This window comes from Bdellovibrionales bacterium, from assembly GCA_016716765.1.
In the GTDB taxonomy this organism is placed as follows: domain Bacteria; phylum Bdellovibrionota; class Bdellovibrionia; order Bdellovibrionales; family UBA1609; genus JADJVA01.
Window position 1 is genome coordinate 863,311 of the sequence record JADJVA010000025.1, and the last position, 57,671, is coordinate 920,981.

Genomic DNA, 57,671 nt, shown 5'->3' on the forward strand with positions numbered 1-57,671 from the left:
ATTGATTTCGGGGCATAAGGACGAAGCTTTCTCTCGAGCTGTACGTAATCTTCCAAAGGCGATCTACTATGGGCCAGAGGGGCTCAATGTCTTTGACCTTCTGAAGCATGATTACGCCATTATAACTCAGGATGCGGTGTCTAAAATCACTGCTCGCTGTGGCTTGGAGAGCTGAGTATGTATCATTTGATTAAGAGACCAATTGTTACGGAGAAGAACAGCCGTTTGAACGAAAGTGGTGTTTACGTTTTTGAGGTGGATAAAGTCTCCACAAAAGCTCAGATTCGCCAAGCGGTAGAGAAAGCCTTTAGAGTGAAAGTTGATTCCGTTAGGACGGCGGTATGCAGGGGGCGATCTCGGCGCACTAAGCTTGGACATGGACGCGTTCAATATTGGAAAAAGGCCTTGGTGAAGCTTTCTCCGGGCGAGAAAATCACATTGTTTGAGGGAGCATAGAGATGGGAATGAAGATTTTTAGGCCTCGTAGCCCTGGGCGTAGAAATAGTTCTGGGTTTGATTTTAATGAAATAACGAAGTCCTATCCGGAAAAATCACTCCTCGAGCCTTTGAATCGAAAGGCTGCAAGGAATAACACGGGAATGATTACGATGCGTCACAAGGGTGGCGGTCACAAGAGGCGTTATCGTGTTATTGATTTTAAGCGCGCAAAGGAGAATATCCCAGCAACGGTGACGGCTATTGAGTATGACCCGAACCGAACCTGTCGAATAGCGCTAATTGTTTATCAGGATGGTACAAAATCCTATATTCTTGCGCCTGTGGGATTAACTGTTGGAAGTCTTGTTGTTTCCTCCTTGGATGCCGATATCAAGCCAGGTAACGCTTTGCCTCTGAGCAAGATTCCAGTTGGAACAATTATTCATAATGTTGAAATGAGACCCGGTAAGGGTGGGCAGATGGCACGTGGTGCCGGTGCTGAGGCGACATTGGTTGCTAAGTTAGGGAAATATTGTCAGGTTAAGTTGCCTTCCGGTGAAGTGCGTAAGGTTCTAGCTGAGTGCAAGGCAACGGTTGGCCAGGTCGGAAACACGGACAATGAAAATTTGAAAATTGGAAAGGCCGGCAGAAACCGCTGGCTAGGAAAGCGGCCCGGAGTTCGAGGAATGGCAATGAATCCTGTGGATCATCCTCTCGGAGGCGGTGAGGGTGTGGGTAAAGGTCACCATCCTGTTACACCTTGGGGGCAGCCATGCAAAGGATATAGGACTCGAAATAACAAGAGGACTAGCGCGATGATTGTTAAACGTAGGTATCAGAAGTAATTGAGGAGCAGTTTGTGGCAAGGTCAGTTAAAAAAGGTCCGTTTATTGATTACCACCTGATTAAGAAGATTGAGAAGGCGGTAGGTAGTGGTGATAAGAGAGTCATAAAAACGTGGTCGCGGCGCTCGACAATTCTTCCTGAGGCCGTGGGCCTTACTTTTGCTGTACATAACGGGAAGAAGTTTGTTCCAGTTTATGTGAACGAAAATATGATCGGACATAAGCTTGGAGAGTTCTCCGCAACTAGAACATTCCACGGACATTCTGAGAAAAAAGCTCAGGCTCCGGTTAAGAAGTAAGTAGAGGATTATCATGGAAGTGAAGGCAAGTTTGCGATTTGCTCGAGTAGGGGCTCAGAAGGCTCGACTTGTAGCGGATGAGATTCGTGGCAAAGATTTGAATGAGGCTGTTCGTATTCTTGTGTTTATGAAAAAGAAGACGGCCGGTTTGATGAAAAAATTAATTGAGTCAGCTGTAGCTAATGCTGAAAATAAAGAGGTTATTGACGTCGATAATCTTTATGTGAAGACAGTTTATGTTGATGAAGGGCCTTCGATGAAGAGGTTTCGTCCTCGGGCTCAGGGGCGTGCCTTTCAGGTAAAAAAGAAGTTAAGTCATATAAACCTGGTTTTGGGTGAGAAGTAATTAAGGAAGGCGGATTCGGTGGGACAGAAGGTTAATCCGATCGGTTTAAGAGTTGGTGTTATCAGAACTTGGGACTCGCGTTGGTTTGCAAAAGGGCCTCAGTACACAGTTAATCTCCATGAGGATTTTAAGCTGCGTAAATACATCAAGGATAAGTTGAAGCATGCAGGTGTATCGAAGATTGAAATGGAGCGGGCAGCTAATAAGATTAAGATAATTATTATGACTGCGCGACCTGGTGTGGTGATTGGAAAAAAGGGCACTGGAATTGATTCGCTGAAGGCAGACATTCAGCGGCTGACGCCGAATGAAGTTTTTTTGAATATACAGGAAGTTCGTAAGCCGGATCTTGATGCTCAGTTGGTGGCAGAAAATATTGCTCTTCAGTTGGAAAAGCGCATATCGTGGCGTCGTGCTCTCAAGAAGGCACTTGCGGCTTCTGTTCGGAGTGGTGTTCGAGGAATTAAGATCATGGTGGCGGGTCGATTGGATGGAGCTGAGATCGCTCGTACGGAATGGTACAACGAGAAGAGCGTTCCATTGCATACGCTTCGTGCCGATATCGACTATGGGACGGCAGAAGCTCTGACGGGTTACGGTTTGATCGGCGTTAAAGTATGGATCTATCGAGGAGATGTTCTTTCGGCCCGGGAGATTGAGGAGGCTGGTCGTGTTAAGTCCTAAGAGAGTTAAGTGGAGAAAGCAGTTTCGCGGACGCTATAAGGGGTTTGCAACTCGGGGGAATGATATCGCTTTTGGAGACTTTGGCTTGATGGCGACGGAGTCAGGGCGGTTGAGTGCTCGACAACTCGAAGCAAGTCGCATAGCAATCAGTCGCTCCGTTAAGCGGGGCGGGAACATGTGGTTGAGGGTTTATCCTGATAGACCAGTGACCAAGAAGGCGGCTGAGACTCGGATGGGCTCAGGTAAGGGTAATCCGGAGTATTGGGTTGCGGTCATAAAGCCGGGTCGTTTGTTATTTGAGATTAACGGTGTTACGCGTGAGCAGGCGGCAGAGGCCTTTAGGCTGGCCGCACATAAGTTGCCTTTTAAAACACGCTTTTTAGCTCGGGAGTAGTTTTGTGAAATTTGCTGACATACGTGATTTGACAGTAGAAGAGTTGCGAAAGCGGTTGGGGCAGATGCGTGATGAGCATTTTAGCCTTAAGATGAAGCATTCCTTGGGCCAGGTTGCTAGTCCGGTGTCTATACGCGTCCTGCGCCGAGATATCGCTCGAGTTCAGACGGCATTAAATATCAAGTTGGCTCAGTGAGGTGATGACGATGAGTGTAGTTGAAACACAGCTGGATACGCGACGCCGAAAAAATGAAGTTATCGGTAAGGTCGTCAGCGATAAAATGCATAAGACAATATCGGTGGAGACAAGCCGGACAGTTCGACACGAGAAGTACGGAAAATTTATTCGGCGGACGTCTGTATTTAAGGCTCATGACGAGAAGAATGAAGCTAAGTTGGGTGATATTGTTCGGATCGTTGAATCGCGGCCAATCAGTAGGACAAAGCGTTGGAAGTTGGTTGATATTGTCGAACGAAATCGAAACCAGTTGGCGGTGACCGTATGATTCAGATGCAATCAAGGCTCAGAGTTGCCGACAATTCTGGCGCACGCGAAGTGCAATGCATAAAGGTGCTGGGCGGATCGAAGCGGCGTTACGCATCCGTCGGCGATATTGTAGTGGTATCGGTTAAGGAGGCTCTTCCAAACTCCAAAGTGAAGAAGGGTGATGTTGCAAAGGCCGTGATAGTGCGAACGATACACAAGATTCGTCGGGCTGATGGCAGTTATATCCGGTTTGATGAGAATTCGGCCGTGTTGATTAATGCCCAGAAGGAGCCCGTTGGAACACGTATATTTGGTCCTGTTGCGCGGGAGCTTCGTGCTAAGCAATTTTTAAAGATTGTATCACTGGCTCCAGAAGTACTTTGATTATAAAAGAGGAGTGTGGCTGTGAAGTCGCTAGAAGAAACATATAAAATAGATATCAGTCCCACGCTTCAAAAGCAGTTGGGAAAGAAAAATGTCATGCAAGTGCCGCGGTTGAGCAAAATTGTTTTGAACGTTACGACGGGCGATGCAGTTAAGAATCCAAAGATTCTCGACGCGCTGGTAGAGGACATGACGAATATTGCTGGTCAGAGAGCTGTTATTACAAAGTCGAAGAAGTCGATAGCGAATTTTAAGCTCCGTGTGAACATTCCTCTGGGTGTCCGAGTGACTCTGCGTCGGGAGAGAATGTGGGCATTTTTGGAGCGTTTGGTACATGTTTCGATTCCCAAGGTCAGAGATTTTCGAGGACTGTCTCCTCGTGGCTTTGACGGTCGAGGGAACTACAACATGGGATTGAAAGAGCAGATCGTATTTCCCGAGATAGATTACGATAAGGTGGATAAGATTCGAGGAATGAATATCACGATTTGTACTTCTGCAGATAGTGATACTGAGGGAAGAGCCTTATTGGAAAGCTTGGGGATGCCTTTTAGGAAGAGATAACTTGTTGAGGAGATGAATTGAATGGACATGATCGGTGATTTTCTAACACGAATTCGAAATGCAGGCGCGGCGGCACATGAAAAAGTAGATGTGCCTAGCTCTAATATGCGTGTGGGGCTTGCTCAGGTACTTCAGGAGAATGGATACATTCGAAGCTTTAAAGTAGCTAAGGATGGTCGTCAGGGAGTTATGAGGGTCTATTTGAAATATCTTCCTAATGGCAAGCACGCAATGGGGAGCATTTCCAGAGTGAGCCGCCCAGGACGTCGATTTTATGTGCGTTCCGATGAGATTCCGAAGGTGCGGTCTGGCTTTGGTTTGGTGCTGTTAAGTACGAATAAGGGAATCGTGAGCGGCGATGATGCAGTTAAGATGAATATTGGTGGCGAATTATTGTGCCAGCTTTGGTAATAGGGTGTAGTTATGTCACGTATAGGTAGGTCTCCAGTTTATTTTGAGAGTGGTGTTCAGGTAAGTGTCACTTCTAAGAACGAGGTCGTCGTAAAGGGTGCCAAGAGCAGCCTCACTGTGCCGATGAGAAATATCGTATCTGCGAAGGTCGATGGTAATCAGGTGATTTTTAGTCGAGTAAATGACGAGCCACGTAGTCGCGCGTTTCATGGGCTTTATCGTGCACTGGTTCAGAATGCTGTAACAGGTGTTTCAAAGGGCTGGAGCCGAGAGTTGACTTTAAACGGGGTCGGCTATCGTGCGGCGGTTAGCGGAAAGTTGTTGGAACTCAACCTGGGATATAGTCATCCAATAAAGTATCCGATTCCCGAGGGAATTGAGATCAAGGTTGAGAAGAATACAACATTGATGGTGACTGGTCCGGACCGAGGAAAGGTTGGCCAAGTGGCTGCAAAGATCCGCAGCTTCCGACCACCAGAGCCTTACCTTGGTAAGGGTGTTAAGTATTCAGATGAACAGATTCGTCGTAAGGCTGGTAAGTCAGCTGGTAAAAAATAAAGTAAGGATGGACGGCCGTGATTCGTATTAAATTTCGGAAAAAGACTGCAGAAAAAGTTGTGAAGCGCATAAAGCTGAGGGCACGTATTCGGAAGAAAATTGTCGGAACAGCTCAAAGACCTCGCTTTGCTGTATTCAAAAGCACGCGTAATATTTATGCGCAGTTGATAGACGATGCGAGCGGAGCTGTAATTGTTTCCGCATCAACGCTCAAAGTGGCGTTGGCAAAGAAAACGAAGGAAGCCAAAACAAATAAGGATGCTGCTAAGGCCGTTGGGGCTGAAATTGCTAAGCAGGCCTTGGCTAAGAATATTAAGGATGTGGTTTTTGACCGAAGCGGTTATCTTTACCACGGACGGATACAGGCATTGGCCGAAGCGGCACGTGAAGCTGGGCTTAACTTTTAAGGAGATTTTGAGTGGAAAATCAAGGCGGAGAGCTTCAAGAGAGAGTTGTCGCAATTAATCGTGTGGCCAAGGTGGTCAAAGGTGGGCGTCGCTTTTCATTTTCAGCTCTCGTTGTGACTGGAAATGGTCATGGTGAAGTTGGATTTGGCACTGGCAAAGCTGGGGAAGTTCCAGAGGCAATCGGGAAGGCCAGTCGAACAGCGAAGAAGGCTTTGAAACGCGTAAATTTGAAGGACGGACGTACGATTCCGCATGAGGTGATCGGGACTTTTGGAGCTGCGAAGGTCATCATGCTGCCAGCCGCCCCGGGTACTGGGGTTATCGCAGGTGGGCCAGTTCGGGCCGTCTTGGAATCTGTGGGTATCAAGGATATTTTGACAAAGTGCATAGGGACGAGAAATGCTCATAACGCTGTGAGAGCGACACTTGATGGTTTGCTTCAGCTATTAAACCAACGGCAACAATGAGTTGATCTGGAATTTGATGGCGCTGGAATTAGAGAATTTGAGAAAAGGACATTAAAATGGCTAAGGCCTTTCGTGTGAAATTGAAGAGAAGTTTAATTGGGACTCCGAGAGATCAGAGAGATACTGTTCGTTGTCTTGGGCTCAGGAAAATAAACCAGGAAGTGGTTGTTCCTGATAACGATGCGAATAGGGGTCAGATATTTAAGGTTCAGCATCTCCTAGATGTGAAAGTGGAGAAATAGAATGGGAATTCTGGGATCATTAAGACCAAAGCGCGGATCAACTCATAATAGCAAGAGGATTGGCCGCGGTAGAGGTTCGGGAAAAGGTGGTACTGCAACGAAGGGCCACAAGGGTCAAAAGGCGCGGACTGGCGGAACGGTGCGACGTGGATTTGAGGGGGGTCAGTCTCCTATGGCTCGGCGTCTTCCTAAGTTTGGGTTTACGAACGCAAGCTTCAAGACAGTTTACCAGATCGTAAATTTGGAGCAGTTGAATCGCTTTGATGGTGATGTGACTCCAGAAACCTTAAAATTAGCTGGCCTAGTAGGCAAAGGCTTGGTTAAGATTTTGGCGCGGGGCGATTTAAAAAAGCCTTTGAGTATTAAGGCGCATAAAGTAAGTGAAAAAGCTAAAGCTGCTATTGAATCAGCAGGTGGAAAAATCGAGGTCATCTAGTGTCGACACCACAGAACTTGGCGATTCCGGCTGAACTCCGGAAGCGCATATTATTTACTCTTGGCATGCTCGCCGTTTATCGGCTGGGTGTGTCAGTTCCAACTCCTGGGGTTGATGGAGCGGCCGTATTGGCGTTCTTTCAATCGAAAAGCGGCGGCATCTTTGGACTGTTCAACACGTTCACTGGTGGTGCCTTGGAGCGGTTCAGTATATTTGCTTTGGGGATCATGCCCTATATTTCGGCGTCTATTATTTTTCAGTTGTTACAGACGGCTGTTCCTTTTTTGGAGTCTCTAAAAAAGGAAGGAGAGCATGGACGTAAAAAATTGAATCAATACACGAGATATGGAACGATCCTGCTGGCCATCGTACAGGGGTATGCCATGGCTTCTTGGCTGGGCGGCTCGAATAGCCCAACGGGCGTGCCTCTTGTAATGACGCCTATATTTGGATTGGGGTTTCTTTCATTTAAGCTTGTGACAATCGTGACCTTAACGGCGGGCACCTGTTTTATTATGTGGTTGGGAGAGCAGATCACAGAAAAGGGCATTGGTAATGGTGCGAGCTTAATTATTTTTTCGGGAATTGCAGCGGGTGTGCCTAACGGGACGGTTAAATTGTGGGAAATGGTCTCGAATGGAGATATGAGCGGGGTCGTTGTTTTGGTTCTTCTGATTAGTATGATTGCTGTTGTTGCAGCAATTGTGTTTATGGAAGTTGGACAAAATACCAATTCAGTATTCTCAACGGGGCGGAGGAAGACAGGCCATGCAGCAGCAGGCTAGTCATTTGCCTCTGAAAGTCAATTTTTCTGGAGTTATACCTCCGATATTTGCATCAAGTTTGTTGATGTTTCCAGCAACAGTGGCGCAGTTTGTGGACAAGCCCTGGATGCAGAACATTCAGCAAAGTCTCACTCCCTCGGGTGCTATTTATAATGTTGCTTTCGTCGGTCTCATTGTGTTCTTTTGTTTTTTCTACACTGAGATTGTTTTTAATCCGACGGAAGTGGCTGACAATTTAAAAAAATATGGCGGTTTTGTTCCTGGTATTCGAGCAGGGAAGAGCACAGCTGACTATATCAAGAAGGTTTTAGATAGATTGACAGTGAGTGGCTCTGCCTATTTGAGTCTTGTTTGCATCATGCCGACTATTTTAGCGAGTCGAATCAGTCTTCCGTTTTTTTTCGGCGGAACGAGTTTGCTCATTCTAGTTGGTGTAGCGATAGATACGAGTCAGCAGATTCAATCGCATTTGTTAACTGCCAAATATGAAGGCATTATGAAGGGCGTTAAGATACGAAGTCGGAGGGTGCAATATTGAACATTCTTCTCTTCGGGGCTCCAGGAGCTGGGAAGGGAACCCAGTCAGCGCTTTTGACGAGTCAGCACGGAATGCATCATATATCCACGGGCGACTTATTTAGGCTTGCAATCAAGGCGAAAACTAGCCTTGGCATGGAAGCAAAGAAGTACATGGATCAGGGGAAGCTTGTTCCTGATATGATCGTGGTTGGGATGGTTGAAGAGGAGTTCATTCGGCTTCATGGGAAGAGTTTTGTTTTGGATGGCTTTCCGCGAACAGTAGATCAAGCGGAGTCACTTGAAGCGATGCTAAGGAATCATAATTTGGGTGTCGATAGGGCTGTTTTTCTTGAGATTCCGATGAGTTTGCTTATGGAGAGGTTAACGGGTCGAAGGATCTGTCGGTCGTGTGGCGCAGTATATCATGTCGCTGCAAAACCGCCCAAGGTGAATGGCGTTTGCGATGATTGTGGTGGAAAAGAAATCTATCAAAGAGAGGATGACAAACCTGCGGTCATTCAAACTCGGATAGAAGCTTACGAAGAAAGCACTCGACCCTTGAAGACCTACTATGAAAAGTCAGGCAAGCTTTGCATTGTGAATGGCGAGGGAACTGCGGAAGAGGTTTTTTCTCGGATCGATAGCGTTTTGAACGCTTGATTTTATTGGTTTTTCCTGGACTCGTGGGAGCCATGATGCTAGCTTCAGCGCTCCGGTTTTCGGGTGATGTGGCCGCTGAGCCGGAATGTTTTTGGATTGGTTATAGATATTAGGTGTTTAAGAGTATAGCGTGATAGCACTAGATGAGGTGCGTGATGAAAGTTAGAGCTTCAGTAAAGAAGATTTGCAAGAAGTGCAAGATCATAAAACGTAAGGGAGTTATCAGAATTATTTGTGATAATCCCAAGCACAAGCAGAGACAGGGATAAAAGATGGCGCGTATTGCTGGTGTCGATTTACCAAGAGGGAAGAGGCTTGAAGTGGCCTTGACTTATGTTTATGGAATTGGCCGCGTAAGAGCTGCGAAGATCATGGAGAAGTCGGGCTTTGATATTAAGTTAAGGACTGATGATCTGACGGACGAGCATTTGGCAAAACTGCGATCGATCATGGATTCTAGCTTCAAGGTTGAAGGGGATCTGCGGCGTGAAGTTGGGATGTCGATTAAGCGATTGATGGATCTTGGCTGCTACCGTGGTATTCGCCATAAGAAGGGATTGCCGGTTCGAGGACAAAGTACTCGGCAGAATGCTCGCACTCGAAAGGGTCCCAAAAAGACGGTCGCAAACAAGAAAAAAATAGTTTAAAGAGGTATAATAGATGGCAACGAATCAACAACAAAATCAAACACAGGGATCTGCACCTCGAAAGAAGATCAAGAGGAATGTCCCTAGTGGTCGTTGTTATGTTACCGCGGGATTTGGGAATACAGTGGTTACCATCACCGATGGGGTGGGCAATGTAGTTTGTTGGTCTACAGCTGGTATGCTTGGGTTTAAGGGGAGTCGCAAAGGTACTCCGTTTGCGGCCCAAATGGCAGCTCAGGAGGCCTCTAAGAAGGCAGTAGATGCGGGAATGAAGTCGGTTGACGTTTTCATTAAGGGGCCCGGCGCCGGCCGTGAACCCGCTGTTCGTGCTATTGCTGCGAGTGGTTTGAGAGTTTCTTCCTTGCGTGACATAACTCCTGTTCCGCATAATGGATGTCGTCCTCCGAAGAGAAGAAGAATTTAGATTGGTTTCGTTGGGACATCTTTGCTATTTTTTTGAAGATGTTTAGAGAAAGGTAGGTTTGGCTGTGGGTGAACTCGATATGCAACCGCATTATTTTAAATTTTGGCGCGATCTAATTAAGCCCGCGGGATTTGAGGTCGATAAGGAGAGCTTGAGCGACAGCTATGGTAAGTTTGTGATTCGTCCGCTCGAGAGAGGCTATGGTGTGACTCTGGGGAATTCGCTGAGGAGAGTGCTGCTAAGTTCCATGATGGGCTCTGCTGTCTCAGCTGTTCGTTTTGAAGGGGTTCTTCATGAGTTCAGTACAATTCCGGAAGTTTTGGAAGATGTAACTGATATTATTTTGAATTTAAAAGAGGTTCGATTTCGTCAGTTTGATGCTGAGCCAAAGACCGTACGGGTAGTCAAGCAGGGGCCTGGAGTGGTGACTGCGGCTGACATCGAATTTAATGAGCAAGTAGAGGTTTTGAATCCGGAGCAGCACATTGCCACTCTTGGAAGGGACGCGAAGTTTGAAGCTGAATTAGTTATTAGTTATGAGCGTGGTTATCGGGAAGCAGGGGAAGCTCGTAAGGATTTGCCGTTGGGTTTCATTTCTGTCGACGCCATTCATAGTCCGATTCGTCGGGTAAACTACAGTGTGTCAGCAGCGCGTGTTGGTCAGCGAACAGATTATGATTCTTTGAGTTTCGAAGTTTGGACCGATGGTTCTTTGAAGCCAGAGGAGGCGGTTGCACTGGGATCAAAGATCCTAAAGGAGCAGTTGCAGGTCTTTGTTACTTTTGATGAGAATATTGAGCCTGTGAGCGAGCAGATAGAAGTGCTCTCGTCCCAATTGAATGATAATTTATTTAGGTCAGTTGATGACTTAGAGTTGTCAGTTCGGAGTGCCAACTGTTTGAAGAACGCCAATATTAGATATATTGGTGAGTTGGTCTGTAAAAGCGAAGCTGAGATGTTGAAGACCAAGAATTTTGGTCGCAAATCATTGAATGAGATTAAAGAAATATTGACGACCATGGGGTTGGGCCTGGGAATGAAAATTGACGGATGGCCGCCAGTTGGATGGGATCCTAACAGTCCTCCAAAGCCACCAGCTGCTCCAGCCAGTGGTGGTCCACGGGCTCCAGTAGCGTGATAGTAAACCTGGGGTAATTTTTTTCGGAGTAAGAGATGAGACATAATGTTGATAAGCATACTTTTGGACGTAAACAGGGACCTCGGATCGCACTTTTGCGAGGTTTGGTTTCAAGTTTAGTTAAGCACGGTAGGATCAAGACGACCTTGCCAAAGGCAAAGGAACTTCGGCGCCACGTTGAAAAGGCGATTACGATAGGCAAGGGCGGAACGCTTCATTCACGGCGATTGTTGCTATCTCGTTATCCTAATGAGGAGGCTGTGAAGACGATCGTGGGTGATTTGTCGGTTCGATTTAAGACTCGGCCCGGAGGCTACACGAGGATCATCAAGCTGGGGTGTCGCGCCGGTGATAAGGCCGAAATGGCATATATTGAGTTCGTAGATTTCAAGGTCCCTGAGGCAACTTCAGAAGAAGTTGTGAAAGGCGATGCTGATAGCAGAGAGCGCTCAAGGCAGGTTGCGAAGTCAGTGAAGAAGGCGAGAAAAGTAAGCCGAAAACTTCAAGGAACTGCAAGACGAGTCAATCGGGGCGCTTAGTAGCTTTTCATATTAGTTATCCATCGGTCTGCCACCCAAGGGGACCGATGATGCTGGTACTGAGTCGGCAAGTTTTTGGATTCTATTTTGGATCCCTCGAGTAAATTCGAACAACTCGAACAATTAGATCAATTCGATCAACTCAAACAGTTTAAGTAATTCAGTCCTTCAATTAGATCCACGTTTTACAAATGTGATCGATCTACTGTTACTTGATAAACGCTCTGCGTTTAAATAATCTGATTTTGGGCCTTATTTCAAAGAGGGCAGTACATTTCTCAACAAGACCTTGACGAGAAAAAAATTCAATATCCATAATTGAATAAATGGGGGCCTGTGGGAACTGGGTTTGAAGGGGGAGAATTGTGCGATCTTGAGGAGCACAGCCACAGATCATAAACATAAAACTTGTTTGGGGAGTGGCGATGAAATTCTTTGCAAGTATTTCAGAAGCATTTGTTCAGGGCGGCACATGGATGTGGCTAATTTTGGCAGTTCAAGTGGCTGCGACCGCGATTATCATTGAACGAGTGAGTTTTCTTTATTTTCGCAGAAAGAGTAACCAGAGGGCATTCGCAGCAGGATTTGAATCCCTGATTCGGCGAGGTCAGCTCAGTGAGGCCTCTCAGTTGGCCGAGAGAGAGCTGAGCCAGCAGCCTTTGGCGAGCGCTGTGCTCAATGGGCTTCAGGCTGCAATGAATCTCGGAGGCAAGGATGAGATTCAAGGAAAGATGGACGAGGCGCTCTTAGCTGAGAACGCTCGGATTGAGAAGAGGACCTCCTTTCTCCCTATGTTGGCAAATGTGGGAACACTCACGGGACTTTTGGGGACTGTCACGGGGATGATAACTTCATTTTCTGCAGTGGGTGATAAGGCCGGCCCAGAGAAGACAGCAGTTCTTTCTTCCGGAATTTCAGAGGCGATGAACGCGACAGCCTACGGACTCATAATGGCGATTCCCACTCTGATCATGTACGCAATTCTATCAAATCGGGCCAGCGCGTTGAGCGAGGATTTAAATCAGGCGGGTCTGAAGATCTATAATTGGCTGAGCTTTGCTTATGAACCTGTGGAGGTGCGTAGGGCCGCCGCACGGAGCAAACATCGCTCAGCAACTGAGAAGACAGTCGACAACACAATCGACGCTTAGTTTTTTGGGATTTGGATATTCATCTTAATTGGCGTTTGCCGGGGGACTGAGCATGGCCAGGGACAAAAAGGATCTTGATTTTGAGTTGAATTTGATTCCCTTTATCTCGCTGTTGTCCGCTTTGATTTGCTCGCTTTTGCTCTCAGCCACTCTCATAAACATTGGTTCCATGAATGTGAAACATGCCATTGGCGGTCAGTCGCTGGCTGAAACGAAGAAGGTCCCAGTGGTTTGGGCTCACATGGAAGAAGATGGAGGCCTCACTTTTCTTCTCAAGGACGCAGTAAAGGTGTCAGGGAAATTTGAGAAAACGCGGGTCGATGGGATAGATGGCTCAGTAAACCTCGAGGGTGTTGAGCGTCAGTTGGGCACACTGAAAGGCCTTGTTCCAGAGCTGAAAACGGTACTGATCCAACCCAGGGTCAATTCTGTTTTTGAGCAAATCATAGCTCTCATGGATCTTTGCAAGAAGGTGGGTCTGGTTGATTTAGGTATAGCTCCTCTCTGAGGAAAAATGGAGGCGAGGCCATGGTTCGAAGTATTATCCAGCACACAGCAATGTCGAGCCCAATTGAGGCGGCCTCCCATATTTCCCCCAAAGAGGGCAAGAATCGAAAAAGTTTAGTTGCGGGCCTCATGATTACCTCACTTGTCGATGCGTTCTCAATTTTGGTGATTTTCCTTTTGGCCAGCTTTTCGAAGTCAGGGGAGGTTCTCAGTTTATCAAAAAACATGGAACTGCCGCCCGCAAACCTTTCCGATGAATTAAAAAAAACAACTCTCATTAAGTTAGATTCAGGGAAGATATTTGTTGAGGACAAGGAAGTGACCATCAAAAGCTTGATAAAAATTCTCATTGAAATTCGAAAGCAAGCTGCCGCCTCATCTGGAAGTGATCAAAATGTTGAGCCATCCCTCACCGTTCAAGCGGATCGTCGCGTACCATATCATGAGTTGAGTCAGATTGTTTTAGCTGGAGCTCAGTCCGGATTTGGCGAAGTGAGATTTGCTGTATTGGCTAAATAGCGGAAATGGGGTTGAGTGTGTTGAATTTTTATATAGTGACTAGAGTCGCCCTGGGATTTCATCTTTCTCTGTCAATATCGGCCATGGCTTCAGATCGATCAACTTCAGGTGGGGAAGGTGATGTGTCGAAGCTGGCTTCCTCCTCTGGGTACAAGTCGAAGGATCAAGATCCTGGAACGACAGACCTTCTTATTGGCAAATTTGAAAAGGTGTATCTCAATCTTCCTCCAGAAGACGAATCAAAGATCCCTGTAACTTTGCGTTTGGCTGATCTTTTGGCAGAAAAGGCCCGTCATTTGTCAAACGAGGAGGCGGCAAAGACCTGCACAGAGTGTGGTTCGGGAAATCGGGAGAGAGAAAGGGCCATCGGCTACTACTCTGAGGTGGTAAATAAAATCTCGGAGGACAGGCGCGGAAGAGTTTTATCCCAAATGGGTCACCTTTATGAGTTAAATGGTGAATCCAATAAGGCCTTCGATCTCTATCGAAAGATCGCTGAGACAGATAAAAATCCCGAAATTTTGGCGGAGGCTCAGAATTCTCAGGGAGATTTGATGTACAGAAGACGTCAGTTCAAAGAGGCACTTAAGTATTACGAGGGAGCCCTGAATTTCAAAGACTTCGGAAATCGAGGTTATGCTAGGTATCGGCAAGCATGGTGTCTTTTCAATCTGGGCGAGCTTGATACAGCGAAGAACATATTAGAGGAGATATTAAAATCACCTTCTCTACTGACTCGCTCGGAATCAAAAAGTGACGGAATCATCTCCATCGATAAGCAATTTCAAGAGGAGGTTTCGAGGGATTTAGCGACCTTTGTCTCCCGCAAGGGGACGACGATGGCTGATGTTGAGATGATTTACAATCAAAGTCCTGAGAGCGCGCGAGTAGAAAATGTCACGTATCTTGCCAACGAGTTGGAAAGATTGGGACAGGCGAGTCAAAGTGCCGGTGTTTGGAAATTTCTATTGAACAAGCAGTCGGATCCTGTGAAGCGCCTGGAAGCCCATGTTCACTTGGCCCAGTTAGAGTCAATTCAAAATCACAGGGATGATTCCGTAGAGCAATTCGAAAGGGCTCTGAACCTTTGGAGGCAGATTGGAAATTGTACCGACGGAAGTTGCAAGGAGCTCAAACAGCGAACTAAGAACTTTGTGGTTGACTGGAATCGTGAGGTTAAAATTAATCCTGGTTCTGATCTGCTGACGGCTTACGAAAAATATTTAGAGGTCTTCAATAGCGACCTTGATATGGTGGTGTGGGCGGCCCTGCTTGCTCAACAGAGGAAAGAATGGAAGAAGGCGCTGAGTTTTTTTGAACGCGCAGCTGCGCTCCGGCTAGCAACAGATTCCAACTACATGACGGAGATGCCAAGCTATGAAAAACTACTTTTGAGTCAAATCGAAGTTGGAGAGCAGTCGGGAAGTGACGAACTTCTTGCTCATGCTTTTGACAACTATGTCCTCAAAAGCAAGGAAAGGAGCAAGTGGGTAGAAGTTAACTATCACAAGGCTCATCGTTTGTATAGAAAGGCCGACTATACAAATGCGGCCCTGGCTTTGCACGATGTTGCCTTGATGTCTGAAAATCAGTCTTTGGAAATAAAAATTCAGGCCGCTGATCTTGCGATGGATTCTCTCGTCATTTTAAAAAGAGATGGGGAGGTTGAGAAATGGGCGCTGGAATTCTCCAAAATCTTTAAGGACAAGGCGAACGAATATGAGGATCTTGCACGGCGATCTGTGCTCAATCAAGCCGTTGCAGAGTCGGATCGATTGATTGATTTAAATAGGATACAAAAAGCTTTGAGAATTCTTGATCGTTTTAAGGTGCAAGGAGCCAAAGATCCTGAATTGATTTCGTATTACAAAACCAAATTGATTTATGCTGAGAAATTAAGAAATCTTCCTCAAGTCTCTGACTCTATCGACAAGCTAATGTCCATTAAGTCAATTGATGAAAAGGACCTTCAGGTGGCTTTGGCAAGTAAGGCGTGGCTAGCCGAACTCAAACTTGATTTTAAGACCGCATTGAATGTTTCTGAAAAGATGAAGAGTTCGGAGGATTCAGAAGAGAAATTTTTAAAGTTGGCGATGTATGCTAATCTTGCTGGAATTGAATCAAAGTCCTATTATCAAAAGCTTTTACAGCGGACAGCGGATCCAGCGAGGCGCCTTGGCCTTGCTGTCAGGCTGGTGAGGGAATCAAATCATTCGCAAAAGGTATTTGACGAATTAGCACCAATTTTGAGAACGGACACTGAGGCCTATGCGCAGTTACAGTACGAGATTTATGTCAAGTTTGGCGATCGCCCCGGGGCTCTGAAGCGTCTGTCGGGTGATGTATTATCAAAAACGGAATCGGCCAAGTCCATTTGGCGCGAAGACTATCTTGCCCGATATAATGTCATTAAAGATAGAATTCAGCCTCATTCGCTGAGCTTCAAGAATGATGCGGTTCTTGCACGTACTTTAAAAGATCGCATGGCGATGTTAAGTAAATTGGAAGTCATGTTGAAGGAGGCAATGTCCAAGGAAGATTGGACCAGCCAGATGTTAACAGTTGGTTTACTAGGTCAGGAATCAAATCGAATCTATTCTGATATCCTGGCTCTTCCAGTTCCCCCTGGAATGAATGATCAACAGCAGGCAGAGTATTTGCAGTTACTTTCTCAACAGGCTGCTCCTCATCAAATCAGAGGATCTGAATTGACTGCAAAGTTTGCAGAATTTTGGAGTCATGATGGTTTACTCGCAGGATTTCGTGAAAAATTGTCGAGTCAAACAGGTGTTCAGAGAGACAGATATTTGTCGGAACTAAAATTGGTGGCCACGGTAGCACCTGATTCATTGAAGAAGTATCTGGAGGAAATAAGCACGTCTCCAACAAGTGAAAATGGAGTGGCAATGCCTTCTTTGGTGGAGCTGGAAGGCGCGAGAAGCTTGGTGAGAGACAATCCGTTTGATCGTGATCCCCTTGAAAAGCTGCTTGTTCTAGAAAGAAGGATGGGAAAGGAAGAGATGGTCGGATATTTGGAGAGGCGCCTGGCCCAGCTTGCGGATTCACCACCAGTGTCTACAAAGAGGGAGTGAGGATGGGACAAATTTTGTTGAGAGGACGATTAATTTTTATTTTTCTAGGAATCATCGGGTTCGCCTGCGGTCAGCTCTCTTCTGTTGGCTTGGAAGCAAAAGCGAAAGATGAGAAAGTAAAAAAGATTGAGAAACAGGATGGCGGTAAAAATACGGATAAATTATCAACAAGTCTTAGTTTTGAAGACTTATTGGTACAGGGAACATATCATTTTTCAGATGAAGCTGTTGCGACGGTGGAGGAAGATAAGGTGTTGGATTCGCTATTAGTCATACGCAAGGACTTCAAGGATAGAATCAAAAGAAGTGCAAGCCGTTATTAGCGATATTTTTGATCGGATGTGTAGCTACATAAAGGTCTAAATCTTTAGGTTTTGGAGATGTGATGCAGGGAACTTACGGGCGGTTGATTTTAGAGAATGAAATGGGTCGGGTTGTTCGAACTCTTGATTGGGAGAGTGAATCAGCTGTTCTCGTTTTTCGGCACGATACCAACCGCATTGAAATTCATCCAGATCTGAAGTGGCTGGATCAGGAAGGCGTCGGATATACAACGATCCTTGATGAAATTTCTCGCACTCAGCTTGAACTGAAACCGATTGAGATAGAAGGAATTGGTCGATTGGCGCTCGTTCCTCAAGTATCCAATCATGAAGTAAATATCAAAATATTCGAGGAGGATGGAAGTCGACATTGGTGGCGGAGTCTCGCAATGTCGACAGTCGGTATTGGTGGATTGATTTTTTTGTCTTTAACAATGCCTCGGGAGAATCTCCAATCAGTTGAGACGCCAACGGAACACGTCGTAAAACTAATCAAAGAGAGAGCCCAAGAGGTGGTGGAGCAGCCAGCGCCGGCGAAACCATTGGTGGTGGCACCGAGACAAGCCCTGCCGCATTCGTTTGGGAGATCTTCAGGTGGACCTCTTATCGGAGGAGGAGGGAGCGGTGGAGGGATCAAGCGTATGGGTGCTCTCGGAGTACTCGGAACTTTGACAGCCACAGGTCAAAAGCAGTTTGGGGGAGTGAATTTGGGTGCTATCAAAACTTCCCCGGGTCCAGGGCGAGGGGGAGGATCTGCGAGCAGTGGTGGAGTTCAAACAACACTCTATGGGCGAGGAATTTTGTCAGCGCCCTTAGGTGGTGGAGGAAATATCTATGGCTCGGGAGGCCTGGGGACGGATGGGGTCGGCTCGACAGGCAAGGGTGGAGGTCAAGACGGTGGGGGCCAAATTGCTCTCTATGGAGCGAACGGAGACGGTACCAGTAGCTACGGAACTAAAGGCAAAGGTGGCGGCAAAGAGGGCTATGGACAAAATACCATGATAGGTTCGGCTGGTGGCGCTCCCGTACCTCTGGGGAGAGAGGCAATTATTCAGGGCGGTCTCGACAGTGAAATGATCTCGGCGGTGATTCAAAAAAATATGGGACAAGTCCGATTTTGTTACGAGCAGGGCTTGCAGGGTGATCCAAAACTTTCGGGTAGAGTGGCCATAAATTTTATTATTGGAACAAGTGGATTGGTAAAAATTGCGGACATAGGCAGCACATCGCTCAATTCAAAGATCGTTGAAGACTGCATTCTGCTTCGTTTGAAATCATGGAAATTTCCGTTACCCGAGGGGGGAGTTGAAGTCAAAGTATCATACCCCTTCCTATTACGTAGGACCGGCCAGGGCTGAGTTCAAGAGGATGGTTATGCAGAGAGAATTGTTGTGCAGTTTCGGTGTTCTATTTTTTCTTTTTGGCTGCAGTGGAGGTACGAGTCAAGATCCTCTCGCAAAGCAGCCTGAAAACGTGAGGCAGGGCATTCCACCCAGCGATAAACCCAGAGAGAATAGAAACCCTATCCCTCGTGAGGCCATGAGGCTTGAGATAGAGCCAGAAATTCCAAATTTTGCAGAGAATCAAGAAGGTGTCTTGAAAATCAACGGAACTATTCTTGGCTTTCTAGATGAAGCCTTTGAGATTGAAATCAAAAATCTTCCTAAAGGTGCGAGCTACGACCAGGCTACTGGAAAGATGGTTTGGACACCTGATGCGGATGTGGTGATTGGGAATGACTACATGGCGACTTATGAGCTGGTGGTGCAAATGAGCACACTGAGATCTCCGGTTCTGTCGATGATACGCAAGATACCCTTGTTCGTTCAGAGAAACGCAGAACGCCCAGAGATCATTTCGGTAGAGACTCCAGCGGAGGTGATCGAAGGGACCGTACAAAAAATGACTGTCACTGTTCGCGATCTCGATTCAAATGATGGTACCTTATTCATCTTTCGAGAGCCTCATTTAACTCTTGTACAAATTGAAAATACAATACGAGATGGATCATCTTTAGTAAAACTGGCCAATTCAACAATATTGAAACCCAACCCTGAACGAATGGATCCCAAAGATCCAAAATATGATCCCAATGTTTGGATATTTTCCTTGATGGTGGACGCTAGAGATAAGGAACTAACGAGCGGACGAGACATTTTTAACTTTGGCCTTATTGCTACCTCTCGATTTGGTCGGCCTTCTGCGGAGGGCGGAGTGCCGAGTCAGCCGCGCCTTGTTTCAATACCTATTATTTCGAAAGTCCCAAGGGCTCTGACGACCTGGCCAGATACAATTTTGCGGATTAAGGAAAACGAACGAACAGTCATTAACTTCGATGTTTATGCTCCGATAGGGGCACTTGGCTTTCGGGCGCAGCCCGAAGGAGATGGAGTCCTTGATCCCGTTGAGATCAAGGAAAATTGTCATCCGCTGATGCCTGGAACTGCTGAGTGCAAGTGTGTGAAAGATAAAAGTTGGAGATATCAGTGCAGCATGACTTGGCAGCCGCCGAAGTCGCAAGAAACTCCACCGACTGATCCAACGCCAACGCCCGCACCTGCACCTGCACTTGCACATAAGTCTGTCCCATCGCCGGTACCACTGCAATTCGAAGACGTCAAAGCAGACTTGGGCAGGTATCCCATTGCTTTTCGGGTGATCAATCGAAATGCCTATCGACCATCCGATTCTGAAATCAGTGAATTTGTTAGGCATGTTGAAATTGTCAAAGACCCAGTTGTGGTGAAATAGGTTTAGGTTGGAGAGGATGACAGCAATGGAGCGGATACAAAAATGGAATTGATGAAAAGACAAAGAGGAAGAATTTCCAAACTGATTTTGGCTTTTATTTCGTTCGCAGTCATGAATACAAGCGTGGCCGACCTGATGGAGGATTTTAATTCCCTGGGTGGAAATAATGTTCTTTTAGAAAAAGCCCAGGCACTTAACCCCGACACTAAAATTGAAATTGTTCAGAACCGTATCGTCAATCGTCACTTGAGAAATGAATTTCAATTTGGTTACGGCAATGTTATTGGAGGAGACGCTTATTTAAATAGTCAGTACGCAGGCCTGGACTACAGTTTTCACTTTAATCCGCGATGGTCTTTAGGATTTAAGTATTCCTACTATATGAATGAATTGGCCTCAGAGGGAAGCCACTTAATTAGCCAATTTGGTTACATTCCTGAATTGGATTGGCCAAAGCAGTCCTATCAAGGGGTCATCAACTATTACCCTATCTACGGTAAGTTTAATTTCTTTGGTATTGGGATCGTTCATTTCGATTTTTATGTCTTGGCGGGATACGGCAACATTGAACTGAAATCAGGTCATACGGCGGCAGTCACAGCTGGTGGTGGTTTTGGTTTTTGGTTTTCTCAACATCTCACCAGTCGTTTGGAATTACGCTATCTCAATTATGAGAGCGAGAGACTGGCGGGAGCGGCAAATATGAAGTTGATGGTAGCAAATTTTGGGCTTGGGTATTTGTTATGAATACAAAGTATTTTTGGTTGATTGAACTCTCTCTGGCATTGACGTTTACGACGGCGACGGCGACGGCGACGGCCACGGCCACGACCACGACCACGACCACCAAGGACAGAAGCGCGCGAGTCGATAATTCAACTGAACAAGAGGACCTTTTGAATATTCTCGGCGCAGAGCCTGATGATGCTCTTTTTCAAGAACACCATGAATGGACGATCTCCCTGCGCAAGGAATTGGGAAACCTCACCGCGGAACAAAATATCTTTCTTTCTTTTCTAGATAAGAATCAATATGAGAAGGCCATTTATCAGTGGTGGCCAGCTTTTGAAGCAAGTGATTTTCGAAAGACGTCTTCTGGGCGAGCTCTGTATGCATTTCTTTTGTTTAAGAATCAACTAGAGGTGAATGGTCTTCAAAACCTAATGGATATTGAGAAGCCAAATGAAATTCACTCTGATCTGGTAAAGCTTTGGAAGCTTTTGGTTCCCGCAGGGAGCTCTGTATGGAATTTAGTTAAAGTGAATTGGAGCGATGAATGGACGACTGTCTTTGATGTCGCAACAGAGGTCCAGGTGCGTAGTCGCCAAATGCATGATCTGTCCGATACAGGAAAAATCTTTGAATTGTTGAGAAAAACGGGACTTGGTAGTCGTGAGCGCTCTTGGCTCGAGTGGCAGATGGCCCTTGGACTTTCGCTGGCTGGGGATGTTTCCAAAGCGGCAAAGGTATTGGCCCATTTAATGAAGGACAAAAACCAGCTGATTTCAGAAGATATCCAAAATGTCACTGCAGCTCGATTGCTTTACCAGCAGGGTTATTTGGGTCCTGCAATCAATTATTATTCTAAAATCCCCATGCAGAGCGAATACTGGTATACGGCCCAAGAGGAAATGGCTTGGTCCTATATTAGAAAGGGAGAGCCACAGAATACCTTGGCGGTAACTCAGACTTTGATGCATAAGGATTTTGCTCCTCAGGTCGGTCCTGAGACAATATTTTTGAGAGCATTGGCTTTTCTCAAAGTTTGCGACTATCCGGAAGTTGTGAATACAATCAATGAATTCAGGAAAAGATTTAAAGACAGAGCGCAGATCATGATGTCGTTGAGGGAGACGGGTCAATCGCCTGATATCGAAAAGTTGATGACCGAACTGAGAAAGGGAAGAGTTCGATTACTTAGCCTTGGGTCCTCGGCAGGCAGAATACCAAGTTATGTGAGTCGTGATGAAGTTCTCTTTGATCTCGTGCAGGCGCAGAAGGCTCTTGAAATTGAAGCTCAGTTAGCAGGAGATCTCTACTCCCGGTCTTTGACTGGAGGAAGCGATCAGGTTGGTTTTCAGGCTCGATTGGAGGATCTTAAAAAGCTAGCAGAACAGAAACTTCAGAGCGCAAAGAGCGCAACCTATGCTCGTATTAAGGACTTGGCGAGCGACGAGGTAAGCGAAATTCAGAGGATTTTACAAAAGATGCAAATTGTGGATGCGGAGGTTATTCAACAGATAGATAGAGCTGATCGAATTATTCAAGCAAATTCAAAAATGAAGGATCAAAATAAACGGAGGAGCGATGATCTGGTTAAATTGGGTTCGACTGGGAGTCGGGCCAAGCACGCGGTAAAATATCCATTTGAGGGTGAAACCTGGTTTGATGAGTTAACCAATTATAAAGTGAACATCAAGAAGGGTTGCTTGGCCTCTCGTGGAGGAGCCCATTGAATACGATATTTCGCTTCTCATTTCTTTTGGCCCTCTGGGGCTCAGCGCTAAGTGGCTGTTCTCCTCCAGCGAATGAGTTTCTCATCCCTCGACCTGATCCAACGGTGGAAGTCAAAAATAGGATTGGAGACATCAAACTTATTTTTAAGCCTCAGGTGGATATCTTATTTGTGGTCGATAGCTCTGGAAGCATGATGACGCACCAAAGGAATTTGTCTTCAAACATTGATCTTTTCACCAATGGGCTCTCAAGGACTCAAATTCTCGACTACCACATTGGAGTGACTACGACCGATTTCGAATACGGTGATGTGGGAGTCTTGCGAGGGACTCCAAGTTTTGTGGAGCGCAGCACCACCGATGGATTGGTAAGACTAAAGAATAACCTCCTTGTAGGGACCAGCGGTTCTGGGACAGAAAGTGTCTTCTATCCGACTTATCAGGCTCTTTCTGAACCAAATCTCAGTGGAGTCAATCGACTATTTTATCGCAGTCAAGCCTATTTGGCCTTGGTTTTTGTGACCGATGCGGCCGATCATAGTAAAATGAGTGCCGACGCGCTCTACCAGTTTTTGATGAATTTAAAAAGCTGGGACAAGGATAAGCTTATTGCCTATGGAGTGATCGTTCCTTCGGCCGATGATATCTGCCAGAGGGATGATCCGAGAATGAAGCCGTTGAGCATTGAAGAGTTCTTACACATGGTCAAGGGGCTTTCTTTTAGTCTTTGCGCCACAGATTTTGGTAACCGCTTAGGGGAAATCGGCGATGATTTGGTTAAAAAAGTGGGAATGTTTATTCCTTTGAAGCAACTTCCTGTGGTCTCGACGATCCGGATTCGCTATGGTAAACAGGAGATCCCCGAGGATTTAAAGCGGGGTTGGAGTTATGATCCTGAAAGAGTTGGAATCAATCTAGGAGCCGAAATTGAACTTGAGGAGCAATCCGCAGGAACGGATTTGGAAATCGGATTTATACCTGCCCTCTTGGAGACTCCAAAATAACTCAGGCCTGATTGCCGCATCAGACTTAAGATCGAGGGTAAAATGAGACACGGATTAAATGGGATGATCGCTGTTGTATTTGCTGGTGCCATTATGTGGCTCGGGTGGTGGAAGTATCAGGATTTTTTGACTCAAGGCTCGCGTCCCCCTCCAGGAACGCAGAAATTAAATGAAATGGAAGTGGAGGGGGTCCCTGATTTTAGTATTGAAGATCTTGACGGAAATCGTGTGGAGCTTTCTGATTTCAAGAATAAAATTGTTATCCTGAGCTTTTGGGCTTCCTGGTGTGAGCCCTGCGTTCAGGAATTTCCGTCTTTAGTTCACTTGATCAAGGAAATGAAAGGTGATGTTGTGTTGCTGGCGATCAGTGCTGACCATACCCTCGAAGCCCTTCAGGCATTCATTAAGGCTTTTGATGCGAAGGATCCGAATATTAAAATTATGTGGGACAAGTCACAGAGGGTGGCAGGCCTTTACGGCACCGAGGTTCTTCCAGAGTCATATATATTGGGATATCAAAATAAAGTGATCCGTAAAATAGCAGGCGTGGACAAATGGGATGGCCCACAGGCCATTTCTTTTTTTAAGGAATTGGTTGAGCTCAGAAATCCAAAAATAAAAGAAGACACGGATGCGGAGGAAGAAGAAGAGCCTGTAGAGGCTGGAGGAGCGGGGGGGAAGTGATAAAAGATCTCTACCAATTTTTCTTTAGCTCATAATAGGGCCACCGACCGATGAGAGATCCCGTTACCTGATAGCCACACTTACGAAATAGATTTTGTGCTTTTATGTTTTTAATGTGAGTTTGGGCCTTTGCGTACTTGCTTCCCAATCCTATCATCCATTCTTCGGCTGAAGCTAACAAGCGTGAGGCAATTCCAAAACGTCGATGTTCTGGTGTGAGATAGTGACTAAAAAAACTCCCGTAAGCCAAGTTGTCGGCATCTGTTTTGATAGAAAAGACAGAATGTCCTATGAGTTCTTCGTGTTCGTCAGAGGCGACTAGAATCCGGTGATGCCGATCAGAAGAGTCTGAGCCTAGGATGAGGCCTTTTGTTTTTTCATAGGTAAAATCAGGAAACACCTCGCGAGCGAGCTTTGGATCGCTATTGAACTCGGGAATTGTTTCGAGAACGGCCTCCATGGCTCGACCAATCACGAGATCAATCTCATTGAAATTAGATCTGTCTGCCTCACGAATATGAATTCTCATTTAAATTTTATCTTCTTCTTCAAGTCCTCAATGACCTTTTTGCCTGCTTCTTCTACTTTCTTCTTTTGTCCGTCCTCAGAGGATTTTTTGCTCCCGGTGAGGCGGTCTTCGGCATCCTTTTTGGCCTTATTGACTTCGCTGTTGACCTTGTCGAGTTCCTTGTTGACCTGTGCTTTGACCTTGTCTACTTCGGCGGTAAATTTGGCTCGCTCTCCCGCGATTTTTTCGTCTATAAGCGCCTTTATCTTGGCTCTGGCCTGCTCAATCTTTTCGTCCAATTGTTTCTTAAAGCCCTTTGCTATTTCATCACCCAAATTTGATCGCAGTCCTAAATTAAGATTTTTCCAATTTCCAGTGGCACTTGCGTCGAGTGTTATGACGGGTATTCCAGAGGTTACATTTGTCAGAATCTCATGGACCATTTTTGATCTGGCTTCGATATCATATTTTAGATCAGCAAAGTTATTTTTAACTGTGATTTTGAGTTCTTCATTTTCGAGCACGGCATTGAGATCAGAACTTCCCTTGGCTTGGGTTAGTATGAGCTTAACTTCCGCGCTGTCTGAAAATTTTTGAGGCTGGACTGGAAAAGAAGCAATGCTTGCTTGCATTGTTTCTTTTGGGTTGTCCGTCGTATGATCCAAAGTAATTTTTGTTACGAGGCCCATGAGCATTTGCTTTGGAAAATCGCCTTCAAAGTTAATTATGGTTGGTTTCCCAATCTGGGCGGGATTCGAGGTCAAATCAAGAAGTTCACCCTTAACACGTCCGCTGTATTCGCTGCTTTGACTGGGCTCAGAGCTAATGCTGGCTTTTTTGAGCCAAAAAAGAGGGTATCCGCGAGTGACGGGAAAACGGTAGTTTTTGCCATCGCTTCGGGGTCGAGGGACAATTTGTTCGTCAGCTGAAGCCTTCTTTTGCTCATCAGTTTTTTGGGGAGGAAGATATTCGCGGGCCACCGTCATATATTTTTGGATAGTTACGAGCTTATCTGCAAACATCTTTCCAAACAATTTTTTTGAGAAATCACCCACGTCGATTTGAGGGATCTTGAAATGCTTTTCTAAGTCTTGGACGTCTTGCTTAATGACCTGATCGAGGTCTTTAAATGCGGTGTCGATGGCTTTTAAATCGCTGTTAACCCCGTCGCTTGTTTCTTTGACCGATTTTATTTTTTGATCAGCCTCTTTTACAAGAGATTGGATTTCTCCGATGGAGGCGGCAAATTTAACGGGATCTTTGGTGTCAATTTTTATGGCCTTAACTCTCGTTTCAAAATCCTTGAGCTCGTCACTTCTTGGGAGAGCTTTAATGCGTGCATCCCACAAGGCTTGCTTCTCTTTGAGACTGGCCTCCAGTTCCTTAATCTTAAGGTTCGACTTAAGATTAGATTCAAGATTTTTAATTTGAGCAGTGGGATCGGCTCCCTCAATGATATTGGCCAAATCACTCAGAAGATTACCCTCAAATTCCTTCTTGGTTTGGTCGAGAATTCCACTTTCAAGCTTTGCCAGGGCTGGTGATTTCCCGTCATTGACACTGGATTCCACAGGAAGTATCTTACCGGGCCTCAGCCGGGGAGGAAAGGCTTGGATATCAACAATAGAGGCCTCTTCGACCACGAATTTTGCCCGAAGAAGGGCATCCCACAAGAAACCAAAGCGAATTTCACCGATTGAAAAAAGATTTCGAGAAGGATCCTCCTTGTCTGTGACCTGCAATTCAGAAAGACGAAAGCTTCCACCTAAAAAACTGGTTTTTACTCGGCCAACATTCACCTCAGCCCCATGAATGTGGGTTCCCGTAAATTCGATCAAGAAGCGAAGGTGGCTATCGAACAGAAAAGAAAAATACAATCCAGCACACACACATATAACTGTGACGGGAACGACGGCCTCCCATCTCAAAGGCCCCTTCACTTTTTTTACTTTTTCTTTTTCTGGTGTTTTCGGTGAGCTCAATTTGGTTGTCCTTGTTTTAAGTCGTTTGTTCACTTGTCAATGAAAGGAGGGATGAGACTCAGGCTCCGTAAAGCTGATCGTATTTAAAATACCATTTGTAAAGGGAGGTGGCCTGAATGCCCTTCCAAATCTTTGTGTTTTTAAATCGCTCTAAAATGTCTTTCTGATATTTCAAAACTAACAAACGAGCGATCACAAAAACAAAGGGGCTGGCGACGATCGTAAAAACGCCGGAGCCCATGACGATGGAATTGTTGAATCGAGTAAAGGGAATAATGGGAAGATTGTAAAGTAAAACGAAGGTTTCCTGGAGGCTTGGCATCTCGAGAACCTTTCTTCCAACCACATCAAAAATAGGATCAAGCAGGTAGCCCGCAAAAGAAAAAAATCCGGCAGAAACCATTGCAGCCCCAGCCTGAATTCTGAACAGAAAAATGCAAGCAAAGACCAAAAGAGTTTGCAGGGACAGCGCGGGAGTCATTCCCAAAATGAATCCAGCAGCGAGACCGGCAGCAATTTGATTGGTTCCGTTTTCAGAATTCAAAAGTTTGATGAATTGAAAGACCTGTTTGAGGATTAATCCCATATCTTTGTTCCTATTTATTTTTCCTAAAGTTATAGACCGCTTCTTCGGTCCAAATTGGTCCAGTTCTGTCCGTGCATCATTTTTCCGGTATTCCTCTTCTGAGTCAAATGGATGCAATGCATCCAAAAAGGGGGATATGGAATCTCGGGCTTGATGGGTGTAGGTTGTCGGCCTGAAAGAGGTAAATAACCTGATGGATAGAAGGACGTGGTTAGTTACGGGAGCGGCTGGGTTTATTGGTTCTCACCTCGTGGGACGTCTTCTTGGCGAAAGCCAAAAAGTGGTCGGGGTTGACAATCTTTCTACGGGCAAGTGGGAGAACCTGCAGGAGGTGTTGGGTCGGTTAACTAACGGCCAACAGAAAAGTTTTTCATTTATCTGTGACGACATCGGGAATGTGAGGATGATGGAGAGGGCTCTGAGCGGCGTTCATGTTGTTCTCCATCAGGCGGCAGTGGCTTCAGTGCCTTTAAGTATCGAAAGTCCTCATTATGTACATGATACGAACGTCACGGGTTTTCTCAATATTTTGAATTCGGCGAAGAACGAGGGCGTTAAGCGCGTGGTTTATGCTTCAAGCAGTGCTGTTTACGGAGATAATCCGACCGCAATTAAGTCTGAGGGTGATTTGGGAGAGTTACTTTCGCCCTATGCCGTGACTAAATTCATTGACGAGTTGTATGCCGCGCAATTCCATCGTCACTATAAAATGGAAACGGTTGGACTGAGATATTTTAATGTTTATGGGCCGAGGCAGGACCCGCAAGGATCCTATGCAGCAGTCATTCCAAAATGGATTGAAGCTCTTCGCAAAGGTGATCCGATTTTGATTCATGGAGATGGAACGACAACGCGGGATTTTTGTCATGTGGATGACGTTGTGGCGGCAAATATTTTGGGGGCCACAGTCACTCGTCAAAGTGCCTTTGGTAAGAGCTATAATATCTGCAGTGGTGAGGAAACGAGCTTGAGTTCACTCGCGGAAGGACTCGTTAGCCATTGGAGTAAAAAGTTCCCTCAGGCCCCTCGACCTGAGATAACTTACAGTCGCTTTCGTGATGGAGATATTTACAAATCTTGCGGAAGCTACGAATTGGTTCAGAAGGAGTTGGGATTTGCTCCCAGGCTTCGTCTTTCTGACGGGCTTATCAAGTTGTTCGACAATCTCAGTGACCAATGAAAAGAAAGTCAGAAATGCTTTTTTTTTAGAAAACTGACAAGATGTAAAAACAACATGTGCCAGTGTCGATGATGTATCGAGTCACGGCTCCTGTCTTATAGCCAGTAAAAGATCGCATTATTGCTGAGGGATCAAAGGCAAAAAATATTTTTATGCAACTGCTCAAAATGAATGCGGATTCGATGCGGATTTCATTGGCTCCCTTTTCGTTTTTGTCGTGATGTGACTTTTTAATATTCAAACCTTATGGTTCTTTATCTATCTACAATCAAAGAGCTTTTCAAAAATGAAAAGGCTGCACTTCGAGAAAGGAAGAATCCACTCGGAGGTGTGTTAAGCGGACCTATGGCAAAGTGTTATCGGAGGGGATTTAGAAAAAATTTTAAGGATCAGATATTTTTTAAGATCTGAGCGATCGTGGCACCGCTCTTGCAAAATTAACTGGCCTTTCCTCAGAGTTTTTTACGAATTTTTAAAAGCATTGAAAAGAGTATCTATGACTTCCGTCCGCTTTGCCCCGAATTTTATGATTTCCATCCAAGTCATTTCGATTTTTGTCGGATATTTATTTTATCCTTGTTCTGCTCGTGCCGAGATGCCAACGAGATACAGCGAAATTTTAGATACCTTGAGCGGAAGTGACCGGCAAGTTGCAGATTCACCAGATTTAATTGTCCTCTCAGAAGCAATAAATGATCTCAAGCAATTTCGTTACTCGGAGAGTTTTGTGGCTCTTTGTGATCGTTATCAGGTCGAATTGGACCGGCTTGCCAAAGGAGGGGATACTGGTAGCGGGCGTTTAGATTCTTTAAATATCTTAAATCGACTCTTAGATGGTATTGAGGATTTGGCGACTATTCACAATACCAGCAGAATTTTTGAGCTAAGTGAAGCCACCAAGGAGATTCTACAAGCGCAAACGGACGATATTTTGAAGGATATCCCAGGCCGCTTCGATACAATATTAAATTCTGTAAATGAACGTCGGATAAGATTGCCGTCCGCAGACGCAAAGCCTGATCCGGGCGAGGCTTCCTTACAGGGGCATACGCCTGAATCTTCAGGAGGAGATGGGGTGTTGACGCCCGAGGAGCCGGCCCACAAGCTTATTCTGGATCGATTGGATAGCTTGGAGAAGGCTCTGAAGGAACAAATAAAGGGGCAGCCTGAAGCCGTGCAGATGTTGGTGAATGCCGAAAGTGAACTTCTTATTTATGGTCGGCGCAAGAAACCTAAAATCATGGTTCTCATGGGACCTGATGGAACGGGGAAAGAGACAATTGCGAAAGTCTACACGGATGTTCTTCATGGTTATAAAGGCGCTCATGAAAAACATATGTTTCGCGTTCCCACCTTGAAAAGACATGCAGATCTTTGGCAAGTGATGGGGGCCGTCGTGGGACATGAGGGTGCCGGAAAATTTCCTCCTTTCTTGGCCTTTTTAGCGGAACACTCGGGCGGGCGCTATCAGGTCAAGAAGAGAATCTTTCTTGGTGGAAATACGGAAGTCTACTTAGAGGAAGATCCGAATTGGGATCCCAAGACGGTACCGGAGCGGGGGATTGTTTTTCTCGATGGTTTTCAAAATTGGTCCTCTGACATGAAGGACGCCTTTTTGGGACAAGCCATAGAGACAGGAATATTTCAGTTGAACAATCCAACCGCTGAACTTTCATCGATCTCTGTACCCATCACTTTCATTATATCCACAACTGTAAACGGGGATAGGGAGGGTCGCCCTCTCAGTTATGATCAAATGATGGAGAAGTGGAAGGCCTCAGGGAACAATCCCGGTCGTCTTCGAAAAGATTTGGAGGCCAGTCAAGGGTCAGGCATTGTGCACCAACAAGGCGAAGCTCGCGGAATTTCGCAAAGCCTACTAAATAGTTTTCCAGATGATTCAATTGTGCGGATGCGTCCTCTGGGGCCTGATACTCTTCAAGAAATTGTGAGACAAAGACTGCAGGATTTGAGTGAAGAGCTGAGCGCAAGTGGCGCATTTGGAAAATACTCTCTTCAGTGGTCCGAGAAACTCGTTAGATTTTTGCAGGAGTATCACTACGTAGCAGAGAACAATGCCTCCCAGATTAACAGTCGGCTCGCCGATTTGGTTAAGCGAACTTTGACGGAGGCTTTTCGAAGTGGGAGGATTGAAGCTTCTGATCATCCAAGAGCAATTCACCTCGACGTCGAGGAAAATTCAGATCGAACATTTGATTTGCTGTTTAAAATGACAGCAAATGAAAATGAAAATCAAAATGAAAGTCCGCCAGACAGAGATCAAAATAAACCCGCTCAGGAATTTCGCCTGAGAATCACAGTGACTGAAATTGATAAGCCAAAAGAACCGATTTCGGACGACAGAATTCGAGAGCTTCTAAAAATCCCAGCTCGCCTGAACGAAAGAGTCTTTGGAATTGAAAGGGTTGTCGATAGATTGGGGACGGCATTATTGAACGCAGAAGAAAGTCGAACGGGCGGACTCACCCCAGACACCGCGACTTCACCTGCCACTATTTTCATGTTTGTGGGTCCCCCAGGTAACGGAAAGACTCAGACGGGAAAGGAAATTGCTAATATCTTGGGGGTTGAGCCAAAAACTATCGATTGCTCTCAGATACAGTCAGTGAGTGACGTCAAAGCAAGAATCTTGGGTATGCGTGATTCGTTGGGCGCTTCTACTCCTTCCGAATTCATGAAGGCTTATGATCGAAGCAACGGCAGGCTGGTTGTCATTCTAGATGAGATAATCAACGCTCAAAATGCACTCACTGTTTTGCCCTCTCTCTATGATATTCTGGCTGAGCCGGTTGTGAGAACCTTCTCGGACGGAGAACCACGAGTGATGACTCACGTGACTTTTGTTATGACGGGAAACATTGGAGAAAGTTTTTATCGGGCCGTCCCAACGAAGATTCCTGATATCAACCGTCAGGGGGCTTTCCAAGAAATCCATGGAATGATGATGAAAGACCCCGAAAAACGTCGAAGATTGCTTGAGAGATTCCTGACTCCCGCTTTTCTCAGGCGCGTGGGGTTTCAAAATATTTTCTTTTACGGTCCGCTCGATTTCAAAGCCATCCGAGGTCTTTTCCAGTTGAAGATAATGGAGGAAATTGAAAGGCTCAAGCCGAAGCCAGATCGAAGGGGTTGGCATGTTCATTTCAGAACTAAGGAATCATTCCTTCGAATCCTAGAGGCCTTTGAGGACAATGGGTACAGAATAGAGGAGCAAGGGAGTTCAATTGATCTTTTTGTCAAACAGGACTTCGGGGCTCGATTGCGTGAGCTCCTTCATCATAACTTGGTCTCCACTGGCTCGAAGGTCGTGCTTGATTTTGATCCGTTGACCGGAACGACGAGAGATACTTTTAACGGGGATGTCAGAATTCTGCATTTACGGGTAGATGTTTTTGGAGAGCCAAAGACGGGGGATTCTGTTCCTGGAGTTGATATGGGCGCGGGTGCTCCGCCATTACAGACCCTCTGGTTGACCCTAAAAGGAAAGGAAACACCAGATATTCCAACGAGAGTTCAAGCTGATGAAGTGTTGACCGCCTTTCACGAAGTTGGACATGAGGTGGGGAGGAAAGTCCTATTTGGAAATACACGCACTCACGAGAGGATATCGTTAAAACCAGGAGTTGCAGAGATTGCAGAGCAGATTGTCTATTTTCTGGGAGTGGCCGAACACAATGACATCAAGGAGCTGACTCCCTCCAAAGCAACCGTCTTGAGAGACATCGCTGTTAAGTTTGGAGGAGATGTGGCCCAATCTCTTTTGACGAAGGGTGGCAGCGGGGACGCCGGCAAGAGCAATGACATGGAACGAGCCACCGAGCTCGCTCACAGGGCCATACTTAAATGGGGTCTTTCAAAAAAATGGGGGCCACAAACGATGCCGAGCGACCCAAATTTATCGATGGAGTCTTATATCGCTGAGCTTCCCGAAAAGCGAAAGGAACTATTGTTTCGAGAAGTCAATCAATGGTTGGCCGAAGGGAAAGAGCTTGTAAGAAGAGCTCTATTGGCAAACTTGGACAACGTGGTCATTCCCCTGGGATTCGAGTTACTGCAGAAGCTAACTATGGAAAAGGAGGACCTCGACAAATTTTATGAGACTCACCAAGTTTTTGTTGAGGGTTCTCCGGAATACAGAAATCCCGTGAGAAGGTGGACGGGCACGGCCTTGCGAGCGAGGTTAAGCCCAATCATTCATTCGCCCTCGACTTTGGTCCCAGAACTTCTTCCCGGAATTTCGCCTCCAGAAAGTGTTGCTGACATTTCTGCAATTCTTAAACAACATAAAGCAAGAGCGGTCTCAGAAGTTGCTTTGCCATCCAATCTTCCTGTCTTTGAGAAGACGAATACCAAATCCGATGGGAGAGCGGGAGCATGCCGAAGCGCACTTTTGAAGCAAGCTCAGTAGTGACGTGACATGGGTACTTTCGGAGACAGCTAGGTTGCTTGAGTTTGAGGCCAGCGGGGGGGCATGAGGTTGAGAAGGGTCTGCTATTTTCTATTGTTTATTTCAATAATCTCTCTTGCTGGTGATTTTGAGGAGAGAGAAATTGAAAATGGATTTGCGCGAAAAGCTGGGGATCCTCGAGGAATCAAGGTTTCAGTTCTTGATTATTCAGCGGCAAAAAATATATTTGCAGAGTTTGCCCGCGATGGGAAAATTCCTTATAAATATCCAATTGATGGTTGTTACGCTCGGGCAACGGCCATGACCAAAATAGCTGAAGCCAAGAAAATCGAAATGGGAAAGGTGTTCGTAGAAGGCCATCTCCAGGTTAAAACCTCCAGCAAGAAGTACCCCATCGTGAACTGGGGTTGGCATGTGGCTCCTGTTACCTATGTCAAACAGCCAGACGGGAAGGTCAGAATTATGGTATTTGATCCATCCCTTTTTAACGCTCCGGTGACATTGGAAGTATGGAAAAACAGAATGCTTTATAAATATGACTTTTATAACCCCGTTATTAAAAACATATATTATGGGTCGCGATATCAGTACTTTAAAAAGAAATCTGAGTCCAACAAAGGATTTTGGTGGAAGGATGATTTGGATAATATGAAAACTACTTTTTCAGAATATGAGAAGCTTCAGGATTTCTCCATGGGGTCTTCGTCTGAAAAAGGGAGAACTTTGTCTAAACCCAGAGGAGCAGCCAAGTGAGAAAGATCTGGCAGGTATTCCTAATTGGATTTATATGTTTCATGGTTTTTGATCTAAAGAGTGAGGCCTCCAGTTTTAAGGGGTATGAGAAATCTCCTGATGGGGAGATTCTCGTTATGAACGAGACCATCGATGAGTTTCAGGAAACGGAGAAGGATTTTTTGATTTTACTGTCCCGCCATGCAGCTCTCTACCGTTTTCCAAAGGTTCAGGATTCATCGAGACAGGTTCGAATTTTTTTAAATAAGTGTATCAAACTGAAGGCCACTCTCATTGTTCATGTTGATGCGGTGACGGCGAGAATCATGAGCATTGAGGATCCTGAGAGATAATAGCAAGCAAACACTTCTACCGATCCAGTTCTGATTTTTAAGTAACGACGAAAGGTCTGGTGAGCTGAGGTTTTAATGCCCATCCTGATCACGCTCGGTCCGCCGCAGGTTTCTACCTTTGGAGAAGAAAAGCTTCCTGAATTTCGTAGGAGTCGGTCCCCAATCCTTTGTTCTCAGACAAGCTCAGGATTTGAGCGATCCCACCAAGGCCTGATGTGACTTCCATCGTGACGAGCAGTTTCATACCGAGTTTGTTCTGTCCGTGCAGTTGAACGATCCGAGTTTCAAGCTGTCGGGGCTGTCCGTTGACTTGTAGGGTTTTTGAGGAAGGCTCAATGCTATGGACTGTCACTTGAAAGCCGTAGCTCTCCATGACCTTGATTTTTATTTGTACTCGGTTGTGAGAATTTTGGTTCCATTCGCTTTCGGTTAAAAGAGCACGGGAAATTTCAGTGCCGTTCCCTTGACGCGTAACAATTGTTGCTTGCTCTTCATTTGCCGCGTCCACCACATGTTGGTGTTTTGAAATATCGCAATGATCAGCTAAGCAGCTTTTGGAAATCAAATTGACTTGGTCTCCCGCTTTAAAAGACAAGTTGAAATGATCAGGCTCAAAAAACTGATTTAACTCATCGAGGTTTGGGGCTGCCACAGCCGCAGCTGCAGCGATAAGTGAAAACAAAGCAAAGGGGGTGAACTTAACAAAATGAATCAAATTCATTTCTTAACTCCACATTTCTTTGCTTGTCTTGTCACGAACTTCAATAGACAAAGCGATGATCTGGTCCTTTGTGCCATGGCAGGAAATCAAGGCAGAGCGTTCTCCAAAGGTGAATGCCGGGAAAGGCTTCGATGCCTTTTGAAATGTCAAATTGGAGGGGCGGCCAGGACGAATTCTTGGCTTGCCCAATTTGCTTTATTGCCTCTTGTTTGTTTTTTCCAAAAAAAAGAACTCGCTTCTCCAACCAGTCTGAACCGATGGGATTTGTCTGGCTTTTATGAGCAAGTTGATAATTGTTGTGGTTTCTCCATGCTTCGATAGCGGCATGGGTCCAGGGGTCATCTTGGGAGCTTGTCACTCGGGATCCAGCGAAGACGCCCTGTTCAGTAAAGCCCAATAAGACGCTGAAAACAAAAATACGCGGGAATTGAAATGGGAATGGACATGGGAATTGAAATGGGAGTTCAGATGAGACGGCAATCTGTCGCTGATAGGCCTTCATTTCGAGGAAGGGCTTGGTATGGAAACGGCCTAAGAGCGTAAATTCTGGCAGCGAAACTTCTGGCAAGAGACATGTCTTGTCTATCCAACAGGACCAGGCCCATCTCTCGATACCCTCACAAATGGACCGAAATCTGGTGGACTCGCGATCAAAACCTGCGGCAAAGCCGCTTGTCGTGGGGATAACATCGAGTCTAAAGTTTTTCTTTTGGGTCGAGTTTTTTAGGAGTTGGGCGACATACCTTCGCTCTATGAATTCAGCGACTGCAATTCGTCGGGCGGTCAGGCGGTCTGCCGAAGTGCCACCCCCGATCGGTTCAAGATTTCTATCGAGAACATAGGAGCGCCACCCAACGAGGGAGCCGTCTGTATCGATGAGGGCCTGTTCAGAAATCTCACGGTAGGACTCATCGAGCTGTCGCACAATCGAAAGGAGATTTCTGGCTGTCTCCATGGGATGAATCCTTCACAAAGTTTCTGTGCGATACTTCATTTTTGTGTCTCTAAATCTAAAATCTTCAAATCGGGGATGGGTCGTTCCGGTAGGAATCGTCTCGGGATCAATGTCTTCAGAAAAAAGAGAAGTCAGGCCGCTGTGAAACAATGGCAGAACAAAGGCCTCCTCTGACAGAATGAGATTGAATTCCTGAATATAATTCTGGTCTGCTTCTAGGCTATTTTCTTTATACTTTGTGACAAGTTCGCAGATGCGTCTGGAGGGATCTGGAAAGCTCACTCCAAGTTTCGTGCAAAACATCATGTCAACAATCGAGTTTGTGATATTTCCACCAATATCGACAGAAGAAACACGAATATCAAAGATCTCATTTGATATTAATTTTTTGAAAGCGATTGGGTTGCTGCTATCTACAATCTCAAAAATAATTCTTTTTTCTGGGACACCCGAAAGCAGCTCTTTGACTAAGCTTTGAATGTAATTGTTTACAAGTGAACCGAGTCTGGGGGGAAGGCTCACAATGATTTGCTGGTCAGAATTGAAATCCTCGTAGCTAGCAACTTGGCTCGAGAGAGTCGGGAGTGGGCGTTGTGTCACCGAGGGCCAATGAGAGTAAAACGAGGCAGAGGGGTAGATGGCATTTTTGGCGAACCAATCCGGTAAGGGGACCCCTTGAAGGCGACTCTGAAAAACTTGTCGATTTCTTTTGCTTTCAAAAAAGCCAGAGGGAGTCAGAGGACTAAGTATCATTGCCGTGAGGAGAAACGGAGCCGTTCTGATTTTATGAAAGACACCGCTGTTGTGAGAAAAATCTGGAACTGAGGCTCCTAGCCGTACAATTGTTCTAGAACTAATGACAGTCGTTTCGTCAACATTCTGTGCCGAAAAGCGAATCACATTGGGTGACGACTCCGAAACAGAGAACCACTTTTGATTTTTCTCAAGGACAAGTTGCCGTCCACTTTCATTCGACCGCAACAGATAGGCACCGGAGGAAGTAAATTTGTGATCTTTTCTAAACTTGCCGTCCACAAAATTTCGGTCGCACCAAAATCCAAAATAAGGCATTCTCAAAAACTCAAGGAGCTCATGTTGCTCCTGCGTAAATTCAAAAAGAATTTGATGCGGTCCAGATGCTTTTAGACCACGAATAAAAGAAACCTGACCTTGAGCAAAGGCACGCCATCCATCGAGTTGGTCAAAAACCATCAGCTTTCCACTTTTTGCATATGTCTTCAGCTGCTCATGAAGTTTAACGACATATGAATTGGCGGTAATGGGAGTGCCGTCTTCACATTCTAGATGGTCTTGGAGGGCAAATTCCCAGCGTCGGCCATCATTTGATTTCGACCAAGAGGACGCAAGATAGGGCTCTATTCTCCCGGAGACATCATATTTTACCAGCGTTCCAACAAGGGCATTGAGTATCGTTTGATTTTCGAATGAATCGCTGTGAGAAGGAGCCAATGAAAAACTCACCTCAGGTGCCATCTCTGGACGATGAAAAATATAGTTCAGTTGATGACTTTCTCGAGAATCTATTTTAGCAGAAGAAGAAATCATTTTTCGGTGACCGTTGTGTGGCTGAGGAGTCCAGTTGGCGCACATCACAATCAAAACAGCTAAGATCCATAGGGACCATTTCGTCATGAGAAGTGATCGTTGTTCTCTGAATTTTTTGAGTTTTTTGAGTTCTTTGAGTCCTCTGAATCGATACAAAGATTTCTGGCTCAAGGGAGTTGTTCCTTGTTTGATGAGGGTATTCATATCGTCTCAATGAATAGTATTGCGTCGGAAAAGCAGATCGTCCGCAATGGTCAGACCGCTCTGAGTTCATTGAAAAATGAGATTTGATACTTTGAACCGAACTCCTCAGTTCGCCGCGAGCGAGGAGGCAATACGCTAAGATTAAAATGGTTGCCGAGGTTCTCCAGGTTCCGAGGATTCCCAGGTCTCTCGGGTCTCTCAGGGTACTCAGTGTTCCTGTGGTTCTTGTTGTTCTCAAGGTCTGCACTTGACGTCTCCTATCGGAGTGAGGTGTAACGAACTTGAGGCACTCCTATCATAAAATTTTTCTCACTTCTTTATTTTTATGCGTTTTTTAGCCAACATTGAAAAAGTTTTTAATTTACGCTCATGCCATAAAAAGCAGAGCTGGCTTGTTATTCCGACGATCATCATGTTGATCTGGGTCATTGTTTGTCAATTGGTATTCTATTTTATTCAGCACAATCATGGTCTTGATTTGTCACGCGCTCTTCAGTCACAATTTCGTTCTGACTTGTTTTCTTCGGATTTTGAATATCTGTTGCGCTCTGTTGGTGATTTGGAAAAGCTTGCGACGATACGATGTCCAGTCGTTGAGCAGATTGAACCTCGCCGTCGTATTTTGCTTGATTTGAGTTTTCGCGGGGACTGTATACAAAATTCATGGTTGCTGAGTGGGGGCCAATTTTCAGCGAAGGTTCGCGCGATTAACAATGATCTTTTTGTCGTGAGTTTTTCGACTCGCAATCAGATCGTATTTTTATGGGGCCTATGGGCGATGCGCCTTGGCGGTTTGATTTTTTTTAGCACCATCTACTTTGTTCAAAGGCTGAGAAATGTGCAGAACGATCAATTGGCCAAACTCAGGCTTGAGGCCGCGCAGACATTGACCTCGCTTGCGGCCCAGGTTTCTCATGATATTCGGTCGCCCCTTTCTGCGCTCAATTTGGCGGTGAGCACTTTACAGGGATGGCCCGATATGCTCGAGGAACAGAGACATTTGATTCGAAAGGCCACACAGCGGATCAACGATATTGCCAACGATCTGCTGAACAAAAGCAAAGTTCCGGATTTCGGAATTCCTGCGGTTGGAGTGCCAGACGATTCAGGGCCGAATATTGTCGGAAAGCGAGTCGAGGTTGTAGGGCCGTCGGGGCCGTCAGGGCGGTCAGGGCCGTCGGAGCCGTCAGACCCGATTTTGATTGCAGATCTTCTTGATTCCGTTATTCGGGAAAAGCGCCTTCAGTTTTGCGAGAATCCGAATTTAGAAATTCATCTGGATTTGAGAGAGGGATTTGGATTCTTTGCCGTCATCAGTGCCGTCGAATTGTCTCGTGTGATTTCAAATCTCATCAACAACTCGGTTGAGGCATCGGTGAATAGCGGACGAATCACAATTGCTGTTCGGCGATATGCAGATCAGGGGCAAGGAGCGATTGTTGTTTCGGATCAGGGGAGAGGCATAAGTCCTGAGGTTTTAGAGAGAATAAGAGCGTGGGGACCCTCGATGAGTGATCATATCTTGCGAATTGGAGGGCCGCAGATAGGAACGGGATTGGGACTTCATCATGCCCGCCAAACTCTGGCGCGAGCGGGCGGGGAATTTTCGATTCATTCCCGGGAGGGAGTCGGGACGATCGTGACACTTTTGCTGCCCTGTACTGAGGAGCCTCGCTGGTTTGCTCGTCGCATAAAGGTGCCACAGGGAGCCGTTGTGGTTTCGGTCGACGACGACCCCTCCATTCACCAGATCTGGGCGATGCGTCTCTCAAGCGCTGAACGCTCAAAGAGTCCGCACATTATTCTTTATTCAAAGGCCTCAGCCATGAAGTGGATTTTGGAGCATCGGGATCTTGATTGTGTTTACCTGATTGATTTTGAATTTCTCGGTGAACCTGGAGATGGTCTTGACCTCATTGCAGAGGCGGGAATTGCAGCTCAATCTATATTAGTGACCTCGAGATATGAAGAACCTCACGTCCGATCGCGATCTTTGGCTCTCGGAGTTCGCCTCTTACCCAAGAGCCTAGCGGCTTTCGTGCCTTTGTCTTTTTTTAACCGAGTTCAAAATGACACCGAATCGGACAAGGCGATTGAGAAATCGCCCATTTTCTCTTAAAGACGGGACTAGTTTGCCCGCATCTATATTGTTGTATTGATCCTAAATCAATCTTAAGAGGTTTTGTACCGACAAATTGGTGTCAAAAAACTCCCAATTTTTCTGGCACGTAAATGGCAATGACGGCAACTGTTCCATTTGTAAGATGATAATTAAATAAAAATAAACATATTTTTCATTGAGTGAAATTTAGCTGAGTACACCGAGAGGATCGTTGTGTGCGGAGGGAGAACCATGTCAAATCGAAATACTTACAGTCACACCGTCACCAGAGCAGCCGGCTGGATCAGCGTGCAGATCAACAAGCGAACCAAGAAACTGACCAATGCGCGGCCTAAGCAAGGGCTACAGGCGTGCGCTTATCAGCCTATCAAACTTCTGACTGCTCTCACTTTCATCTTTGCTGGGGCTTTGTATGCCGATCCCGCGTCGGCAGACCCCTTCGGTAGGTTTAGAAAAGATTTATCGCAAATTTTGCGACAAATTGAGCTAGCCGAAAGAGATCCCTGTAGGATTAAGGAAGCGGCTGCAGCAAGGGAATTAAATGATCTGATAGAGAACACTCGCATAACTATTCAATCAATAAATGGGCTGTTCGAGCACAGCTCGCAGTTGGATAGGGAATTGGAAGGTTCAAACGAGATGATGGCGATGGATCCGAATGCCATTTTATGGTTATTAAATAATCATTTCCAGAATTTTCGAACCTTTATTGAGCGCGTGAGCGTGTATATTCATAGAATTGAGCGTTACAATGGCATGGCCAGGCATCGCACGGACGTATCACTATTGACTGATCAGCTTGAGGAACTGAGGTCTGTCCTCCAGGGAATTCAAGTGCTGGGCCTTTCATTGTCCAGAGATGAATTCCTTAGCGCAAACAGAAATTTCTTTGAAATCGTTCAATCCATTAAAGAGAGGCTTTTAAGTGAACGCAATTTCTTTGAATTTGAACCTTATCGTCTTGGGAGCGACTGCTCTTGCGTACCATTATAAAACCCTAGTGGCCGTACCTGCTGCTTTAATTGAATCAACACAACCGTCAGGCAAAGCAGCGAAAGAGTGGGCAGTAGTTTCATTCTCCCTGCCTGCCAGAATGAATCGCCGCCAAAGCCGCCGCTCTATTGTGGTAAATCTATACACACATCCATCCAAACATCCATCCAAACATACATACATCCCATGGATTCTGCAGATTTTGAGGGAACTGGGATTCAAATTTCTCCATCGAATTGTTGATTAGCTATGAATCTACTCGTGACAATATCGACGATATAGTTCTGGCTGAATTGCAGGTGTTCATCGCAGGCATCAAAATCAAGCAGTGCCGTCGGCTCTCTCTCTCTCTCTCTCTGGATCTGGGCATCGAGCTTTCGGAGTCCGCCTCTTACCCAAGAGTTTGGCGGCTTTCGTGCCTTTGTCGTTTTTTAGCCGAGTTCAAAATGACACCGAATTGGACAAGGCGATTGAGAAATCGCTCATTTTCTCTTAAAGACGGGACCAGTTTGCCCGGCAATATTACTCTAATACTGATCCGAAATTGATCTTGAGCAGTTCTGTGCCGACAAATCGGTGTCAAAAAAGCTCCAACTTTAGTGGCACGCAATTGGCAATGACGGCAACTGTTCCATTTGTAAAACGGTAATTAAATAGAAATCATCAACAAATTTTGCGTTGAGCAAAATTTAACTAAAGCACACCGAGAGAGTCGTTGTGTGCGAAGGGAGGACCATGTCAAATCGAAATACTTATAGTCACACCGTCATCAGAGAGGCCTGTTGGATCAGCGCGCAGACCAACGCGCGAACCAAGAAACAGACCGAGGCGCCGCTTAAGCAAGGGACACAGGCGTGCGCTTATCAGCCTATCAAACTTCTGACTGCTCTCACTTTCATCTTTGCTGGGGCTTTGTATGCCGATCCAGCGTCGGCAGACTTTTTGAGTAAAGCTAGAGACGATATCAAAAGAGAAGCGGCTAAGGTTAAATTGCCTCCGATTGCCGTTGTGGTGCCGCTCATAGTGCCGCTCATAGTGCCCGACGGCGCACCCCATTTGCTCCCAGCTATTACCAAGGCTCCAGAGAACATAGTGAAAGCAGGTGTCAAAGCCGTGGATGATACATTGAAAACAGTGGGTAAAGCTGGAGAGGATGCTAATGATACACTGATTAAGGGACGAGATGATCTCAATAATACAGTGATTAAAGCTTTGAGTGATACAAGGGAAACAGTTGTAACGACCCAAGAGGATATAGAGGATACAGTGCATAAGGCTGGAAAGGATTCAAAAAAAACTCATGAATTATTTGGGTGATGTTTGCTCTTTGGGTGAGGACGGAAGAAAGAGAGATAGGGAGAGGGAGGAGGCAAAAGAAGAGAGACAGCGCGTTGTTCGTGATGGAGCAAGAGTGCTGCGGAATGAACAAATATCGCAAACGAGACGCCTTCTAAATGTCAAGAAGGATTTGATAGCCACGCTGGGGCTCCTTGATGCAGATAATGAGGTGATTTTCTGGATAATGGCATCAAACAATAAAATCTTTAGGCAGTTTTTGCTTTCAAGTGAGAATACCGCAGATAACCTGATGGCCGTTAAATTGCTCTTAGCCTCCCAGTTCGCCACTTTGCTTGACTATGCTGATCGTACGAGCAGTCAGATACCTCAAGTTGAGACTCAAGATAATGGGACTAAGGATGAAATGAGTCTTCGTGCACTGATTGAGAAATTTCAGGTTGAGATGACTATCCTTAAGAACGACCAAGAGCAGGGTGCCATATCTTCTTTAGATGCATTGGCTAGGAGCTACAACTACTCAACTGTTTATAGTGTGGCCATTAGAGAGAGACTAAAAACTAATCACGACTCCGCTAAGAAAGAAGTGAGCTCTCTTGAAGAGAGTTTGAAGATTCTTGAAAGTGAAGAAGGAGCGTCGAAATGATTGCGTGGCGATTTATTTTAAGTTGTATGATTATCTCCTTATCTCTGAGCGGTTGCAGCGACAGCACAACTGGTACTTCAGTTCCTGTTCCTAAGCCTGTTTCTGTTCATTCGGAGGCAGTAGATGCCTCCGATAAGTTCGCACCTTTGGACCGTTTACTTGAAGTCGGATGTCGGTATCAAATTATAGATGGGAGGCGAGGAGATTTGTCTTGTCAGGAAAAGGCGACTCCTATTGATGGATATAACCAATATAAATCAATCGCGCAATTTTATCACAGTGTTGGCGTGCTAATAGAGGAGAAGTCCCATCATCACGAAGTCAGAGAAAAATTGATATTTAAACATGGTGCTGCAATGGTTTTCTTACTCGGGAAAGGCAAAGTTGATTGGGCTGACTATGTGGCGAGAAGAAGTGATATTCTATTTGCTGCAAAGGATATCGCACATTCTGAATTGTCTCAGGTTTCACATTTGCAAAAAAAAGAGAATCTTTTGGAATCGGGAATGTGGATTTTGCTGAGATCAATTGCCGTGTACGCTCAAGTTTATCTCAATTTCGACCATGACCAGGTGAATTTGGAAGTCGGCAAGATCTTCAATCTCGAGACATTTTTGTCCTACATGGAGTTTTTTAAGGCGGAGCTCGATGAGCTACACACTGGATCTCAAGGATTATGCCATCAAGTTTTTGAAACACTCAATCAACTGGGTAGCAATCAATGAAAGCACTATTTCTGATTATTTTGGTGATCGTCCCACAGTGGGGGTGGAGCGAGGAATCCGTTGCAGTGGAAGCGGGGAAAGCCTTTGGCCTGGGATATGCGAAAGCCCAGGCCATGGCGTTTACCGCAGATTTTCTCGATAAAAATCCAAATCTTGTCTTCTCTGTCGATCCAAAGATAGGGACGAAGGTTTTTACTTTTGCAGCCAAGTCATTATCAGTTTTGGCATTTGTTCAGGCCAAAACAGATAAGGAGCGTGCTTGGGCTGCGACGAGTTTTATTCTATCGCCGGAGCCCACCACTGCGATGATCCTTCTGGCTGTCCAGTTTGCTGATGCAATGATTACTATTGGGCACATGCGGGAAATCAGCGAGATTCAGCGCAGGACCTATGACCTTGCCCGCGAGACGAGCGTCATTCAAAGGGCTATTGCTGAGAGTGAAATAAATCAGATAAATTTTCATGTTAATGAGCTTCAGTCGCTCAAAAATCAGCTTCTCCTGATAATAGAGAAAATAAAAAGAAGCGAAACGAATTATTCAGCCGCTTTAAATGCAGGAGAAATGAAAGAAAAGCAAGTTGACGAAGTATCGATTGAAGAAATTCTGAAGTCCATATTTAGCTTTGAGACGTTAGCTCACAGAGTAGACTATTTGGAAGGCAACTTAAAGATATTGGTCAGCGGGAAATGGTATGCTTCTGATGCTGCATTAGTCCAAAAGTTGAATGATTTTTCGGATTTTATTAAGGAAATTAAGCCAATTCAAATTCATTCATTGAATATTAAGAACACATATATCTCCTACGTATCGCTTTTAGAGGCGGAGGCGGTCAATCGCGAGATGAGAGGAGCCCACGCAAAACGTGTCAATAAGACGCAGACTCAATTGTATTGCTTTGAAATGATAAATGATAACTTCAAAATCCAAAGGAGAGATGAGATCGAAGAGATCTTCGCGAATTGCATGCGCGAACAATCAATTCAGTGATCTTGTTTTATTTTTATGAAGATAATAATTAAATTGGTTTTTTTGTTTCTGTCTTTCACTCCGGCCAGTTCGTTTGGATTTCAGGGTAACATCACGGACCCTGGTCTTATTGGAGAAATTGAGGCAAAATGGAAACCCGGTATTATATTTGATGTGTATTTTCCGGATGGAGGTCACTGTACCTGTGCCATCACGTCATTCAAGATCGATGGTGATAGAAAGGTAATGAGGCTTGATCTCGATCCAAGGGGAGGTAATTGGGGTCCTTCGGTTGGTGGTAGAACTGAAGTCCCAATAGGTCCATTGCCTGATGGTCCTTCAGTTTCTGAAACTGATGGGTCTCGGAATTCACCGGCTCATGGAGCTAAATCAGACCAAGAGAACATTGAGGCAGGCCAGAGTGGAACATCCTCGACGTCGACAGAGGAAGTTGGTGTTGGTGCAGGGGTGGGGGTTATTGAGGGATTTGCTGGCGTGGCGGGTGTTTTGATAGAAAGATCTCCTGATGCAAATGCACTCAAAGAAAATCAGGAGGCGATTGCGGCAGATAAAAGTGCTATCTCAGAAAATGAACAGAAAATAAGAGAGGGTGAGTTGAATGCAAAAAAAAGAATAGAAGAAGTTGGGGATGAATTTCGCAAAGGTAGAGAAGCTTTGGTAGACTTGCGATCAGATAACTGGCGGGGGCCTGATAAAAACTCAATCGTAAAATCGACTCTGATCGCTCCTGGATCTGGATATGTAGAACCAGTCCTCCAAGCGATAAAGTCGGTGCCAGCTGGATACACAAGTCAACCTATAGAGAAGAATGATGTGCAATGTGGATCAGTTATTTTTGTAGACAGTCTATCCTTGGGAGAGACCATACCTCTCAATGGCACGCCATTTTCGTTAGTGTACTTTAGTGACCGAGTCATTGGTCGACGAGGAGACTACCAAGTTGAAATTCCCGCACAGGCTGGTCAGAAGAAGAGTGTCGGATCAGTTCTCACCATTAAGCTTGCGGGTCGGTCAAACTCTGTTGACATAAGTCCATGGTCTTTTGGTTTTGGATTTGCCTGGGATGGGTCTGATTCGCAAGGTAAGCAGGTTTGGTCGAAGGCCAGGGCAGAGCTGGCTTTAAACAATCCACCTATGAGCTGGACGACTTTTGTAGGAAACTTCAAACCAGCCTATTTAGGTCTCGGAGGTTGGGGACTCAATGTCATTCATTATCTGAGTTTTGAAGAGGGCATTATTTATTTGGGTAACGGACAAACTCGGGCAGTCAAAGGCTCCCTTGCCACTTTGTCGGATAGAATTGAATTGCCATCGGCTGACGGACTTGAAGTCTATGCTTTTGATTCAAAGGGCCTTCATCGAGAAACTCGACTTGGGCTGACGGGGGGAGTGCTGTGGACTTTCTCCTATGATCAAAACGGAGAGATCTTGTCAGTGACCGATTCCTACCGCAACACGACCAGTTTTTTGAGGACCAATGGTTCAAAACTCATTAAGGTTGTCTCTCCTTACGGTCAGGAGACGGAATTGACTCTTGATAACGAAGGTTATTTGGCTCGTGTTGCAAATAATCGAGATGAGAATTTTCAAATGGCTTATCGATCCGGCGGTTTAATGAGCGAATTTAAGAAGCCGAACGGCCAAGTCAATCGATTTAGTTACAACTCGATGGGATATCTCTTCAGAGACGATAGTGCAGGAGGGGCATCTCTTCGCTTCAAGGGCCACTTGTCCAATGGATCAGGATCTCCAGTTGATTTAAATATGACAACTTCAGAGGGGCGTAAAACAGATTACCTTTTATCGAGATCAAATGATGGATTTTATGAAAGAAAAAAGACGTTTCCTGATGGAACAACTTCTGTGATGAGATTCAAGTCCGGTGAATCCGAAACGCTCATGACGTCTGACTTTAAATTGAAAACCGACTTTCAGCCTGATGTCCGTTTTAAGGAGAAGCTATCTTTTCCGACCAGAACCCAGTTCACAATCAATGAACTCGCAGAATTTCCAATTGAGGTAAACCATTCTCAAGACGTGACCGGATTTCTTTCACCATTTGATTTTTCAAGTCTCACCACACGATTAACGATTAACGGAAAGGCGATCACCGAAGTTTTTGATCGTTCCTCCCGTCAAACGATCTCTACGTCTGCGATGGGTCGCAAAACAACCTATCAGATTGACGATTTTGGAAATCGAGTGAGCGAACGGGTGGGTCACCTCACGCCCACGCAATATTCTTATGACCAGAGAGGCCGACTGTTTGGCGTCACTCGCGGCAAGAGAAAAACGGAATTTCACTACGACAATCAGGGATTTCTGGAATCTATTGTTGACCCTCTTTTGCGTGAAGTTCGTTATAGCTATGATGAAGCACGCAGAACGAAGAGAGAAACGCTGCCTGATGGACGCTTTGTTGACTATCAATATGATCTCAATGGGAACTTGATTTCATTAACTCCGCCCAGCAGACCTGCTCATCAATTTAAATTCAATGTTTTTGAATTGGTTGCGAGTTACCTGGCCCCAAGCCTGCATGAGGAGGCGGCAGCCGCTGCCGCAGCCACAGCAACAGAGACGAGATACTCGTATAATAGAGACAAGCAGTTAAACGGAATCGTATTTCCAGGTGGTGAACAAGTTGCGATCAAGTATGGTCAAAAAACTGGCCGATTGGAACAAGTTGTGACGAACCGTGGTTCTTACGCCTACACTTATCACTCCAGTGGCCCAATTAAAACGATCATATCGCCCGATGAAATTGAGTTGGATTTTTCCTATTACGGCAGCTTGCCAAGGTCTCAATCAACAAAGGCATTTGGAAGAGAAAATCGCTTGGAATTTGGGTACAACAAGGACCTTAGGGTCGACTCTCTTAAAGTCCAGATTGGCAGCGGCAGCAGTAGCAGTGACAGTAGCCGTATCAGTAGCGCCGGCGGCAGCAACTCTGGACACCCCTCCGATGAGATCACCTATAACTACGATGACGACGGCTTTCTCACTCAGGCGGGTGAGGCGACAATTGGTCTTGACCCGGCCACCGGATCTGTAGTTTCCTCTAAACTGGGTAAAATCAAGGAGACCTATGGCTATGATCAGGAGTATGGTGAGCTTAAAATGATGGCCTTAAGCTTTAATGAGCAGGATCTCTATCAAGAGACTCTCACAAGAGACGAGCTTGGCCGCATAATCAATAAGAAAGTAATTCCTGTTGGCAAAAAGCCTTTTGAGTTTTCCTATTCCTATAATCCCGCAGGTCAGTTGTCGTCTGTTCATAAAGATAACGAATTGATTAGCAAGTATGAGTATGACTTCAACGGAAATCCCATATTGAAGGTGAAAGATGGCAAAGAGCTCGCCTCCTCCTTTGACACTCAGGATCGCCTCGTCTCTGACTCCATGAGGGAATATGCCTACAACCCTCGCGGGCAGTTAAGGCTTGTGACAGACAAAGTGCCTCAAACACTGCAAACTCAGTTCAACTATGATTTGGTTGGCAATCTGGTATCTGTGACTCTTCCAGATGGGAAAGCCATTGATTACTTAACAGACGGCCTCAATCGACGCGTGGCCAAGAAGATCAACGGGCAGCTCACAGAGCAGTATCTCTATCAGTCACAGCTTCAGATTGCAGCTCTTTTAGACAGTGAAGGCCGTCTTGTCAGCCGATTCGTTTACGGAACCAAAGCCAATGTTCCTGATTACCTGATCAAAGCTGATCGAACGTACAAAATCTTCTCCGATCACCTCGGCAGTCCTAAGCTTGTTATCGACACAGAAACAGGAGCTGTCGTTCAGCAAATTGAATACGATGAATTCGGAGCTGTGCTCAGCGATTCCAATCCAGGCTTCCAACCCTTCGGCTTTGCCGGAGGACTTTACGATAGCGACACAAAACTCGTTCGTTTCGGCGCCAGGGATTATAATCCGACGGTTGGGCGTTGGACATCTAAAGACCCCATTGGGTTTAATGGTGGTGATACGAATTTGTATGGGTACGTGATCAATGACCCGATCAACTTCATAGATCCTGATGGCGAGCATCCGGTTTTGGTTGGCGCAGCTATAGGTGTATTCTTTGGCGCATTCCTAACTCCTACGCCAACCGATACACCCACGAGCCCGATTGGAGAGGGTGCCAGAGTTCTAGGTGGCGCGGCGGCAGGAGCTGCAATGGGTGCAGCGGTGGGGATGTTTGCTACTGGCTATGAATTCACTTTTGCGGGAATGAGGTTTGCTCCCTTTGGCAATCGCACCAACAATCCCGTGGGCCAACTGCCACACTATCATCGCCGTTCAATCGACCCTAAGACTGGTCAGACAATTCCAGGCCAAGGTATTGGGAGACATCGCCCCTGGGAAGTGAAGAGCCCAGACAAAAACTTTTGTGATAGATTCTAAGCTAGATTGGTGAGAAGTGATGAAAAATTCTGACTTCAAAAAAAGACTCATTCAGTGTCTCGAACGGTCGAAGGAATCTCATGGATCTCCGTCTCTCAGCAATCTGAGTAAAGAATTTGACCTGCTCGACTGCGACCGATGGGACCAGGAAGATGTCGACCTAATGCTTGCGTGGAACTTCTGGGAGGGATGGCTCGACGAAGCCAATCACCATTTTTCTGGATACTATGGGGACATCGAGAAATCAGATTGGCCATTTCTGGCGACTGTCATAATTGATGCATTGACTAGCGGGAAATCAATTCAGGAGCCAAAGATCCTGAAGCAATTTGACTATCGAAAGATTTGAAAATGGAGGATGCGGTTCGGTTGATCAGGTTTTCCAGACCAGTAAACGCACCATGTACTCTGCACCATGTACTCTTGAGCACCATGTACTCTTGAAGGCGCATTCGTGCCAAAAAATGTATGAAACTGAACTGAACTAAGTTCCCTGCGGTCACAGCTTCCCACAGTGAAAAAAAGTGGAGAAGGAAAAAATGATTGATGAGCTCAGATGGTGGAAGAAAAATTGATTGAATAAAATGATGACGTCGTAATTTGAAAATATTTTTCCATCAATAAAAAAGGCTCTGATACCCATCATCCTTGATGGACCTCTGTGCCAATTCCTCGAACGATCGAGCCACTTTATGATTTCCAGCGAAGAGTCTGGCCTCCGTGCTTCGACATCGAGCCGCAAGACTTGCTCGAGATCTGATTCCAGTTCTTTTAAAAATGCTTTCACCGCCGGTGGCAGCAACATTGATATCAAAGGATGCTTTGATTCGATGGGTCCTGAAAGACCTTCGAAAATATCATTCCGAACGTCTGCAATTTTTAGCGTGGACCAGGGGTTTTTTCTTGCTTCTCTTCTTAAGGCTGACTACGATTTTTCATCCCTGATGGGTCTTTTCTGATTGTCTCGATAAGTGTTGTAACCTATTGAAGACAAAAATGTTCGGACCTGTCAGTTTCTAAACTTCAACTATTTCTGGGGCAAGATCGTTTTCACAAAATCTGTAAGGAGTATCTTTTATGCAATTGAAATTTTTGGCATTGGGAGTTTTTGTAATTTTGAGCCAGCATGCAAACGCTGGCATGTACAATCAGGGGGTCGGAGGCCCGAACGAAAAGGAAGCAGGTCAGTACGGGTACGGATTCTACGTTGGCAAAGGATCTGAAAATCCTGACTATTTTTATTATTTGGAATGCGAGAATGATGCCTTTTCAACCTATCGCAAATTTGATCAGCAGGATGAAGACTACCCAGATGCTTTTGACGATGAGTTACTTATTGCCGACTCTGATGAATTCAAACAATTGCAAGATCAGAAAGCAAATGGGAAGAAATGTCGAGTTGAATTCCACAAGATAAGCTTAGACGAGCTAAAATCTATGCCTACCCTTGCGCATTATCACCCACAAATTGTCAGGACCTTTTTCAAAATCCTAATCCAGTCCACACGGCTCAATCATTGGCATTACTTTTCTGAGCAATTAGAGAAGGAATTGACTCAAACTGGCTTAATCGTTGGCAAAGAAGCAGTTCAGTATTTTGTGGGCGACTTTCTGACAGCATTGGCAGGGCTGGAATTTAGGTACCAGTAACTGAACTTTTAAACATTGATCTTCGTGAATTGATTGGGATTTATGAGCGTTAGCAGATCAACATGAAACCTCTGGCTGTTTTTGTCTCGGACGAAAATCGGTCTTGGTTTCAAAATGATAAAAATGTTCGAAGGTGCGTGGCTTGGCTGTCGGTTCTGCAAGCGACAACGTGAAGTGGATCCAGAGACATGAGATAGCGGTCCCATGTTCCCCCGACCGAAAAGAGCCAAGTTTATACTTTATAAAGAAATCCGTGGCAAAGAATGAGTCGCTTCATTTTCTCTGTCGATATACAAATTTTGGAATGCTTCCATAAATCTAGCCGGTTTTGTTCCGATGGATTCAAGCATCTTGAGACGCAGAATTTTTTCGGTGGAATCTGACATTTTTGTCGATTTATCATCACACTTTTCCCACTGCTTTATCACTGGGTGAGTGACTTCAAGTAATTTTCCAAACTCGCGCAACGTCATTCCCAAGTGATTTCTTAGAAAAAAAACTTGTCTTCCAGTCAGCGGATTTGTGTTCTCATCTGAGCAGATTTCGGAAATAACCTTTGCGGCCAAACTCTTGTAGTTAATGATCGGCTCAATACTCCCACGAATTTTTCTAGCAGGAACATCGTGCAGTGCAACAGGGAAGCCAAAGCCGTTAAAAATGTATTTTTTAATTTTCATCTGCATTCTCCGCTAGCTATTTAGCCAAATCAATAACAGTAACAATCAACAATCCAGAATTCTTGTCCAAGGACACGGCCACTCGCAGTTCTCTTGCATCGACGGTTTTACCCCGAATTGAATAATTCCAACATTTGTGCTCAGTCTTGTATTCATCCTTGCGCTTTTCGTGGTGTCCCCTTGCAATCGCTTGTTCCATCTCTAAGACGGTTACCTCGCGTTGATCTAATCTCAATTTCGCATGGTCAACCGGCGTGTATAACTGCCTTCTGCCACGGCCTTTCTAGCAATGGCGAGAATATTTGGGTTCTTAGGTGGTCGTACTCGCGGCTTTTTTCCCATCTCTAGTTTATGGTAATTCAGTTACCAACACTTGTCAATTGGTCTTTTGGACCGTCGTTAAGAGCACGGAGACCCTCTAAACTCACAATTTGATGAAGTGCCGGCTGCGAGCTGTGTTAAGAAAGCCGGCACCTCAAATTGTGAATTCTTAAAAATCCATTTTTTCTAACCATCTACTGGCTTGCAAAACCTGAATGCCGGTTTTTAGCGTGAAATTGCGGTCTAGGTTTTTAACAAGTATTATTTTGGAGATTACCCCAAGTCCCTTTTCGAAAATGTGAAAAGAATTTTCAAGGTTCTTATCTGAAAGTTTGACTTCAACCATCATTAAGGGACGTTTCTCGTGACAGATCAGGAAATCTACTTCATTTTGGTTCTTATTTCTAAGGAAATGCAAGGAATAGTCTTCACCCAAAACGTCTTTCCGATAGAGGATTTCTTTGTAAATAGACAGCGCAACTAAGTTCTCAAATCGTGCCCCTTCATTGACGACTCTTGGAATATCGAAAAAATAGTATTTGGGGGCTTTGCTGACGGCACGATTTATTTTTTTAGAATAGGGGGTCACCCTAAAAAATACATAGGAGTTTTCCAGCTCGTCAAACCACCGTTTTACTGTCTTATCATCAGTGCCGAGATCTTCCCTCAGAGAGTTGTAGCTGATAAGGCTTCCAACTCGTTCGGCCATGAGTTCCACCAATAGTTCTATTGAACGTATACTTTTAATGGAACCGCTCTCGAGTAGATCTTGTCGCAAAATAATATCTAGGTGAGAGCTCCTCCATCTTCTGTATTCACGAACATCGTTTGATAAAAGAGGCTCGGGAAATCCACTTAACTGAAAAATTGACTCTAAGGCCTTCTGAGGCTCAGCATGAGAGACTTCTACAAGTTCCTTCACATCTAAGGGAAGAAGTCGGAATTGGTAATATCGCCCAGCCAACGAATCTCCAACTTTCTTATAAGTGTCGATACGGGCGCTACCAGTGACCAAGATTGGATGGATAGCGGTTCGAGTGTCGAAATGGCCTTTGAGCCATCGTTTCCATTGGCGCATCTTGTGAAGTTCATCGAGAATCAGAGGTCGGTAGCTAAAATCAACGTCACTTTGATGAATTCTTTTTCGATCTTGAGGGTTGTCATAATTGTAATAATCAAAATCTCTCAGTAGAGCCTTAGACAGAGTTGTTTTTCCAACTTGCCGTGGTCCTGTGATGATCACAATTTTTTTAGAAAGATCCTTTAGAAGAGCTGCTTTTAAATATCTATCCATAATGACTTTTTCGGTCTAAATACCGAAAAAGTCAAGTCCAGTTCGGTTTGTACACCGAAAAAGTCGAAATACTCTCAAGTGTGCAATTCGTGAAGGGATTTTTGAAGGCTCTAAACCAAGTTACGATAGAATCCTTCTCTCACACGAGGCCATTTATTTTTCGGGGCTAAACTGATCTTGAATATTCTGAAAGAGCTCTGATCGTGACTTCAAAATAGTCGCGGCGATTTTAATCTGACCCATAAAGTTGGGATGAAAACAATCGTTGCCGACATCCTGAGACAGGAACTCGATTTCGCTTGAGGCATCTATAAAATGCAGTCGAATTCCAAGTTTGAATAGCTGAGGCTGATATTCCGAGGTAGTTTCGGCTTGAGCTTCAAGGTAGGATTTATAGATATCTTTTAAATGTTGGATCTTTTTGCTGTCAGTGATATCCACTCCTAATATGGCGGGACACATACCAATCAAGCCTTTCGCGGTTTTCTCAAAAATTTCGTTGGCCCATTTTTCAGAAATAGTCTGAGCGTTGCTGTTCTTTTTCAGACTCAAATTCATGTCTAAATGTGGTTTGCGAAAGTCTAAACAGCGCCGTTGCGCAGTTGAAATGTTCACTGTTTTATTCAAAATTTTCTGACTCGTGAGAACCTTAACAGCATCTAAATTCGCAATGACAAAGAAGTCGGTTCCCCGTGTTGCTGGGACCATCTGGGCAATGGCTTCGTAGGAGAGCCTTAACTGTGTTAGGTAATCTTGCTTTAGTTCTTCTACCGATTTTTCAAAGATGCTGGGATGGCACATGTTGTTCGCATTGAAAGAAGAAAAAATGACATCGGGAAGTTGGAAATGACCAAACCGAGCTTTAAGCACGTTCATCAAATCCTGTAACTGAGGAATCATTTTTTCAATTCGCGGCCCATCTTCGGCCAGATTGATTATTTGATCGCTCCCTGCTCCTAAAATGTCTGCGATGATTTGCCCAAAAGAGAGCAGATGTGAATCAACAAAGGTATCATGAACGGGTCGACCGGGACTGTTGGTTTGGCCATAGCTGACAATATTAAAGATGCTTTTTATGAGGCCTTGGACAATGAGACTGGAGAACGTGGCTTCGATGTTGGGACTTGCAATCGCACCGGTCGCAACGCTGTCGCCTATGATTCCAATTATTGGCCCTTTGGTCAATTTTGGGTGGTGTCTTGAAACATAGATATGAGCGAATTCGGAAGGTGAACGCAGCATTAACTGAAGAGAGGTATCAACATTCATCGGTTCACTGGTGGTGCAAGGTACCTCTCTATACTCTGCTGCGTTGGTGGCCTGGACCATGTAAAAAATAAGTAGGCTCAGGCAAGTTGTGGCAACAATGGATGGGAATTTGGAATTCATGTGAGGTCTCCGCAAAAGCAGAGATGCGATGCAAGACCTGAGCCAGTCGTCAAAAGAGTGTAATTCCTGAGGCAGCCTCCTCTGAGGTCAACGGTCGCCTTACTTAGTCTACACTACAGTCAGAAACAACTCGACCGCCACATCTGATAAGAGGTGTGGCGGTCGAGTAACGATACATAATACATAATACGCAATACAAGATCATTACTTAGTTGGGCGGAGTAAAATCGTGCCGTGGCTGGCGCTTTCCCCTCCATCAACGTTGGCTGTTAGATTGAAGGCTCGGTGAGTAAAGCTAATGTCCCAGTAGTAGTGTGTTTCGTTGCTCGCTTTTGTAAAGCAGGCCCGTGTCGTGACCACATAAGAGTCACCACTGCCGGCTGATGTTCTATTCGATTGTCCGACATCATGGCAGCCGTTGCCTGTCACTGTGATATCAACTTTCTGTTCAAGAAAGGAGGGGATGAGTCCGTCATTTGATGAAGAGGAGTTAATCGAAAAGCGAGCACTACCAGAGTCTGCAGAATTGAGAGTTGCGCTATGGTTCCAAGTGCTTCCTCCTGGTCCAGTCCATGAAGGATCGAGTTTAGCCGTGAAGGGAAGATTTGGGCGGTCTTCAAGTTTCTTCTCCAACGGAAATTCGCCAATGAGGTAGCCTTGTTGGCCCCCGGATGAGGCAACGGCTTTCACTTTCGAACCCGAAGCTGCAACGAATAGGACGGAATTAATTTGTATGCTAAATCCGTGATTGATGGTAGAAGATCCGCAAGCAGCTTTAACGCCAAGTCCTGCTGCTGCGTTAGCTGTGCCTGACCCGAGCTTATAGCCTGTGTCTGAAACAATATCCACATTGACAGGCTGATCTGTTCCCGTCAAACAAGCCCATCCAGTCGCCGTGGCAGAACCGTCGCTAGCGTAAGTGACAGCATCCAAATAGCCAGCCATTGTTGGGGTCACGGGCTCAGATGGAACAGCTGTGATGATGAGATTGGGTTCTAAAGGTATGGCGGTACCGTTGAGCCTGACATAGGGTTCTTTGCCTTCATAAATGTTGCGATAAGCAGCTGAAATTTCGAATGAGAATCCGTGATTGTAGTTTGTCGAATTACAAGCCACTTTCACTGCGTTTTCCCGAACGCTGTCGGCTGTTGTCGTGCCAAATGATCCATCAGCTGCGCCAATCTCAATAACGGCGGGAGAATCGCTGCCCACAACACAGGCCCAACCGCTGAGTACAAGCGTTGATCCCGTGTCAACCAAGCGTTCGACATTTCCAATGACAGCCCCATCATTTGCAAAGAATGATTCTCCAGTGGCGACAGGAGTGGAGGGCGAGTCGTTCTTTCTCAAGGCATTAAAATCACCACAATTGGAATAGAATAGAGAAATTATTGCAGCAGCCAGAATGAGGCCGCTCAGATGGACAAGTTTCTTCTTTCGATATTTACTTAATATTTTACCCAAGCGATCTGAGCGTACTTTATCAAAAGCCATATGGATCCCCTATTATATTAATCCCGTCCTTTCGATGCTCAGCCCCCGGAAGTTTCAGAGCATCTTGAAGCGGGAAACAGTTATTGATTTGACAAAAAATAAGCCTCGAGCAAATTTTGAACTCAGTGGGACTTAGTGCATGGGCTGGTCCAGACCCTGTGTGCTCCAAGTATGTAAATTTCCTTAATTTGAAAATGAAATGAAATTTGAAATTGTGACAGATGTTAAGAAAATGGGCGTTTTCAAGTGTGCACCAAGGCCGCGGAAATCTCTCTCGATTTGTATCAAATTGTGACGTTCCATTCCGGCACAACGAAATGAATGAGAGGACGGCTGAGGAACCTCTCAGTAAATAGAAATCTGCACGGAATTATTCCTGATGTGTTCCTGGAATTTCTCGTCAAGTGAGTCATAGTCTGAAAGATCAATTTTGTAAGGAATATCACTATCGGCGAAAATGTCTTCAAGGGCGCCAAACCAAGCACGATCTAATTTTCCTTCTTTTGGTGTATGGATGCTGATATCCAAATCTGAATAAGGTTTGTGGTCCCCTCGGTGGCGACTACCGAAGAAATAAACGGTACTTCCCTTATTCAAAAATCTTTCAAGGTTCTTCTTAATGAAAGACCACTCCTCACTCTTGAGACCGACGATGGGAGGCTTCACGACTTCAGGACCCTTTCAAGTTGGGACTGAAGGAATTCGACTTCTGGTAAAAATTCCTTTGCTGTTTCATAAACCTCTTCAGCGACTTTTTCAGAGTAAATATGGTTCGTTTTATTGCGGCTTCTGTGAAACTCAAACCACTGTTCGACTGACTGAATGAATCTCTGTTTTCCGGCCTCTCTAAAAAGATTTCTAATATTCGATTCATCGAGGTTTTGGTTCCAAGAGAAGTATCTTTTTAGAGTTTTCCAAGAAAGCAAGCTTCCCCCGAGAAATTCGACGGTCGAATTTCTGGACGATGGTCGCAAGGATCGGATCTCTGTTTTTAGGATAAGAATTTGTACCATCCATCGGGCTAGTTTACTCCCCCAATCCTGTGGGAGCAAGTTCCTCGCAGATCAAATCCCCAGTGCCAGACGGTGAGTTTTGACTCTCGGACACATGGACCGTCAGACGCATTGGCGGTTGTGCGCATGGACGTCTGTGTGCTTGGACGCCAGGCGTCCAAGCGCACAGGTCTCCAAGTGCTCGGCCTGGCGCTCTCACTGGAGTTGCGGTAAGAGTAACTGCAATATGTCCAATCGATTTTCGCCTGCTCCATTTTATAAGCTGGTACTTCTTGCTCTCGATTGTTTGGGATTTTACGCGGCTTTTCAGGTGGCCTACTATCTTCGCTTGGGAGGTTGGGTCAGCCCGGAAGTTCTTGTGAAGTTGTCTCCTTGCCTGCTTTTGACTCTTGTTCTGATGTACATCTTTGATGTCTACAAACTCCAAGACAGGTTGCACTTTTTTCGAGATCTCCTTCGGTTGACACTGGCTCTTGCAATTTCGGGTGCGACAGTTATTTTGGGCGCCTACTTATTTGGAATGAAGGGCTTTGGTGGCTTAACCGGCCGGGGTGTTTTGCTCGGTGCCTACGTTATCTTTGCGATTTGGTCTGGTGTGTGGCGAGTGATTCTGCACGCGCGAGTGAAGGGTCTCGAGCAAAAATCCCGTTGGCTTGTGATCGGCACACGCGATTACCTTCAACATTTTTTGCGCGACTACGAGAAGTCCTCTCATGATGTTCAATTGGTGTGTTTGACCGAGCAGTGGTCTGATTTTGAAATGAGACTTACAGGCATAGACACAGACACGGACGCAGGCACAGACACTCGACTTTTCGAAAAATATGTGAAGGGCACCTGGGTAGAGGTTGCTTCGCGTCTTAAGGAAGAATGGCGTGGTATTGTGATTGCCACCGGTCAGCGGATTCCAGAAGATTTGGTTGGTCAATTGATGAGTGCCCGGTTTCACGGAACTCATATCTACGATCTGTCAGATTTTTACGAAATAGTCTGGCGAAAAGTGCCGGTCTATTATCTTGAGGGGAGTTGGTTTGCGTTAAGTCAAGGCTTTCATCTTCTTCACAATCCGATCGGTCTTCGACTCAAGCGCGTGGGCGATATATTCTGCGCGGCTGTCATCTTGGTTTTGGGATTTCCTCTTATGGCATTTTCTGCGTTTGTGGTGTGGATCACCAGTGGGGGTCCTGTCATATACACTCAAGAGCGCTGTGGGCTCAATGGCGAAGGGTTCACAATTTATAAGTTTCGTTCGATGAAAGTTGACGCCGAAAAGGATGGCGG

At 45.5% G+C, this 57,671-nt stretch carries 61 protein-coding genes and 1 pseudogene (2 of these 62 only partly in view); 49 read left to right on the forward strand and 13 right to left on the reverse strand.

What is annotated here, in order from left to right:
• The 35 genes and pseudogenes from rplD to IPL83_20665 all read left to right on the forward strand — a co-directional run.
• On the forward strand, positions 1–175 hold the 3' end of the coding sequence (gene rplD, locus IPL83_20495) for a 50S ribosomal protein L4 (protein ID MBK9041498.1). It extends 455 nt beyond the left edge of the window; the window shows 175 of its 630 coding nt (coding positions 456–630); the start codon falls outside the window, past its left edge; its stop codon occupies positions 173–175.
• A 2-nt stretch (positions 176–177) separates the two neighbouring features.
• The gene (rplW, locus tag IPL83_20500; GenBank protein ID MBK9041499.1) at positions 178–456 is read left to right on the forward strand and encodes a 50S ribosomal protein L23; all 279 of its coding nucleotides are present in this window, start codon (positions 178–180) and stop codon (positions 454–456) included.
• A gap of 2 nt (positions 457–458) precedes the next feature.
• Positions 459–1,283 carry a 50S ribosomal protein L2 gene (gene rplB / locus IPL83_20505; GenBank protein ID MBK9041500.1) on the forward strand — a complete coding sequence of 275 codons (825 nt, stop codon included), beginning with the start codon at positions 459–461 and terminating at the stop codon, positions 1,281–1,283.
• A gap of 14 nt (positions 1,284–1,297) precedes the next feature.
• Positions 1,298–1,582 carry a 30S ribosomal protein S19 gene (rpsS, locus tag IPL83_20510; protein ID MBK9041501.1) on the forward strand — a complete coding sequence of 95 codons (285 nt, stop codon included), beginning with the start codon at positions 1,298–1,300 and terminating at the stop codon, positions 1,580–1,582.
• Positions 1,583–1,595: 13 nt separating this feature from the next.
• Positions 1,596–1,928, forward strand: coding sequence for a 50S ribosomal protein L22 (rplV, locus tag IPL83_20515; protein ID MBK9041502.1), 333 nt, complete (start codon positions 1,596–1,598; stop codon positions 1,926–1,928).
• Positions 1,929–1,946: 18 nt separating this feature from the next.
• Positions 1,947–2,612, forward strand: a complete 666-nt coding sequence (gene rpsC, locus IPL83_20520) for a 30S ribosomal protein S3 (protein MBK9041503.1) — start codon at positions 1,947–1,949, stop codon at positions 2,610–2,612.
• Complete coding sequence (gene rplP, locus IPL83_20525) at positions 2,599–3,006, forward strand: 50S ribosomal protein L16 (protein ID MBK9041504.1); 408 nt, start codon at positions 2,599–2,601, stop codon at positions 3,004–3,006. Before rpsC ends, rplP begins: the two co-directional genes overlap by 14 nt.
• Positions 3,007–3,010: 4 nt before the next feature.
• Entirely contained in the window at positions 3,011–3,202 is a 192-nt protein-coding gene (gene rpmC, locus IPL83_20530; protein MBK9041505.1) for a 50S ribosomal protein L29, read from the forward strand.
• Between the two features lie 10 nt (positions 3,203–3,212).
• Complete coding sequence (gene rpsQ, locus IPL83_20535) at positions 3,213–3,512, forward strand: 30S ribosomal protein S17 (protein ID MBK9041506.1); 300 nt, start codon at positions 3,213–3,215, stop codon at positions 3,510–3,512.
• Complete coding sequence (gene rplN, locus IPL83_20540) at positions 3,509–3,877, forward strand: 50S ribosomal protein L14 (GenBank protein ID MBK9041507.1); 369 nt, start codon at positions 3,509–3,511, stop codon at positions 3,875–3,877. The genes rpsQ and rplN overlap by 4 nt, the downstream gene beginning before the upstream one ends.
• A 21-nt stretch (positions 3,878–3,898) precedes the next feature.
• A complete protein-coding gene (rplE, locus tag IPL83_20545) occupies positions 3,899–4,441 on the forward strand; it encodes a 50S ribosomal protein L5 (protein MBK9041508.1) in 543 nt (180 codons plus the stop codon).
• Between the two features lie 21 nt (positions 4,442–4,462).
• Positions 4,463–4,852 carry a 30S ribosomal protein S8 gene (gene rpsH / locus IPL83_20550; protein MBK9041509.1) on the forward strand — a complete coding sequence of 130 codons (390 nt, stop codon included), beginning with the start codon at positions 4,463–4,465 and terminating at the stop codon, positions 4,850–4,852.
• 12 nt (positions 4,853–4,864) lie between these two features.
• Positions 4,865–5,410, forward strand: a complete 546-nt coding sequence (rplF, locus tag IPL83_20555; GenBank protein MBK9041510.1) for a 50S ribosomal protein L6 — start codon at positions 4,865–4,867, stop codon at positions 5,408–5,410.
• Positions 5,411–5,430: 20 nt separating this feature from the next.
• Positions 5,431–5,817, forward strand: coding sequence for a 50S ribosomal protein L18 (locus IPL83_20560; GenBank protein ID MBK9041511.1), 387 nt, complete (start codon positions 5,431–5,433; stop codon positions 5,815–5,817).
• Positions 5,818–5,828: 11 nt separating this feature from the next.
• Positions 5,829–6,284 (forward strand): 30S ribosomal protein S5, encoded by a 456-nt coding sequence (gene rpsE, locus IPL83_20565; GenBank protein ID MBK9041512.1) that lies wholly within the window; start codon positions 5,829–5,831, stop codon positions 6,282–6,284.
• Positions 6,285–6,340: 56 nt separating this feature from the next.
• On the forward strand, positions 6,341–6,526 hold the full coding sequence (gene rpmD / locus IPL83_20570; GenBank protein ID MBK9041513.1) for a 50S ribosomal protein L30: 186 nt from the start codon (positions 6,341–6,343) through the stop codon (positions 6,524–6,526).
• A 1-nt stretch (position 6,527) separates the two neighbouring features.
• On the forward strand, positions 6,528–6,962 hold the full coding sequence (gene rplO, locus IPL83_20575; protein ID MBK9041514.1) for a 50S ribosomal protein L15: 435 nt from the start codon (positions 6,528–6,530) through the stop codon (positions 6,960–6,962).
• A 65-nt stretch (positions 6,963–7,027) separates the two neighbouring features.
• Positions 7,028–8,285: pseudogene (gene secY, locus IPL83_20580) on the forward strand (preprotein translocase subunit SecY).
• Positions 8,282–8,926 carry an adenylate kinase gene (locus tag IPL83_20585; GenBank protein ID MBK9041515.1) on the forward strand — a complete coding sequence of 215 codons (645 nt, stop codon included), beginning with the start codon at positions 8,282–8,284 and terminating at the stop codon, positions 8,924–8,926. Before secY ends, IPL83_20585 begins: the two are co-directional and overlap by 4 nt.
• A gap of 155 nt (positions 8,927–9,081) precedes the next feature.
• Positions 9,082–9,195 carry a 50S ribosomal protein L36 gene (gene rpmJ, locus IPL83_20590; protein MBK9041516.1) on the forward strand — a complete coding sequence of 38 codons (114 nt, stop codon included), beginning with the start codon at positions 9,082–9,084 and terminating at the stop codon, positions 9,193–9,195.
• 3 nt (positions 9,196–9,198) lie between these two features.
• Positions 9,199–9,573 (forward strand): 30S ribosomal protein S13, encoded by a 375-nt coding sequence (rpsM, locus tag IPL83_20595; protein ID MBK9041517.1) that lies wholly within the window; start codon positions 9,199–9,201, stop codon positions 9,571–9,573.
• A 13-nt stretch (positions 9,574–9,586) separates the two neighbouring features.
• Positions 9,587–9,997 (forward strand): 30S ribosomal protein S11, encoded by a 411-nt coding sequence (gene rpsK, locus IPL83_20600; GenBank protein MBK9041518.1) that lies wholly within the window; start codon positions 9,587–9,589, stop codon positions 9,995–9,997.
• 79 nt (positions 9,998–10,076) lie between these two features.
• Complete coding sequence (locus tag IPL83_20605) at positions 10,077–11,135, forward strand: DNA-directed RNA polymerase subunit alpha (GenBank protein ID MBK9041519.1); 1,059 nt, start codon at positions 10,077–10,079, stop codon at positions 11,133–11,135.
• Between the two features lie 35 nt (positions 11,136–11,170).
• Positions 11,171–11,674: a 50S ribosomal protein L17 gene (gene rplQ / locus IPL83_20610; protein MBK9041520.1), complete on the forward strand. Its 504-nt coding sequence runs from the start codon at positions 11,171–11,173 to the stop codon at positions 11,672–11,674.
• Between the two features lie 425 nt (positions 11,675–12,099).
• On the forward strand, positions 12,100–12,825 hold the full coding sequence (locus IPL83_20615; protein ID MBK9041521.1) for a MotA/TolQ/ExbB proton channel family protein: 726 nt from the start codon (positions 12,100–12,102) through the stop codon (positions 12,823–12,825).
• Between the two features lie 52 nt (positions 12,826–12,877).
• The gene (locus IPL83_20620) at positions 12,878–13,333 is read left to right on the forward strand and encodes a biopolymer transporter ExbD (protein ID MBK9041522.1); all 456 of its coding nucleotides are present in this window, start codon (positions 12,878–12,880) and stop codon (positions 13,331–13,333) included.
• Between the two features lie 20 nt (positions 13,334–13,353).
• On the forward strand, positions 13,354–13,851 hold the full coding sequence (locus tag IPL83_20625; protein ID MBK9041523.1) for a biopolymer transporter ExbD: 498 nt from the start codon (positions 13,354–13,356) through the stop codon (positions 13,849–13,851).
• Between the two features lie 17 nt (positions 13,852–13,868).
• The gene (locus IPL83_20630; protein ID MBK9041524.1) at positions 13,869–16,943 is read left to right on the forward strand and encodes a tetratricopeptide repeat protein; all 3,075 of its coding nucleotides are present in this window, start codon (positions 13,869–13,871) and stop codon (positions 16,941–16,943) included.
• Positions 16,944–16,945: 2 nt separating this feature from the next.
• Entirely contained in the window at positions 16,946–17,266 is a 321-nt protein-coding gene (locus IPL83_20635; GenBank protein MBK9041525.1) for a hypothetical protein, read from the forward strand.
• 62 nt (positions 17,267–17,328) lie between these two features.
• On the forward strand, positions 17,329–18,624 hold the full coding sequence (locus IPL83_20640; protein MBK9041526.1) for an AgmX/PglI C-terminal domain-containing protein: 1,296 nt from the start codon (positions 17,329–17,331) through the stop codon (positions 18,622–18,624).
• Between the two features lie 16 nt (positions 18,625–18,640).
• Positions 18,641–20,017, forward strand: coding sequence for a hypothetical protein (locus IPL83_20645; protein MBK9041527.1), 1,377 nt, complete (start codon positions 18,641–18,643; stop codon positions 20,015–20,017).
• A 42-nt stretch (positions 20,018–20,059) separates the two neighbouring features.
• On the forward strand, positions 20,060–20,764 hold the full coding sequence (locus IPL83_20650) for an outer membrane beta-barrel domain-containing protein (protein MBK9041528.1): 705 nt from the start codon (positions 20,060–20,062) through the stop codon (positions 20,762–20,764).
• Positions 20,761–22,473 carry a hypothetical protein gene (locus IPL83_20655; GenBank protein ID MBK9041529.1) on the forward strand — a complete coding sequence of 571 codons (1,713 nt, stop codon included), beginning with the start codon at positions 20,761–20,763 and terminating at the stop codon, positions 22,471–22,473. The genes IPL83_20650 and IPL83_20655 overlap by 4 nt, the downstream gene beginning before the upstream one ends.
• Positions 22,470–23,477 (forward strand): hypothetical protein, encoded by a 1,008-nt coding sequence (locus tag IPL83_20660; protein ID MBK9041530.1) that lies wholly within the window; start codon positions 22,470–22,472, stop codon positions 23,475–23,477. The genes IPL83_20655 and IPL83_20660 overlap by 4 nt, the downstream gene beginning before the upstream one ends.
• 42 nt (positions 23,478–23,519) lie before the next feature.
• Positions 23,520–24,161, forward strand: a complete 642-nt coding sequence (locus IPL83_20665; protein MBK9041531.1) for a TlpA family protein disulfide reductase — start codon at positions 23,520–23,522, stop codon at positions 24,159–24,161.
• A gap of 10 nt (positions 24,162–24,171) precedes the next feature.
• Here IPL83_20665 and IPL83_20670 read toward each other — a convergent pair whose 3' ends face one another.
• From IPL83_20670 to IPL83_20680, 3 genes are read right to left on the reverse strand one after another with little or no spacing between them, the layout of a single operon-like run.
• The gene (locus tag IPL83_20670; protein MBK9041532.1) at positions 24,172–24,690 is read right to left on the reverse strand and encodes a GNAT family N-acetyltransferase; all 519 of its coding nucleotides are present in this window, start codon (positions 24,688–24,690) and stop codon (positions 24,172–24,174) included.
• Positions 24,687–26,651: a TIGR03545 family protein gene (locus IPL83_20675; protein MBK9041533.1), complete on the reverse strand. Its 1,965-nt coding sequence runs from the start codon at positions 26,649–26,651 to the stop codon at positions 24,687–24,689. The genes IPL83_20670 and IPL83_20675 overlap by 4 nt, the downstream gene beginning before the upstream one ends.
• A gap of 58 nt (positions 26,652–26,709) precedes the next feature.
• Complete coding sequence (locus IPL83_20680; GenBank protein MBK9041534.1) at positions 26,710–27,237, reverse strand: TIGR03546 family protein; 528 nt, start codon at positions 27,235–27,237, stop codon at positions 26,710–26,712.
• A 193-nt stretch (positions 27,238–27,430) separates the two neighbouring features.
• Between IPL83_20680 and IPL83_20685 the strand changes: the two genes are divergently transcribed.
• From IPL83_20685 to IPL83_20700, 4 genes are all read left to right on the forward strand, one after another.
• Entirely contained in the window at positions 27,431–28,417 is a 987-nt protein-coding gene (locus IPL83_20685; protein MBK9041535.1) for an NAD-dependent epimerase/dehydratase family protein, read from the forward strand.
• A gap of 496 nt (positions 28,418–28,913) precedes the next feature.
• The gene (locus tag IPL83_20690; GenBank protein MBK9041536.1) at positions 28,914–32,846 is read left to right on the forward strand and encodes an AAA family ATPase; all 3,933 of its coding nucleotides are present in this window, start codon (positions 28,914–28,916) and stop codon (positions 32,844–32,846) included.
• A 63-nt stretch (positions 32,847–32,909) separates the two neighbouring features.
• Entirely contained in the window at positions 32,910–33,599 is a 690-nt protein-coding gene (locus IPL83_20695) for a hypothetical protein (GenBank protein ID MBK9041537.1), read from the forward strand.
• A complete protein-coding gene (locus IPL83_20700) occupies positions 33,596–33,931 on the forward strand; it encodes a hypothetical protein (GenBank protein MBK9041538.1) in 336 nt (111 codons plus the stop codon). The genes IPL83_20695 and IPL83_20700 overlap by 4 nt, the downstream gene beginning before the upstream one ends.
• A 112-nt stretch (positions 33,932–34,043) precedes the next feature.
• On the opposite strand, the gene IPL83_20705 is transcribed toward IPL83_20700, so the two are convergent.
• The 3 genes from IPL83_20705 to IPL83_20715 are packed head-to-tail and all read right to left on the reverse strand — an operon-like array spanning position 34,044 to position 37,377.
• Entirely contained in the window at positions 34,044–34,652 is a 609-nt protein-coding gene (locus IPL83_20705) for a hypothetical protein (GenBank protein ID MBK9041539.1), read from the reverse strand.
• 40 nt (positions 34,653–34,692) lie between these two features.
• The gene (locus IPL83_20710) at positions 34,693–35,607 is read right to left on the reverse strand and encodes a hypothetical protein (protein MBK9041540.1); all 915 of its coding nucleotides are present in this window, start codon (positions 35,605–35,607) and stop codon (positions 34,693–34,695) included.
• A 12-nt stretch (positions 35,608–35,619) separates the two neighbouring features.
• Complete coding sequence (locus IPL83_20715; protein ID MBK9041541.1) at positions 35,620–37,377, reverse strand: hypothetical protein; 1,758 nt, start codon at positions 37,375–37,377, stop codon at positions 35,620–35,622.
• 412 nt (positions 37,378–37,789) lie between these two features.
• Between IPL83_20715 and IPL83_20720 the strand changes: the two genes are divergently transcribed.
• From IPL83_20720 to IPL83_20760, 9 genes are all read left to right on the forward strand, one after another.
• On the forward strand, positions 37,790–39,496 hold the full coding sequence (locus tag IPL83_20720) for a HAMP domain-containing histidine kinase (protein ID MBK9041542.1): 1,707 nt from the start codon (positions 37,790–37,792) through the stop codon (positions 39,494–39,496).
• 234 nt (positions 39,497–39,730) lie between these two features.
• Positions 39,731–40,492, forward strand: a complete 762-nt coding sequence (locus IPL83_20725) for a hypothetical protein (protein MBK9041543.1) — start codon at positions 39,731–39,733, stop codon at positions 40,490–40,492.
• Between the two features lie 735 nt (positions 40,493–41,227).
• A complete protein-coding gene (locus tag IPL83_20730; protein MBK9041544.1) occupies positions 41,228–41,809 on the forward strand; it encodes a hypothetical protein in 582 nt (193 codons plus the stop codon).
• Positions 41,793–42,434: a hypothetical protein gene (locus IPL83_20735; GenBank protein MBK9041545.1), complete on the forward strand. Its 642-nt coding sequence runs from the start codon at positions 41,793–41,795 to the stop codon at positions 42,432–42,434. The genes IPL83_20730 and IPL83_20735 overlap by 17 nt, the downstream gene beginning before the upstream one ends.
• Entirely contained in the window at positions 42,431–43,159 is a 729-nt protein-coding gene (locus tag IPL83_20740; protein ID MBK9041546.1) for a hypothetical protein, read from the forward strand. Before IPL83_20735 ends, IPL83_20740 begins: the two co-directional genes overlap by 4 nt.
• On the forward strand, positions 43,156–44,148 hold the full coding sequence (locus IPL83_20745) for a hypothetical protein (GenBank protein MBK9041547.1): 993 nt from the start codon (positions 43,156–43,158) through the stop codon (positions 44,146–44,148). Before IPL83_20740 ends, IPL83_20745 begins: the two co-directional genes overlap by 4 nt.
• A 15-nt stretch (positions 44,149–44,163) precedes the next feature.
• Complete coding sequence (locus IPL83_20750; GenBank protein MBK9041548.1) at positions 44,164–48,552, forward strand: hypothetical protein; 4,389 nt, start codon at positions 44,164–44,166, stop codon at positions 48,550–48,552.
• Between the two features lie 19 nt (positions 48,553–48,571).
• Positions 48,572–48,901, forward strand: coding sequence for a hypothetical protein (locus tag IPL83_20755; GenBank protein ID MBK9041549.1), 330 nt, complete (start codon positions 48,572–48,574; stop codon positions 48,899–48,901).
• Positions 48,902–49,629: 728 nt separating this feature from the next.
• The gene (locus tag IPL83_20760) at positions 49,630–50,202 is read left to right on the forward strand and encodes a hypothetical protein (GenBank protein MBK9041550.1); all 573 of its coding nucleotides are present in this window, start codon (positions 49,630–49,632) and stop codon (positions 50,200–50,202) included.
• Positions 50,203–50,441: 239 nt separating this feature from the next.
• On the opposite strand, the gene IPL83_20765 is transcribed toward IPL83_20760, so the two are convergent.
• From IPL83_20765 to IPL83_20795, 7 genes are all read right to left on the reverse strand, one after another.
• Positions 50,442–50,879 carry a hypothetical protein gene (locus IPL83_20765; protein ID MBK9041551.1) on the reverse strand — a complete coding sequence of 146 codons (438 nt, stop codon included), beginning with the start codon at positions 50,877–50,879 and terminating at the stop codon, positions 50,442–50,444.
• 16 nt (positions 50,880–50,895) lie between these two features.
• Positions 50,896–51,114: a DUF4258 domain-containing protein gene (locus tag IPL83_20770; protein ID MBK9041552.1), complete on the reverse strand. Its 219-nt coding sequence runs from the start codon at positions 51,112–51,114 to the stop codon at positions 50,896–50,898.
• A 255-nt stretch (positions 51,115–51,369) separates the two neighbouring features.
• Positions 51,370–52,494, reverse strand: coding sequence for an ATP-binding protein (locus tag IPL83_20775; protein ID MBK9041553.1), 1,125 nt, complete (start codon positions 52,492–52,494; stop codon positions 51,370–51,372).
• 153 nt (positions 52,495–52,647) lie between these two features.
• Positions 52,648–53,883, reverse strand: a complete 1,236-nt coding sequence (locus IPL83_20780; protein MBK9041554.1) for a hypothetical protein — start codon at positions 53,881–53,883, stop codon at positions 52,648–52,650.
• Between the two features lie 204 nt (positions 53,884–54,087).
• A complete protein-coding gene (locus IPL83_20785) occupies positions 54,088–55,377 on the reverse strand; it encodes a hypothetical protein (protein MBK9041555.1) in 1,290 nt (429 codons plus the stop codon).
• Positions 55,378–55,722: 345 nt separating this feature from the next.
• Positions 55,723–56,043, reverse strand: coding sequence for a nucleotidyltransferase domain-containing protein (locus IPL83_20790; GenBank protein ID MBK9041556.1), 321 nt, complete (start codon positions 56,041–56,043; stop codon positions 55,723–55,725).
• The gene (locus IPL83_20795) at positions 56,040–56,303 is read right to left on the reverse strand and encodes a nucleotidyltransferase substrate binding protein (protein MBK9041557.1); all 264 of its coding nucleotides are present in this window, start codon (positions 56,301–56,303) and stop codon (positions 56,040–56,042) included. Before IPL83_20795 ends, IPL83_20790 begins: the two co-directional genes overlap by 4 nt.
• Positions 56,304–56,616: 313 nt before the next feature.
• On the opposite strand from IPL83_20795, the gene IPL83_20800 reads away from it, so the two are divergent.
• A protein-coding gene (locus IPL83_20800; protein ID MBK9041558.1) for an exopolysaccharide biosynthesis polyprenyl glycosylphosphotransferase crosses the window boundary here: on the forward strand, positions 56,617–57,671 show its 5' portion. It continues 373 nt past the right edge of the window; the window shows 1,055 of its 1,428 coding nt (coding positions 1–1,055); it begins with the start codon at positions 56,617–56,619; the stop codon falls past the right edge of the window.

Bases quoted from the DNA above. Each gene is read 5' to 3' on its own strand.
- IPL83_20755 (MBK9041549.1), top strand. From the start codon at position 48,572: ATGAAAAATTCTGACTTCAAAAAAAGACTCATTCAGTGTCTCGAACGG.
- IPL83_20680 (MBK9041534.1), bottom strand. From the start codon at position 27,237: ATGGGATTAATCCTCAAACAGGTCTTTCAATTCATCAAACTTTTGAAT.
- IPL83_20710 (MBK9041540.1), bottom strand. From the start codon at position 35,607: ATGGAGACAGCCAGAAATCTCCTTTCGATTGTGCGACAGCTCGATGAG.
- rpsK (MBK9041518.1), top strand. From the start codon at position 9,587: ATGGCAACGAATCAACAACAAAATCAAACACAGGGATCTGCACCTCGA.
- rplF (MBK9041510.1), top strand. From the start codon at position 4,865: ATGTCACGTATAGGTAGGTCTCCAGTTTATTTTGAGAGTGGTGTTCAG.
- IPL83_20665 (MBK9041531.1), top strand. From the start codon at position 23,520: ATGAGACACGGATTAAATGGGATGATCGCTGTTGTATTTGCTGGTGCC.
- IPL83_20620 (MBK9041522.1), top strand. From the start codon at position 12,878: ATGGCCAGGGACAAAAAGGATCTTGATTTTGAGTTGAATTTGATTCCC.
- IPL83_20715 (MBK9041541.1), bottom strand. From the start codon at position 37,377: ATGAATACCCTCATCAAACAAGGAACAACTCCCTTGAGCCAGAAATCT.
- IPL83_20695 (MBK9041537.1), top strand. From the start codon at position 32,910: ATGAGGTTGAGAAGGGTCTGCTATTTTCTATTGTTTATTTCAATAATC.
- IPL83_20655 (MBK9041529.1), top strand. From the start codon at position 20,761: ATGAATACAAAGTATTTTTGGTTGATTGAACTCTCTCTGGCATTGACG.
- IPL83_20785 (MBK9041555.1), bottom strand. From the start codon at position 55,377: ATGGCTTTTGATAAAGTACGCTCAGATCGCTTGGGTAAAATATTAAGT.
- rplN (MBK9041507.1), top strand. From the start codon at position 3,509: ATGATTCAGATGCAATCAAGGCTCAGAGTTGCCGACAATTCTGGCGCA.
- IPL83_20625 (MBK9041523.1), top strand. From the start codon at position 13,354: ATGGTTCGAAGTATTATCCAGCACACAGCAATGTCGAGCCCAATTGAG.
- rplB (MBK9041500.1), top strand. From the start codon at position 459: ATGGGAATGAAGATTTTTAGGCCTCGTAGCCCTGGGCGTAGAAATAGT.
- IPL83_20765 (MBK9041551.1), bottom strand. From the start codon at position 50,879: ATGAAAATTAAAAAATACATTTTTAACGGCTTTGGCTTCCCTGTTGCA.
- IPL83_20650 (MBK9041528.1), top strand. From the start codon at position 20,060: ATGGAATTGATGAAAAGACAAAGAGGAAGAATTTCCAAACTGATTTTG.
- IPL83_20735 (MBK9041545.1), top strand. From the start codon at position 41,793: ATGAATTATTTGGGTGATGTTTGCTCTTTGGGTGAGGACGGAAGAAAG.
- IPL83_20780 (MBK9041554.1), bottom strand. From the start codon at position 53,883: ATGAATTCCAAATTCCCATCCATTGTTGCCACAACTTGCCTGAGCCTA.
- IPL83_20745 (MBK9041547.1), top strand. From the start codon at position 43,156: ATGAAAGCACTATTTCTGATTATTTTGGTGATCGTCCCACAGTGGGGG.
- rpsH (MBK9041509.1), top strand. From the start codon at position 4,463: ATGGACATGATCGGTGATTTTCTAACACGAATTCGAAATGCAGGCGCG.
- rpmJ (MBK9041516.1), top strand. From the start codon at position 9,082: ATGAAAGTTAGAGCTTCAGTAAAGAAGATTTGCAAGAAGTGCAAGATC.
- IPL83_20605 (MBK9041519.1), top strand. From the start codon at position 10,077: ATGCAACCGCATTATTTTAAATTTTGGCGCGATCTAATTAAGCCCGCG.
- rplQ (MBK9041520.1), top strand. From the start codon at position 11,171: ATGAGACATAATGTTGATAAGCATACTTTTGGACGTAAACAGGGACCT.
- IPL83_20615 (MBK9041521.1), top strand. From the start codon at position 12,100: ATGAAATTCTTTGCAAGTATTTCAGAAGCATTTGTTCAGGGCGGCACA.
- IPL83_20645 (MBK9041527.1), top strand. From the start codon at position 18,641: ATGCAGAGAGAATTGTTGTGCAGTTTCGGTGTTCTATTTTTTCTTTTT.
- rplV (MBK9041502.1), top strand. From the start codon at position 1,596: ATGGAAGTGAAGGCAAGTTTGCGATTTGCTCGAGTAGGGGCTCAGAAG.
- IPL83_20690 (MBK9041536.1), top strand. From the start codon at position 28,914: ATGACTTCCGTCCGCTTTGCCCCGAATTTTATGATTTCCATCCAAGTC.
- IPL83_20740 (MBK9041546.1), top strand. From the start codon at position 42,431: ATGATTGCGTGGCGATTTATTTTAAGTTGTATGATTATCTCCTTATCT.
- IPL83_20640 (MBK9041526.1), top strand. From the start codon at position 17,329: ATGCAGGGAACTTACGGGCGGTTGATTTTAGAGAATGAAATGGGTCGG.
- IPL83_20685 (MBK9041535.1), top strand. From the start codon at position 27,431: ATGGATAGAAGGACGTGGTTAGTTACGGGAGCGGCTGGGTTTATTGGT.
- rpmD (MBK9041513.1), top strand. From the start codon at position 6,341: ATGGCTAAGGCCTTTCGTGTGAAATTGAAGAGAAGTTTAATTGGGACT.
- rplO (MBK9041514.1), top strand. From the start codon at position 6,528: ATGGGAATTCTGGGATCATTAAGACCAAAGCGCGGATCAACTCATAAT.
- IPL83_20730 (MBK9041544.1), top strand. From the start codon at position 41,228: ATGTCAAATCGAAATACTTATAGTCACACCGTCATCAGAGAGGCCTGT.
- rpsM (MBK9041517.1), top strand. From the start codon at position 9,199: ATGGCGCGTATTGCTGGTGTCGATTTACCAAGAGGGAAGAGGCTTGAA.
- IPL83_20670 (MBK9041532.1), bottom strand. From the start codon at position 24,690: ATGAGAATTCATATTCGTGAGGCAGACAGATCTAATTTCAATGAGATT.
- rpsQ (MBK9041506.1), top strand. From the start codon at position 3,213: ATGAGTGTAGTTGAAACACAGCTGGATACGCGACGCCGAAAAAATGAA.
- IPL83_20750 (MBK9041548.1), top strand. From the start codon at position 44,164: ATGAAGATAATAATTAAATTGGTTTTTTTGTTTCTGTCTTTCACTCCG.
- IPL83_20775 (MBK9041553.1), bottom strand. From the start codon at position 52,494: ATGGATAGATATTTAAAAGCAGCTCTTCTAAAGGATCTTTCTAAAAAA.
- rplW (MBK9041499.1), top strand. From the start codon at position 178: ATGTATCATTTGATTAAGAGACCAATTGTTACGGAGAAGAACAGCCGT.
- IPL83_20705 (MBK9041539.1), bottom strand. From the start codon at position 34,652: ATGAATTTGATTCATTTTGTTAAGTTCACCCCCTTTGCTTTGTTTTCA.
- IPL83_20720 (MBK9041542.1), top strand. From the start codon at position 37,790: ATGTTGATCTGGGTCATTGTTTGTCAATTGGTATTCTATTTTATTCAG.
- IPL83_20725 (MBK9041543.1), top strand. From the start codon at position 39,731: ATGTCAAATCGAAATACTTACAGTCACACCGTCACCAGAGCAGCCGGC.
- IPL83_20635 (MBK9041525.1), top strand. From the start codon at position 16,946: ATGGGACAAATTTTGTTGAGAGGACGATTAATTTTTATTTTTCTAGGA.
- IPL83_20760 (MBK9041550.1), top strand. From the start codon at position 49,630: ATGCAATTGAAATTTTTGGCATTGGGAGTTTTTGTAATTTTGAGCCAG.